Here is a 55669-nt window from a genome sequence, read left to right on the forward strand (position 1 = left end):
ACGCCCGGACCGAGTTGCCTTCTGGCTTGACGAGGCCTGAAGATTGGCCCTGTCAATTCCAGCAGGAATAGTTGTCGGCAAGCGAGCTGCGGCAATGCTGCATCCGACAGGATTCGAACCTGTAACTTTGTGCCGCGGACATGCCCATTAAGGTCGAAGCCACCACCCGAGACGGCGAACTCCGGATATCCCTGTCTAATGCCGGAGAGCCCATTCCGCACGAGACAATGCAGGGGATCAGCATTAAGGCATATAATCCTCCCGTTGCGGCGAGCCCCTTCAACGGAGAATCGCCATGACTCGAAAGACCCTCGCCGACACTCTGTCCGCCCGCGAAACCATCTATGTCAATTGTGCGCACCCGATGTGCTGCAAATCGACGAAACTTTACATCCAGGCGCTGATTGACAGGCTCGGCCATGACCACGGCTCGATGCATGACGACTTGGTCGGGCTCTTTGTCTGCTCAAATTGCAAGGCTGCCGGCCGTGACCGACCTTCTTCGCATGCATTCCTTACGAAGGCCATCAGCGGGCGCGCAACTGGAAGCCAACTTTCGAACGAAGGGGCTGAAAGTGGCCGGCGCCGCTTGGGGGGCGTTGGGGTAGATTGCCTGTAGGCGCCGGCGGGGCGGATTGGGGTCCGCAGACGCGAATCCTGGGGGCTGCCCTGCGGTTTTTTCCGGACACTCCGATACCCAAGCAAAGTCAACAAAGGGGCGGCGGCATGGTGGCCGAGCTTCATCGTTTGCGGACGTTAGGAACGGAAAGGCCGCAACTCACAAAGCGAAACAATAACAGACGCTTAAGTGGGTATCTGGCGGAGAGAGCGGGATTCGAACCCGCGTTACGGTTTCCCGTAAACACACTTTCCAGGCGTGCGCCTTCAACCACTCGGCCACCTCTCCGTCTTTAGCATTTTCGACGCGGCCGGTTTCGCCACGCGGGTTGGGGAGATGCATCTCCTTTGGGATTCCGGCCGAAATTGCGGCCGCGGGCGCCGTCAACCAGCGGATACCCTTCCCTGCACCTGAGCCGTCAAAGCAACAGGCGCGGGGCTCATCTAGTCGATCCGGTGCCGAATGCCAAGACATAACGATAGTCTATTCGCTTTGCCGGATACTGATGCTCACCCCAAGTTACCGGAGCACCCGTAGGGAGCCTATCGAAAGGGGCGGCCGAGGTGTGCTCGCCGTCCGGCGCGTCACCGGCTCCGGCGCAAACCGGCGGTCGCGGGTTCAACTTCGCGTGCCGCGATTGCAGGCGAAGCAAGTAGATCCTATTTAACAGTCCACACGACAGTCTGATAATCTCCTGGGGAGGAAGGGTCCGGATGTTCCGCTTCATCTTTCGTCTCGCTGCAATGGTCGCGCTGTCGGTTTCGATCATCATGGCCGTGCTCGATGCGACCCGGTCGGTGGCGGCTTCGGCGCTGGTGATGACACCGCTTAATTCCAGCTGGCTCGCGGTCTCGCCGGATACGCGCAGCGCCTTCGAAAGCTTCGTCCGCGACAAGGTCAATCCGCTGCTGTGGGACGGCGCCATCGCCTGGGTGCTCAGCCAGCCCGGCTTCGCCGTGTTCGCGGTGCTGGCGTTCATTCTTTACGCCATCGGCTACAGGCGGCAGCGCGCCAGCGGGCGGTTCGCCGCGACCTGACATTTCCAGCCTGACCCGGTGTTCCCGTACCGGAGAGGCTCAACCAAGAAGAAAAGGAAACCGCACTATGTTTCTCAGCGACATGCTGAACAAGAAGCTCAACCTGCCGAAGCCCTCCGAGGCGCTGCCCGGCCGCGACCGGCCGATCCCGACCGCATCGAAGCACTTTGTCTCGAACAGGCCGCTCAAGGGTCCTTATCCCGAAGGGATGGAAACGGCGATGTTCGGGCTGGGTTGCTTCTGGGGCGCCGAGCGCCTGTTCTGGCAGGTCGAGGGCGTCTGGGTCACGGCGGCCGGCTATGCCGGCGGCGTCACGCCCAACCCGACCTACCAGGAAACCTGCACCGGGCTTACCGGCCATGCCGAAGTCGTGCTCGTCGTCTACGATCCCAAGATCGTGTCCTATGCCGAGCTTTTGAAGCTGTTCTGGGAAAGCCACGACCCGACGCAAGGCATGCGCCAGGGCAATGATGTCGGGACGACCTACCGCTCGGCGATCTATACGTTCAACGACGCGCAGTACCAGGCGGCGCTCGCCTCGCGCGATGCCTATGAGGCTTCGCTGCGCGGTGCCGGACGCGGCAAGATCACCACCGAGATCGCACCGGCGCCGGAATTCTACTTCGCCGAGGAAGACCACCAGCAATATCTGGCGAAGAACCCCTACGGCTATTGCGGCCTGCAGGGGACCGGGGTCTCCTGCGCCATTCCGGCCGCCGTCTCCGCCTGATTTATGCCCCTGACGCAAGGAACATGCTAGGGCGCCGCGATGCGGCGCCATGCTTTTCCAAAGGGTCAAAATTCCACGTGAATTTTGTTTCGTGCCGTGCCAGATTGACCCGAAGCGGGAGGAAGACACTCCTGCCTGACGCTGCATGCCTGCCGGAGAACCGGGCCGGCATGCGGTGCATAATGGACAAATAACCGACAGGGGTGTGGATCACATGAAACGTATCGTTCTCGGCCTTATGGCCGCAGCTGCAATGGTTCTTCCGGCCTTCGCCGCGGACATTCAACCCGCGATCCTCTATGATCTCGGCGGCAAGTTCGACAAGTCGTTCAACGAGGCATCCTTCAACGGCGCTGAAAAGTTCAAGACCGAGACCGGCATCCCCTATGTGGAATTCGAGGTCAGCAATGCCACCCAGCGTGAGCAGGCGCTGCGCCGCTTCGCCGAGGACGGCCGCAATCCGATCGTCATGGCTGGCTTCTCCTGGGCCGACGCGCTTGACAAGATCGCCACCGAGTTCCCCGACACCAAATTCGCCATCATCGACATGGTCGTCGACAAGCCCAATGTCCGCTCCCTGGTCTATAAGGAGCAGGAAGGCTCGTATCTCGTCGGCGTGATGGCGGCGATGGCTTCCAAGACCAAGAAGGTCGGCTTCGTCGGCGGCATGGATATTCCGCTGATCCGCAGGTTCGGCTGCGGCTATGTCGGCGGCGCCAAGGCGGCCGGCGCCACCGACGTCATCCAGAACATGACCGGCGATACGCCGGCAGCCTGGAACGATCCGGCCAAGGGCGGCGAGATCGCCAAGACGCAGATCGACCAGGGCGCCGACGTAATCTACGCAGCGGCAGGCGGCACCGGTGTCGGCGTGCTGCAGGCAGCGGCCGACGCCGGCAAGCTCGGCATCGGCGTCGATTCCAACCAGAACGGCCTGCAGCCCGGCAAGGTGTTGACCTCCATGGTCAAGCGCGTCGACGTTGCCGTCTATAACACCTTCATGGATGCCAAGAACGGCAAGTTCACGGCGGGCGTCAACGATCTCGGCCTCAAGGAAGGCGGCGTCGACTACGCCATGGACGACAACAACAAGGCGCTTGTCGACGACGCGATGAAGGCAGCGGTCGAAAAGGCCAAGGCCGACATCATCGCAGGCACCATCAAGGTGCACGACTACATGTCGGACAATGCCTGCCCGTATTGATTGATCGACATTGCAGATTGACGAGCCGCCGGGTGAAAGCCCGGCGGCTTTGCATTGTCAGCCGCTCACCAGTGCGGCGGCTTGGTCACCGGCACGTCGGGTGCGGCCTGTTCCTCCAGCGCCAGGAAGCGCTCGGCCAGCGCGTCGAGCTTGCGCTGCATGCGCTCGATCACCTTCCACTGCTCGGCGATCTGGCCTGACAGTTCCTCGATGGTCTTCTCCTGCTCGGCGGCGCGGATTTCCAGCGTCGTCAGCCGGTGGTCGGGCATGTCGTCGGGCATGGTCATCTCAAATCCTCGATCAGGCGATTGTGCAGGCTGCGGCCACGTTGGAAATTGACAAGCACGGCGGGATTTGTCGAGAGTGAACCCTGCTCCGGGCAATTGGCATAGACCCAATTGGCACAGACTGGGCGTCATGCTAGGCGTTTGACCAAGCGGTAAAAAATAACAATGGGAACAGGCTGCATGGCGCAAGCCGCAATCGAGCTGATCGGCATCGACAAGAGCTTTGGCGCCGTGCGCGCCAACCGCGACATCAATCTGGAGATTATGCGCGGCACCATCCATGGCATCGTCGGTGAAAACGGCGCCGGCAAGTCGACGCTGATGTCGATCCTCTATGGTTTCTACCAGGCCGATTCCGGCGAAATCCGTGTCGGCGGCCAGCCGGCATCGATCAAGACACCGAATGATGCGATCGCGCTTGGCATCGGCATGGTGCATCAGCATTTCATGCTGGTCGACAATTTCTCGGTTCTGGAAAACGTCATTCTCGGCGCCGAAAGCGATGCACTGCTGAAGAAGAGCATCGCCAAGGCGCGTTCCGAGCTGGAGCGGCTCGAGCGCGAATACGGGCTCGAAGTCGATCCCGACGCCATCATCGAGGAGTTGCCGGTCGGCCTGCAGCAACGCGTCGAAATCCTCAAGGCGCTCTATCGCGGCGCCGAAATCCTGATCCTCGACGAGCCGACGGGCGTGCTGACGCCGGCCGAGGCCGACCATCTGTTCCGCATCCTCAGGCAGCTGAAGGAGCAGGGCAAGACGATCGTGCTGATCACCCACAAGCTGCGCGAGATCATGGCGATCACCGACACCGTCTCGGTGATGCGCCAGGGCACGATGGTGGCGACACGCGAAACTAGGAAGACCACGGTCGAGGAACTGGCGGAGCTGATGGTCGGCCGGCGCGTGCTGCTGCGCGTCGAGAAGGGCGAGGCGAAGGCCGGCGGCGTCAAGCTCGCGGTCAAGAACCTGACGGTCAAGGATTCCCGCGGCGTCACTATGGTCGACGACGTCTCCTTCGACGTCCATGCCGGCGAGATCGTCGGCATTGCGGGCGTCGCCGGCAACGGGCAGTCCGAATTGCTCGAGGCGATTTCCGGCATCAGGCATGCCGTTTCGGGCTCGGTCATGCTCGACGGCAAGCCGATCGACCTCACCGGCGCCGCCGACCCTGGCGAGCTGCGCGAGCGCGGCCTTGCTCATGTGCCGGAGGACCGCCATCACGTCGGGTTGGTGCTGGCCTTCGAGGAGAACGAGAATTCGATCCTCGGCTATCAGGACGACGAGCGCTATCTGAAGGGGCCGTTTCTCGACATCGACGCCATCCGTGACGATGCCCGGGACAAGATCGTCAAATATGACATCCGCCCGGCGGACTGCCGCCTCAAGACCGCCAATTTCTCCGGCGGCAACCAGCAGAAGATCGTGCTGGCGCGGGAAATGGAACAAGATCCCGGCGTGTTGATCGTCGGCCAGCCGACGCGCGGCGTCGATGTCGGCGCCATCGAATTCATCCACAAGCGCCTCATCGCCATGCGCGACCAGGGCAAGGCGGTGCTGGTGGTTTCGGTCGAACTCGACGAGATCCGCTCGCTGTCCGACCGCATCCTGGTGATGTTTGCCGGCCGCATCGTCGGCGAACGCGGCCCCGACGCGACCGAGGGCGAGCTCGGCCTGCTGATGGCCGGCGTCGAGCAGCGCGAGGCGGCGGAATGAGCACTCCCTATGCCAAGCTGCCGGCCTGGGCCGACTACGTGCTGATCCCGCTGATCAATCTGTTCGTCGCCTTCGTCGTTGCCGGCTTCGTCGTCATATTGGTCGGTGAGAACCCGTTGCGCGCGGCTGTCATCCTGGTCGAGGGCGCCTTCGGTCGCGGCCAAGGCATCGCGTTCACGCTTTTCTATGCCACCACCTTCATCTTCAGCGGGCTTTCGGTGGCGGTTGCGGCGCATTGCGGCCTGTTCAACATCGGTGGCGAGGGCCAGGGCTATATCGCCGGTCTCGGTATCGGCATTATTTGCCTGGCCTTCGACAGCGTGCTGCCCTGGTGGCTGACCTTCCCGATCGCCATTATCGCCGCCGCGGCGATGGGCGCGCTGTGGGCGCTGATCCCGGCCTATCTGCAGGCCAAGCGCGGCTCGCACATCGTCATAACCACCATCATGTTCAACTTCATCGCCGCCAGCGTCATGGTCTATGCGCTGGTGGGGATGCTGAAGCCGCCCGGCTCGATGGCGCCGCAGACGCGCACCTTCCTCGAAGGCGCGCAATTGCCGAAGCTCAACTGGGTCATCGAATTGTTCGGCGCCAAAATCCGTTCGGCGCCATTCAACGTCAGTTCCCTGCTGGCGCTAGCCATGGCCTTTCTGGTGTGGATGCTGATCTGGCGCACCAAGCTCGGCTACGAGATGCGCACCTATGGCCACAGCCCGAAAGCGGCGCGTTATGCCGGGATTTCGGAGATACGCATTATCATCATTGCGATGATGATCTCGGGCGCGTTGGCCGGCATGATGGCGCTCAACCCGACGATGGGCGACCAGCACAATGTCGCGCTCGAATTCGTTTCGGGCGCTGGTTTCGTCGGCATCGCGGTGGCGCTGATGGGTCGCCTGCACCCGGTCGGCATCGTGCTGGCGGCGATCCTGTTCGGCATGCTCTACCAGGGGGGCGCCGAACTCGCCTTCGAAATGCCGGCGATCAGCCGCGACATGATCGTCATCATCCAGGGCCTCGTCATCCTGTTCGCCGGCGCGCTCGAGCATATGTTCCGACCCTATGTCCAGGCGTTGTTCGCCTCGCTCAGCCCGAAATCGGTCGGCATGGAAGCGGTCAAAGGGAAGGGCGCCTGAGATGGATTTCTTCAACGCCATCGTACAAGTCCTGGACTCGACCATCCGCCTTTCGGTCCCCTTGCTGCTCGCCTGCCTCGCCGGCCTCTATTCGGAGCGGGCCGGCGTCTTCGACATCGGGCTCGAGGGCAAGATGCTTGTCGGCGCCTTCGCCGGTGCGGCCGCCGCCTCGGTCTTCCACTCGGCCTATATCGGCCTCGGCATGGCCATCCTCATCTCGGTTGCCTTCGCGCTGATCCACGGCTTTGCCTCGATCACCCATCGCGGCAACCAGATCGTTTCCGGCGTCGCGATCAATTTCATTGCCGCCGGATCGACGATCATGCTCGGCCAGGCCTGGTTCCAGCAAGGCGGGCGCACGCCGGCGCTGGCTGCCGGCGAGCGCTTCGAAGCAATCATCTGGCCGGGCGCGGATGCGCTCAGGGGCGTTCCGATTCTCGGACCGATCTATTCGGAACTCATCTCCGGCCACTCCGTGCTGGTCTATCTCGCCTTCCTGGCCGTGCCGTTCACCTGGTGGGTGCTGTTTCGCACCCGCTTTGGGCTCCGCCTGCGCGCTGTCGGCGAGAACCCGGCCGCGGTCGACACCGCCGGCATCTCGGTCGCCTGGCTGCGCTACCGGGCGCTGATTTGCACCGGCGTGCTCACCGGCATTGCCGGCGCCTATCTGTCGATGGTGCAGAATGGCGGCTTCGTGAAGGACATGACCGCCGGCAAGGGCTACATCGCGCTGGCCGCGCTGATCTTCGCCAAATGGAAACCGGTCAACGCCATGTTCGCCTGCCTGCTGTTCGGCTTCCTCGACGCCGCGTCGATCCGCCTGCAAGGCACGCCGCTGCCGCTGATCGGCAAGGTGCCGGTGCAATTCATGCAGGCGCTGCCCTATGTGCTGACCGTCATCCTGCTTGCCGGCTTCATCGGCAAGGCAATCCCGCCGCGCGCCGGCGGCGTGCCTTATGTCAAGGAACGCTGATCTATCATGGCTCATGATCTGTTCGAAGCGGCGAAAGCCGCCATGGCCAAGGCCTATGCGCCCTATTCGAAATTTCCGGTCGGCGCGGCGTTGCGCACCGAGGACGGCCGTGTCTTCACCGGCGCCAATGTCGAGATCGCGTCCTATCCTGAGGGCTGGTGCGCCGAAACCACCGCGCTCGGCCACTACGTCATGGGCGGCGGCGGCAAGATCACGGAAATCGCCGTGATTGCCGAACGCGTGGCAAAATGCTCGCCCTGCGGCGGCTGCCGGCAGCGGCTGGCCGAATTCTGCCGGCCGGAGACGAAGTTCTATCTCTGCGATGACAGCGGCGTGGTCGAGACCGTGACCATGGGCGAGTTGTTGCCATACGGGTTTGAAGGCGATGTGCTGAAATGAAGGAAGCGCTCGATCACCTCGTCGAAAGGCTGGATGGGCTGGCGCCGACCACCGCCTTGGTGCTGGGGTCAGGGCTTGGCGGGCTCGTCGACCAGGTCGAGGATGCGGTGCGCATCTCCTACGCCGACTTGCCGGGGTTTCCCCGAAGCGGCGTCAGCGGCCATGCCGGCGAGGTGGTGGCGGGGCTCTTTGCCGGCACGCCGGTGCTGATGCTGTCCGGCCGCGCACACTATTACGAGCACGGCAACGCAGCGGCGATGCGGCCGGCGCTGGAAGTGCTCGCCGGCCTCGGCATCTCCAGGCTGATCCTCACCAACGCCGCCGGTTCGGTCGATCCCGGGATGGGGCCGGGCTCGGTAATGCTGATCACCGACCACATCAATTTCTCGGGGTCCAACCCGCTGATCGGCGAACCGAGCGACCGCCGTTTCGTCGGCCTGACCGAAGCCTATGACGCCGATCTCCGCTCCGCCATCGAGCGGGCGGCGAAGGCGACCGGTACCACGCTGCACAAGGGCGTCTATATGTGGTTCTCCGGCCCATGCTTCGAGACGCCCGCCGAGATCCGCATGGCGCGCGTCATGGGCGCCAACGCGGTCGGCATGTCGACGGTGCCGGAGGTCATTCTCGCGCGCTTCCTCGGGCTGCGCGTCGCCGCGTGTTCGGTCGTGACCAACCTTGCCGCCGGCATGACCGGAGCCGAGCTGTCACACCAGCAGACCAAGGACATGGCGCCGGTCGGCGGTGCGCGGCTGGCGACCATCTTGCAGCGTGTTTTTCAAGACGGGCTTCCGGAGCACAGGGTCGACGCCTGATGCTTCCCCAGGAAATCATCCGCCGCAAGCGCGACGGGCAGAAGCTGTCGGCTGAGGAGATCGCGTTCTTCATCGAGGGCCTGACCGCCGGCACCGTTACCGACGCGCAGGTCGGCGCCCTCGCCATGGCGATATTCTTCAACGGCATGAGCCGCGACGAGGCGGTTGCGCTGACTATGGCGATGCGCGATTCCGGCGATGTGCTCGACTGGTCGGATCTGCCCGGCCCGGTCACCGACAAGCATTCGACGGGCGGCGTCGGCGACAATGTCTCCTTGATGCTGGCGCCGATCGTCGCTGCCTGCGGCGCCTATGTGCCGATGATTTCCGGCAGGGGTCTGGGCCATACCGGCGGCACGCTGGACAAGATGGATGCCATCCCCGGCTATGTCAGCCAGCCGGATGTTGCGCGCTTCCGCAAGACCGTGCTCGAAACCGGCTGCGCCATTATCGGCCAGACCGCAGACCTCGCACCTGCCGACGCCAGGCTCTACGCGATCCGCGATGTGACGGGAACGGTCGAATCGGTGCCGCTGATCACCGCCTCGATCCTGTCGAAGAAGCTGGCGGCCGGCCTTGGTTCGCTGGTGCTCGACGTCAAGGTCGGCAACGGCGCCTTCATGGAGAGATCGCGCGACGCAACCGCGCTGGCCAACAGCCTGGTCGAGGTCGCCAATGGCGCCGGCCTGAAGGCATCGGCGCTGGTCACCGGCATGAACGAGCCGCTGGCCTCCGCCGCCGGCAATGCGGTCGAGGTCCGCAACGCAGTCGATTTTCTCACCGGCCGCTTTCGCGACCGGCGGCTGGAGGACTTGACGCTGGCGCTGGCCGCCGAGATGCTGCAATCGGCAGGCCTGGTGTCGTCCAACCAGGACGGCCTGCGCCGCGCCGCCGAGACGCTGGCCGGCGGCCGCGCCGCTTCCATCTTCGCGCGCATGGTGGCGGCACTGGGTGGTCCCGCCGACTTTGTCGACAATCCGGAAAAATATCTGCCGAAAGCGGCAACGGAATTCGCGGTCAAGGCGAGCGCGAACGGCTTTGTCTCCGGCATCGCGACGCGCGAGATCGGGCTTGCCGTGGTCGGGCTTGGCGGCGGGCGGACGCGGCCCGACGACAGGATCGATCACGCCGTCGGCATCACCAGGCTGTTGCCGGTCGGCGCCGAAGTGCGCGCCGGCGAAGCGCTCGCACTGGTCCATGCCCGCAATACCGGGGATGCCGAAGCGGCCGCGGCCGTCGTGCTTTCGGCCTATATGATCGGCCCTTCCAAACCGGCCACGGAGAAAACCGTCATCCGGCGGATCCTGCCGCGCGGATAGAGCCCATTCCGATGGTATCGGATCGGCTCTATCTTTCTTTGGACCATGATCTTGTCCGACGACCGGTGCCCTTTTCGCTGGCGTGGACCTGCGGTTCAGGATCATTGCCTACTGGACCAGCAGCAGCGTGCCGTCTTCGACCTGGTATTTTTCGAGCCGCTGCAGAAAGCTCATGCCGATCAGGTTGGTGTGCAGCGCCCTGTCGTCGAGCACGACGGCCTCGACGCCCTCGACGGTGATCCTGCCGATCTGCAGGCGATCAATCGTCACCACGGCGGCCTTGATCGCACCGTTGGCGGTGTTGACCTGATGGCTGAAGTCCGTCGGATTGAGCGAGATGCCGATCCTGCGCGCGGTCGAACTGTTGATGGCGACGAGCGTCGCGCCGGTATCGATCATGCCGTCGATCTGTCGGCCGTTCAACTTGAAGACCGACATGAAATGCCCGCGCGCGTCCGCGGTGACGACGACCTTGCGGCCGAGCGGCTGCGGCGTCGCCGGCCTGTCCCGAACGGCGGCGAGATTCAGGTCGGTTTGGGTGTCGGCCTGCCTAGCTCCGATGGCGGATTTCAACAGCCGCTCGATTGCCTGTGAATTGGACTGATATACGATCGGCAGCGATGCCGACGTTCCGGCAAACACGCCAAGGATGAGAAGCTTGCGCAGCATGGACCGGCCTTTGTGGTTGCCGATCCTTAGTCCGACATGGTGTTTGCCGCTTTAACGAATACGGAAACCAGCCGTTTGCGTAAACAATCGGTAAACGGATCTATTTGGTGCCGTACATGCGGTCGCCGGCATCGCCAAGGCCGGGCATGATGTAGCCCTTCTCGTTGATCTGGCGGTCGATCGAGGCGGTGAAGACGGGAACATCGGGATGCGCGTGGGTGAACCGCTCAAGGCCCTCTGGTGCCGCCAACAGGCAGAGGAAGCGGATGTTGGTGGCACCGCGGCCTTTCAGCTTGTCGATGGCCGCGATCGCCGAATTGGCGGTCGCCAGCATCGGGTCGACGACGATCACCAGCCGGTCGGCGAGGTCGCCCGGCGCCTTGAAGAAATACTCGACCGCCTCCAGCGTCTCATGGTCGCGGTAGAGGCCGATATGGGCGACACGCGCCGCCGGCACCAGATCGAGCAGGCCTTCGAGCAAGCCGTTGCCGGCGCGCAACACCGAGGCGAAGACCAGTTTCTTGCCCTCCAGCGTCGGCGCCTCCATCGTCTCGATCGGCGTCTCGATCGTCGTCGTCGTCAGTTCCAGGTTGCGGGTGACCTCGTAGCCGAGCAGCAGCGAGATCTCGCGCAGCAGCCGCCGGAAGCCGGCCGTCGAGGTCTCTTTCTTGCGCATGATGGTCAGCTTGTGCTGGACCAGCGGATGGTCGACGACGGTGACGCCCTTCATGGTGTTCTCCAACTGCGCAAGTGAATGGTCAATGGTGAATAGTGAATAGTGAACTGGTTTGCGAGTCCTTGGTTGCGCGGCAAAGCTCGCGGTTGACGGACCGAAGCGCCGGGTGAGCCATTCACCATTCACCTGCCCTTGGCGCCGAGCCTGCCGAGCAGCACCGCCCTGGTCTTCCTGTCGACGAAGGCTGCCTCGATGGCCGTCCTGGTGACGGCGGTGAGCGCCTTGTCGTCCATCGCAAAATGCTCGGCGGCGATGTCGTATTCGCGTTTCAGCGAGGTCCAAAAATAGGGCGGGTCATCGGAGTTGAGCGTCACCTTGCAGCCCGCCGCCTTCAAGGCGGGAAAGGGATGGTCGGCGAAACTGTCAAAGATTTTCAGCGCGATGTTGGAGCCGGGGCAGCATTCGAGCACGACGCCTTCGTCGGCGATGCGCCGCACAAGATCGGGGTTCTCGATGGCGCGCACGCCATGGCCGATGCGAGACGGGCGGATGTGGTCGAGTGCCGCCTCGACGCTCTCCCAGCCCATCAATTCGCCGGCATGCACGGTGATGCCGAGGCCGGCCTCGCGGGCGATCTCGAAGGCCCTGACATAATCTTCCAGGTCGCCTATACGCTCGTCGCCGGCGACGCCGAAACCGGTGACCAGCGGATGCCCACAGCGGGCGGCGAAACGTGCCGCCCGTTCGATCGATTCGACACCGAAATTGCGCACGCCGGTGACGATCATGCGGCCTTCGATGCCGGTCTTCGCCTTGGCGCGGGCCATGCCTTCGCCGAGCGCGTCGGTATAGGCCTTCGGCGACAGCCCGGCCTTGCTTGCATGGTCGGGCGAGGTGAAAACCTCGGAATAGATGGCGCCGTCGCGGGCGAGGCTGGTCAGATAGTGATCGGCCAGCCGCGCATAGTCTTCTTCAGTGCGGAACAGGTCCGACGAGAAGTCGTACGCGGCGAGGAAAGAGGTGAAGTCGTGCCAGACGAAGGAGCCGTCCTGGATGTAGGGCGAGGCATCCTTGCCGTATTTCTCAGCCTGGCGGAGGACGAGTTCAGGCGCCGCTGCCCCTTCGATGTGGCAGTGCAGTTCTGCTTTCAAAGGCATTCAATTATCCCGTCAGGCTTTTTTCTTATGACGCAAGTTCCTGTCGGAACCGTGTGACACTTTTCCGGAACCTGCTTCGAAGCGCGGCCGAACACCGCGCCTTAAACAATAGCGCCCGCACCATCGATCGGCTATGGTCCCGCCGATTTTATGGCGGATCAAAACGATGTCGGTTGAAAGAACCACTGCTGCGGGCGGCATGGAAACCTCCTATGGTTTCAAGCGGGTAGGACCAGGCGACAAGCAGTCCCTGGTCAATGATGTTTTCCACAAGGTGGCGAACCGCTACGACCTGATGAACGACCTGATGTCGGCCGGGTTGCATCGGTTGTGGAAGGACGCCATGGTTGCCTGGCTCAATCCACCGAAGCGGCCGGGCTGGAGCGTTCTCGACGTTGCCGGCGGCACCGGCGATGTCGCCTTCCGCATCGTCGAGGCGAGCGGCAAGCACGCTCATGCAACGGTTCTCGATATCAACGGCTCGATGCTCGCCGTCGGCCGCGACCGGGCCGAGAAAAAGGGCCTGTCGGCAAATACCGATTTCGTCGAAGCCAATGCCGAGGAACTGCCTTTTGCCGATGCTACTTTCGACGCCTACACCATCGCTTTCGGCATCCGCAACGTGCCCCGCATCGATGTGGCGCTTGCCGAAGCCTATCGCGTGCTGAAGCCCGGCGGGCGCTTTCTCTGCCTTGAATTCTCCGAGGTCGAGATGCCGCTGCTCGACAAGGTCTACGAAGCATGGTCGTTCAACGCCATCCCGCGGATCGGCAAGATGGTGACCGGCGATGGCGAGCCATATTCCTATCTGGTCGAATCGATCCGCAAATTTCCCAATCAGCAGAATTTCGCGACGATGATTTCGCGCGCGGGCTTCGAGCGCGTCTCATTCCGCAACTACTCCGGCGGCATCGCCGCGCTCCACTCGGGCTGGAAGCTTTGAAGCTGGCCCGTATCTTTCGTACTCAATGTGCTCTTCGCCGGTCTAGGAAATCGGCGGGGCAAAGCCAGCCATGAGCAGCATCGGCGCTGGTTTCAGGCTCGTGCGGGCCGGCTGGGTGCTGGTCCGCGAGGGTGTCATCGCGGCTTTGCCCGGTGACGAGCTCTTCGGCTTGCCGAAATTCGGCTGGCGCATGGCCCGGCTGTTCACCCGCCGTCGCGCGCTTGCCTATGAGCGTGGCGACAGGCTGGCCAAGGCGGTCGTGCGGCTCGGCCCGTCTTACGTCAAGCTCGGCCAGTTCCTGGCGACACGGCCGGATGTCGTCGGAAACGATATCGCGCTTGATCTTGCCATGCTGCAGGACAAGATGCAGACGTTTCCGAAGGCCGAGGCTGTCGCCGCGATAGAGGCCTCGCTCGGACGCAGGGTCGACGAGCTCTATGTCAGTTTTGGCGAGGCCGTCGCCGCCGCCTCGATCGCCCAGGTCCATACCGCCGAAATCCTGCAGAACGGCGTCGTTACCCGGGTGGCGGTGAAGGTCATCCGGCCGGGCGTGCGCCGCCGCTTCTTTCGCGATCTCGAGAGCTATTTTCTCGCCGCCCGGCTGCAGGAAAAATACATCCCGTCGTCGCGCCGGCTGCGGCCCGTCGAGGTGACCGAGACACTGGCCCAGACGACCAAAATCGAAATGGACCTGAGGCTGGAGGCGGCGGCTTTTTCGGAGCTCGGCGAGAATACCAAGGACGATCCCGGCTTCCGTGTGCCGTCGGTCGACTGGGAGCGCACCGGTCGTGACGTGCTGACCATGGAATGGGTCGACGGCATCAAGATGAACGATATTGCCGGCCTAGCCGCCGCCGGCCACGACCTGAAGGCGATTGCCGCCAACCTCGTTCAGTCGTTTCTGCGCCATACGCTGCGCGACGGTTTCTTCCATGCCGACATGCACCCGGGCAACCTGTTTATAGAAGCCGACGGCACCATCGTCGCCGTCGATCTCGGCATTGCCGGCCGGCTCGGCAGGAAGGAGCGCCGGTTCCTCGCCGAAATCCTCTACGGCTTCATCACGCGCGATTACCAGCGCGTCGCCGAAGTGCATTTCGAGGCCGGCTACGTGCCGCGCCAGCACAACGTCGCAGCTTTCGCCCAGGCGATCCGGGCGATCGGCGAACCCATCCACGGCCAGCCGGCCGAGACCATCTCGATGGCCAAGCTGTTGACGCTGCTGTTCGAGGTGACCGACCTGTTCGACATGGCGACGCGATCCGAACTGGTGCTGCTGCAGAAGACCATGGTCGTTGTCGAAGGCGTCGCCCGCACACTCGATCCGGCCTTCAACATGTGGAAGACGTCGGAGCCGGTGGTCAGCGGCTGGATTGCGCGCAATCTCGGCCCGCGCGCGCTGCTGGCCGATGCGCGCGACGGCGCCAACGCGCTGCTGGCGCTGGCCCGTCAGGCGCCGGACCTCGCAGCCCGTACCGAGCGGCTGTCGCGTGAGATCGACCTGATGGCCGAAAACGGCCTGCGCTTCGACGAGGGGACGGCGGACGCGATCGGCAAAGCCGAGGCGCGCCACACCCGCTCCGGCCGGCTGGCGCTGTGGGTGATCGCGCTGACGCTGGTGTATATCGCCTGGAAGCTGCTCTGATTGCAATGACAGCAGTGCTGTCATTGCAATCACGCCGCTTGTCGCTTATGTTAACGGCGAGCAGCTACGCTATGAGCACTATCACAATCCGTAATCTTGATGACGAAGTGAAGCAGGTGCTGCGCGAACGCGCTGCCGCGCGCGGCGTTTCGATGGAGCAGGAAGCGCGGGATGCCTTGCGCAAAGTGACGATCCCCGAGAGCAAGCTCCAGAACGGGGAGTGGCGGCTGAAAGCGTCACGTGACGAGATCTTGGCGCTCGGACGGAAATCAGAACACCCCATTGACCTCAAGGCGCTTACTGATCACATGTGGGATGAGGGACTTCTGTGACCGTTGCAGTTGATACGTCTGCGTTAATCGCAATCATCGGCGCAGAGCCGGATGCGGCTGCATTCGTCGATGTTTTCGGCACCTCATCTGCTGTACTGATAAGCACTGCAACACTTCTGGAGGCACATTGTGTGGCGAACCGGTCCGGCGGTGGCATCAACCCCGCCGAACTTCAGGTGCTCATCGATCGCCTCGAACTGACGGTCGTTCCTTTTGATCTGGCTCAGCTCGAGGTCGCACGACTTGCCTACTCTCGGTACGGTCGCGGATCCCGCCATCGTGCTGACCTCAACATGGGCGACTGTTTCGCCTATGCCCTGGCCAAGACCCGAAACCTGCCGCTACTTTTCAAGGGTGACGATTTCATCCATACCGACATCGAATCGGCGCTGAAGCCGGCATGACATTGGACAAGAACTGGCCTCGGGCATGACCCTCTCCAGCAAGCGCATCCTGCTCATCATCGGCGGAGGCATTGCTGCCTACAAGGCGCTCGACCTGATCCGTCGGCTGCGCGAGCGCGGTGCGGCAGTGCGGGTGGTGATGACCGCCGCGGCGCAGGAATTCGTCACCACGCTGTCGGCCGGGGCGCTGTCCGCCGACCATGTTTTCACCGAACTGTTCGACCGGCAGGACGAGCACGATATCGGCCATATCAGGCTGTCGCGCGAGGCCGACCTTGTGGTCGTGGCGCCGGCCACCGCCGACCTGATGGCAAAGCTCGCCAATGGCCATGCCAACGACCTTGCCTCGACCGTGCTCATCGCCACCGACAAGCGAGTTTTGATGGCGCCGGCGATGAACCCGAAAATGTGGGCGCATCCGGCGGTCCGCCGCAACCGTGCGGCGCTGAGCAAGGACGGCGTCGCATTCGTCGGCCCGGCGAAGGGCGAGATGGCCGAGAGCAACGAGGTGGGCGAGGGCCGCATGGCCGAGCCGCTGGAGATCGTCGCCGCGATCGAGGCGCTGCTCGACGGCCGGCCAAAGCCGCTGGCAGGCAGGAAGATCATTGTCACCTCCGGGCCGACGCATGAGCCGATCGACCCGGTCCGCTACATCGCCAACCGGTCGTCGGGCAAGCAGGGCCACGCCATTGCGGCGGCGCTAGCCAGGCTCGGCGCCGATGTGCGTCTCGTCTCCGGTCCGGTCGGCATTGCCGATCCGGCCGGCGTCGCCACGCTGCACGTCGAAACGGCCGTCGAGATGAAGGACGCGGTCGAGCAGCTGCTGCCGGCCGACGCGGCAGTGTTCGTCGCGGCTGTCGCCGACTGGCGCACTCAAAGTTCGGCCGGGGAAAAGATCAAGAAGGTGGCGGGCGAGGGGCCGCCGGCGCTGCGGATGGTAGAAAATCCCGATATTCTTGCCGGTGTCGGGCATCACAAAAAGCGGCCGATGCTGGTGGTCGGTTTCGCTGCGGAGACGCAGGATCTGGTCAGGAACGCCGAGGCCAAGCTTGCAAAAAAGGGGGCCGATCTTATCGTCGCCAATGATGTCTCGCATGAAGATGGTGCTCCGGGCGTGATGGGCGGCGACCGCAACAAGGTACGGATCGTCTCAAAGGCCGGCGTCGAGGAATGGCCAGAGATGAGCAAGGATGAGGTGGCGACGCGGCTCGCGGCACTGATCGCCGAGCGGCTGAAGACGGTCGTCGTCTAGTCAATCTCCCCTGCGAGGGGGGAGATCGGCAGCTTCGCTGGCGGCGCCCCCGAAATCCGCAAGGCGGCAAGGCATCCCAGGATCCCGAGCGGGATAAACGCCAGGAACAGCCAGGCAGCGACGTTTGCCGCGGCCTCGCGGTTCAGGCCCTCTGAAAAGCCGCTGGCGTTGGCTACGATGCCGGTCAATGCCGCACCCACGGCATAGCCGATGCGCTGCATGGTCGGCACGGCGGCCGAGGCGATCGTCTGCTCGCCCTCCCGCGCCGATGCCACGATTACGCGCGTGACGAACGGCCAGGCGATGCCGAAGCCGCCGCCTTGCAACAAGGCACAAAGCAGGATCAGCGGGATCGAGCCCGCCGGCACAGTATAGGCGAAACCGGCAACGCCCGTGGCGATCATCAGCGCACCGCCGACAATGATCAGCCGCTCGCGTTCCGGCGGCGCATTGGCGACGAGGATCGACAGGATCGACCAGGCGATCGATTCGCCGGCGATGATGTAGCCGGTGGTCAGGATCGGGATGCCGTGCAGGCTGGTCAGCAGCAGCGGTCCGTAGACGGTAAAGGAGCAGGTCGCCACCGAGAACGCCGCGACCATGGTCATGCCCGCGCCGACCGGCGAGCGCCATGAGAACAGCCGCGACGGGAACAGGCGCGAGCGCGGCTTCAGTGCGTCGATATAGATAAACAGCGCCAGGCCGATCAGGCCGAGGCTGAGCAGCAGCGACGAGCGCAGCAGGGCGATGTCGACGCCGGCGGTGGCTATCAGCACGACGCTGACGGCGAGGCAGCCAAGAGCCGCCAAGGGGAAGGGCGGCGCCGAGCCGCCGGTCGCCTGCGGCCTTGTTGCTTCAGGTGTATCGAGCACGAGGAAGCTTGCCAGCGCCATGGCCGTGCCGCCGAGGGTGAAGACGCCGAAGGCCCAGCGCCAGGACAGCAATTCGGTCATGACCGCGCCGAGCACCGGCCCGCTGAAGGCGGCGACACCCCAGACCGCCGACATGACGCCGAAAAGCTGCGGCCAGATCGCGCGGGCAAACAGCCGCTCGACCGAGACGAAGGCCAGCGACACCAGCGCGCCGCCACCGAGCCCCTCGATCAGGCGGCCGCAGAGGAACAGCGGCATCAAAGGCGCGGCGGCGCAAACCAGCGCGCCGCCGGCATAGAGCATCGCGGCGACCATCATGTTGGTGCGCAGTGCGACATAGCTCACCAGCCGTCCGGCGGCCGCACCGGCAACGATGGCGCCGAGCTCGTAGATCGCCAGCGACCAGCCCACCAGTTGCACGCCGGCGAGCTCGCCGACCATGGCCGGCATGACCGTTGCCACCATCGTTTCGTTGGTGGCGTGCAGCAGGATGCCGAGGCTGATGAAGCAGAAGCGCGCCAGATCGCCGCTCGCCCACAGCGCGCGCCAGTCGACCCTGTTTGTGCTTGTCTTGGTCATCCGGCCCCCCAGGCTTTCTTAGACGCTGGTCTAAAGTATTGGAGCGTTCTTCACGTCCAAATGAGTACATGCCGCAGTATGGGAGGACTTCTAGAACCTCAACCGCAGTTGAGATCAAGCGGCTTTGATCGCCGTTGGCGTGGCGGATTTCAAATTGTGCGATGGGGGACGATCACGAAGCGTTGAGATTCTGGTCAGACCGAAGACAAGCAATATTGGATCGCCGCAATCTTCGGTCACGATAACGGCATGAACACAGTTGCCATGCCGTGATCTTCGAGCGCCGCAACTTTGAACATCAGGGCGGCCCATTCTCCGCGGAGTGGGCCTGCCGGAAACTATGAGCCTTCGGCAGCTATTCGCAGGCCGACACCTACGCTCCCCGCCGCTCGGGAGCCATGCTACGCCGCTATTTCAACGAGTGGATCAGATCCAGCGAGGTGACGGCGACCGCCAGGTTGACGCCGGTCTGTGCCTGGACACTGAGCGGCTGCAGCGAAAAGGCGCTGTCGAGGCCGCCGACCAGGAGATTGGCGCCGCCACCGGTGACCACGCTGGCCTCGGCGTTCACGCCATAGTAGCTGCCGGCAAGGTCGCCTTCATCGTGGTTGCGGGTCGCCGCCAGAACCGCCCATACCAGCTGGCCCTGATGCGTCCGGCCGACATCGACGCCGAGCTTGGAAATCACCCCGGTATAGACTTCGGAGGGGCCGCCACGATGTGGACGAAAGACACAGGAAACACCCTTGTTGGAGGTGACGAGATAGGCCGTGCCGCCGTCGATGGTGCAGTCGAGCACGCCGAGCTGGAGCTTGCTGGCGCTGGCGGGAGCGGCAACGACGGTCGTCGCGAGAGCGGCGGCACAAGCGAGTTTCTTGATCATGGCAGGGTCCTTTCGAAATTGCCTTGTACAAACGGCTGAGCACGCCGAGCGTTCCGCCGAAAACTTGGCGCCAGCAACGCAAGGGTAAACGCAGGGTTGTCGGGGCGCGGAAAGGGCCGCCCGATTAACCGGCCGCTCAGCCGGTGCTGGTGCGGGCCAGGCCGTCCTTGGCCGGCTGGTAGGTCGGATTGAGGTGCACGGCCTCGCGGTAGGATTTCGCGGCCCTGACCTTGTCGCCGCGCCGCTCGTAGATCAACGCCTGGTTGGACCAGGCCTCGGCATTCTTGCCGTCGAGCTTGATGGCCATGTTGAAGTCGGCGAATGCATTGTCCTCGTCGTTCATGGCCAGGTAGGAGAGGCCGCGCCCGTTGTAGGGCTCGGAGGCGTCCGGCGCCAACGAAATGGCAGTCGAGAAATCCTCGATGGCAAAGGCGTGCTGGCCCTGGCTCTGGTAGATCAGGCCGCGATTGTGATAGGCGCGCGCGTCGGTCGTGTCGAGCTGGATGGCCTTCTGGAAATCGTTGAAGGCTTCCTGCACCCGGCCCGCCCTGCGGTAGAGATTGCCGCGGCCGATATAGGCGGCGTCATAGTTGGGATTGATCTGGATCGAGCGGTTGTAGTCGGCAAGCGCGCTCGCCTGGTCGCCGAGGAAGCGCTGGATGAGCGCGCGATTCGAATAGGCCTGGTAAAAATTCGGATTGAGCTGGATGGCGGTGTTGAAGTCCTTCAGCGCCGCCTGGTACTGGCCGCCGCGGCCATAGGCCGAGCCGCGCACATTGTAGGCTTCCGGATCCTGGGGGTTGCGCTGGATCACCGCCGATAGCGAGGAGATGTTCTCGCTCGAGGCTTGCGCCTTGTCGATGTTGTTGAACTCGCCGGTCGGAACGCTCTGGCAGCTGGCAAGCGCCATCCCGGAAAGCAGGGCTGCCGTCAGGGCGAGGCCGCGCCACGCGGTTCTGCGCTCTACGGTAATTGCGTCCATGTCTGCCCTGTCCTTACTGCGCCGTCTGGTCCGTTCCCCCTCCGAACCGGCATCTCTCCCAACCGGTCCTTTCGGACCGGGTCTACATCACAACAAAAAAGGTGGCGGCGATTCCGCATCGCGCCACCCTGGATATCCTTGGAAAAGGACGAAAAATTGGCGTCAGAACCGCGGCGGACGCGGGGCACCGGCACCGGCAGCACCGGCCGCGACCGGACGCGGCGTCATCGGCAGCAGGCCTTCGCGCTGGGCACGCTTGCGGGCCAGCTTGCGGGCACGGCGCACGGCTTCCGCCTTTTCACGGGCGCGCTTCTCGGAGGGCTTCTCGTAATGTCCGCGCATCTTCATTTCGCGGAAGATGCCTTCGCGCTGCATCTTTTTCTTGAGCGCGCGAAGCGCCTGATCAACATTGTTGTCGCGGACGAGTACCTGCACGGGCAATCCTGTCTTTCGGGTTTGAAATCAACAGGCAAGCGGCCATAGCCACAAGCCTCCGCGGCGCGTTACACCACGAATTGGGGCGGCTGATAGCAGAATCAAGGCGCTCTGTCCACTGCCGATTGAGTGGTGGTGCCGACCCCGAAACGAAAAACCCGCCTCAGCGGCGGGTCGTTGGTCTGAATCAGCACCATACCGAGTTTACTAGCATAGCTGCCGGCACAAAGCAAGAACAAAATTCGCCTTGGGCCAGATAGGCGACGCTACGCCGTGGCCAGGTGGAGCTGCTCGAAACCCTCGAAGAACTCGCCGTAGTCGCAGGTTATCTCCTCGCCGGCGGCGATGTCGCGGGTCGCAGTGGCCCCGCCATATTGCGAAAAGTCGGTGTTCGGTTTGTCGGCGTGGTTCATGAAGCGGCCATTGTCGACCTCATAGACCATGAAGCCCGGCCGGTCCGGACTGGGATAGGCATATCTGTCGAGCAATTCCTTGAGGTGCGGCGGCGCCGTCTCGTATCTTTCCACCTGGATCAGCCGGTCGAAGTCCGGATCGAGCCGCCAGATCTGCGCCCCTTTCCGGATCGGCTCGGCGGCGAACACGCCGACGCCTTCGATTGCGCTTGCGGCGATATAGGTCCTGATCAGCAGCATGTTTCCAACCCATCTTCGAGGAGAAGACGGAATCGTCAAATCGCCGGGAAAAGCAAGACCGGTTTTCAGGCATTGCGGCTGGCGGGCCTCACCGACCGCGAAACGCTTCACGTGCGGGTGATCGAGACGCCGCCGTCGGCGAACAGGGCCGCGCCGGTGGTGAAGCTCGATGCATCGGAAGCCAGATAGAGCGCCGAGCGGGCGATCTCGTCAGGCTCGGCGACGCGCTTCAAGGCATGCAGGTTTTCAACGAAGGCTCGCGATTCAGGGGTCTTGAACGTTGCCGAAGGCGTGTCGGTGCCGCCCGGCAGCAGCGCGTTGACCCGCACGCCTTTGGCGCCATATTCGGCGGCCAGCACCTGCGTCAATCCGATCAGTCCGGCCTTGCTCGCGGCATAGCTGGTCATGCCGGGCATGCCGACCGTGTGGCCGACAAAGGTGGAGGTGAAGATCAGCGATCCGCCGCCGCGGTCGACCATCGCCGGCACCTGATATTTTGCGCCGAGAAAGGCGCTGGTCAGGTTGGTGTCGAGCGTCTCGCGCCAGCCCTCCAGCGACAGCTCCGAAACCGGCCCGGTCTTGCCGACCGAACCGGCATTGTTGAAGGCGATGTCCAGCCCGCCGAATTTCTCGACCGCGAGGTCGACCAGGGCCTTCGCGTAGGCTTCGTCGCGGACATCGCCGGCAAGGGCGATGGCGGTGCCGTCGGCGTCTTCGATTTCGGCAACCAGCGCGTCAAGCTCCGCCTTGCGGCGGGCAGCGACGACCACCTTGGCGCCTTCCTCCGCAAACAGCTTGGCCGTGGCGCGGCCGATCCCGGAACTGGCGCCTGTGACGAGGGCAACTTTGTTGGCAAGTGTGAGCATTTTCCTGCATCCTTTTCGCGCCGGCCCTTGCCGGCAATCGGGATGCTTGGTCGCAAATCGAGGCGGCGCGAGCCACCCGATACCTGCGAGGTCGTGTCGGCCTGGACTATTGCCTAAGCAGCCAGCCGAGCCGATCGAGCGAAAATGCGTAGCTGACGGCGATCAGCAGTGCGACGGCTATGCCGGCTGTCGTGCAACCGGCCAGGTGGAATCCGGCAGCGCCGCCGAACAGGATGACGAGTTCGAGCACCAGCCGCAAACCGCCCGGCACCGGAACCGGCGCCCGCCCCGAGCGGCTCGGATCGTTCGGCACCGCGAAGATTCCCCAGAGCGCGGCGGCGCCGAACGGCAATGCCACGGCAAGGATCCAACGCCACATGCCCGCTGAGAGGCTCCAGCCCGCCATGCCGAGGCCGAGCAAAGCGGCGAGCTCCAGCAGGAAGCGCAATGTCAGATTCCACCAGACGTTACCCACCGCCATAATCCTCCGATCGTCAGTCAACGGATAGCGCTCGAAGGCAATTGCATCAACCTGCCCGCATGCCTCTTCTCCACCATGGCGCAAAACGGCAAGCCCCGTCGCAAACAGTGCAAGGCTGGCAGCGCCGTTTCGCTAGTGATACAAGCTCGCGCGCCGGGGTTGGCTGATCTGCCCGGCCGTCATTTGCGAGGCCTGCGACGTTGAAGAAATACTCGGTATTCGCCATCGCCCGCGAGGCCATGCGCGGCCACAAGGGTTGGGAGGAACAGTGGTCCTCGCCGGAGCCGAAGAAGGAGTACGACGTCATCATCGTCGGCGCCGGCGGCCACGGCCTGGCCACCGCCTATTATCTCGCCACCGTGCACGGCATCACCAACGTCGCGGTATTGGAAAAAGGCTGGCTCGGCGGCGGCAATACCGGCCGCAACACCACCATTATCCGCTCGAACTATCTCTACGACGAGAGCGCCGGAATCTACGATCACGCGCTGAAGCTGTGGGACGGGCTCAGCCAGGAGCTCAACTACAACGTCATGTATTCGCCGCGCGGCGTCATGATGCTGGCCCACAACATCCACGACATCCAGGTGCTGAAGCGCCACGTCCATGCCAACCGGCTGAACGGCATCGACAATGAATGGCTGACGCCGGAGCAGGCCAAGGAATTCTGCCCGCCGCTCAACATTTCGCGCAATGCGCGCTATCCGGTGATGGGCGCCTCCCTGCAGCGCCGCGGCGGCACGGCGCGTCACGATGCGGTCGCCTGGGGCTATGCGCGCGGCGCCTCGGCGCGCGGCGTCCACATCATCCAGAATTGCGAGGTCACCGGCGTCAAGCGGGCGCCGAACGGCGCGGTCACCGGCGTCGAGACGACGCGCGGCTTCATCGGCGCCAGCAAGATCGGCGTGGTCGCCGCCGGCCACTCCTCGGTGATCATGAACATGGCCGGCGTGCGTATGCCGCTGGAAAGCTATCCACTGCAGGCGCTGGTGTCGGAGCCGGTCAAGCCGGTGGTGCCCTGCGTAGTCATGTCGAACACGGTGCATGCCTATATCTCGCAGTCCGACAAGGGCGAACTGGTCATCGGCGCCGGCACCGACCAGTATGTCTCCTATTCGCAGACCGGCGGGCTGCACATTTTGCAACATACGCTCGATGCGATCTGCGAGATGTTCCCGATCTTCACCCGTATGAAGATGCTGCGCTCATGGGGCGGCATCGTCGACGTGACGCCGGACCGTTCGCCGATCCTGGCCAAGACGCCGGTGCCCGGCCTCTATGTCAATTGCGGCTGGGGCACGGGCGGTTTCAAGGCAACGCCGGGTTCGGGCCATGTCTTTGCCCATACGATCGCCAGGGACGATCCGCACCCGATCAACGCGCCTTTCACCATCGAGCGCTTCCGCACCGGCCGCCTCATCGACGAGGCGGCGGCGGCAGCGGTGGCGCACTGATGATGACCGAGATGGCCGTCGCCATGCCGCTGATGCTCGCCGGCGAGCAAGGCCTGTTCCATTTTCCGTCGCCGGACGAGGTGCGCACGCAGCCGATCAGCCGCGCCGAAAACGAGACCGAATGGCCGTTTTCGGTCGACGACGGCATTCTGACCTGCGTCTGGAGCGGCGGACAAAGGGTCGTCTCGTTTCTTGAAGGCCGGCCGGCGGATCTGGACAACGACGAGCAGTTCGAGCCGCGCGTCGTCATCGTCACGGTCGATCCGGTCCTGCTGACGATCGGCAACATGGCCAACCGCGACCTCTTCAGCCCTGCGGCAAGCATCGAGGAGCGTATCCGGCTCGTCGCGCCCTTCGTGACCTTGGGCCAGAGGCTTTGCGACCAACCGGCCGGCGCCCGCGTCGGCCACGGCGAATTGTAGGACCAACCATGCTTCTCATCCGCTGCCCCTATTGCGAGCAAGAGCGTCCGGAGCTCGAGTTCCGCAACGCCGGCGAGGCGCATATTGCGCGTTCCCCAAACATCGCCGGCGAGAGCGACGACGATTTCGAAAAGTTCTTCTTCATCCGCTCAAATCCCAAGGGCATCATCTATGAGCGCTGGCGGCACATGCATGGCTGCGCGCGGTTCTTCAACGCCGTGCGCGACACCGTCAGCGACAGGTTCCTGATGACCTACAAGGCCGGCGAGCCGAAGCCCGTAAAGCTGCCGGGAGCCACCAAATGAGCGCGACATTCCGCATTGCCGGCGCCGGACGGCTCAAACAGGCAAAGATAGCTGGCTTCAGCTTCGATGGCCGTTCCTATACCGGTATCGAGGGCGACACGCTGGCCTCGGCGCTGCTCGCCAATGGCGTTCATCTCGTCGGCCGCTCGTTCAAGTACCACAGGCCGCGCGGCTTCCTGTCGGCCGGCGCCGAAGAGCCGAACGCGCTGGTCGAGATCAAGCGCGACGCGGCACGCAGGACGCCGAACGTCCGAGCTACGGTGCAGGAGCTCTATGACGGGCTGACCGCGCAGTCACAGAACCGCTGGCCGTCGCTCGCTTTCGACATCGGTGCCGTCAGCAGTATTGCCTCGCCGATGCTTTCGGCCGGCTTCTACTACAAGACCTTCATGTGGCCGAAGACTGCATGGAAAAACCTCTACGAACCCAAGATTAGGGCCGCCGCCGGCCTTGGCGTCGCTCCCGACCAGCCGGACCCCGACCATTATTCGGCGCGCTTCGCCCACTGCGATGTGCTGGTGCTGGGCGGCGGTGCCGCGGGTATCGCCGCGGCATTGGCCGCGGCTGAAACCGGGGCGCGTGTCATCCTTGCCGACGAGCAGGCGGAATTCGGCGGCAGCCTTCATTTCGAGAGCGGCGCCAGGATCGATGGCCAGGACGGTTTTGCCTGGGCGCAGTCCGCCGTCGCCAAGTTGAAGTCGATGGACAATGTCCGCGTGCTGCCGCGCACCACGGCGTTCGGCTATTACGCGCAGAATTTCGTCGGGCTGGTCGAGCGCGTCAGCGACCATCTGCAGAACCCCGGCCGCGACCTGCCGCGCGAGCGGCTGTGGCAGGTTCGTGCCAAACGGGTGGTGCTGGCGACCGGCGCCATCGAGCGGCACATGGTGTTTGCCGAAAACGACCGCCCCGGCATCATGCTGGCGTCGGCGGCGCGCACCTATCTCAACCATTACGGCGTCGCCGTCGGCAGGAATGTCGGCGTCTACACGGCAAACGATTCCGCCTACGCGGCGGCGATCGACCTGAAAAAGGCCGGCATCAACGTGGCGGCGATCATCGATCTGCGCGACAACCCGACCGGGCCGGTGATCGACGAGGCGAGGGCGCTCGGCATCGAGGTCAATTTCGGCCGCGCGGTGATACGCGCCGGCGGCAAATTGCGGGTGTCGTCGATGACCGTGCAGCCGAAGAATGGCGGCGGCGAACGCACCATACCGGTCGACGCGATCCTGATGTCGGCCGGCTGGACGCCGTCGGTGCACCTGTTCTCGCAATCACGCGGCAAGGTCGCCTTCAACGACGAGACCAAGCGCTTTGTGCCCGGAATTTATGCGCAGGACTGCGTCTCGGTCGGCGCCTGCAACGGCACCGACGGGCTGTCGGCGACCATCGACGAAGCCTACGCCGCCGGCGCCAAGGCGGCCAAGGACGCCGGCAGCAGGCCGGCCAAGGGCACCAAGCCGAAGGTCGACGCCGGCGAAAGCTGGTCGCGCGGCATGCTGGGTGCAGCACCCGGTGCCGGCGCCGACACGACGGTGAAGGCGTTCGTCGACTTCCAGAACGACGTCACCGCCAAGGACATCCGCCAGGCAGTGCATGAGGGCATGCGCTCGATAGAGCACGTCAAACGCTTCACCACCAATGGCATGGCGACCGACCAGGGCAAGACCTCCAACATGCACGGCCTGGCGATTGCCGCCGAGACGTTGGGCAAGCCGATCCCGCAGGTCGGGCTGACGACGTTCCGCGCGCCCTATACGCCGGTGACATTCGGCTCGATCGTCGGGCACGCGCGGGGTCCCCTGTTCGACCCGACCCGCAAGACGGCGATCCATCCCTGGGCCGAGCGCCAGGGCGCTGTATTCGAGGATGTCGGTCAGTGGAAGCGCGCCTGGTATTTCCCGAAGCCGGGCGAGGACATACATGCCGCCGTCGACCGCGAATGCGTCACGGTGCGCAAGACAGCCGGCCTGTTTGACGCCTCGACGCTGGGCAAGATCGAGGTGGTCGGGCCGGATGCGGCCAAATTCATGGAACTGCTCTACACCAATCCATGGGAAAAGCTCGAGCCGGGCCGCTGCCGTTACGGCATCATGCTGCGCGAGGACGGCTTCATCTATGACGACGGTGTCGTCGGCAGGCTTGCACCCGACCGTTTCCATGTGACGACGACGACCGGCGGCGCGCCGCGGGTCATGAACCACATGGAAGACTATCTCCAGACCGAGTTCCCGCATCTCAACGTCTGGCTGACCTCGATTACCGAGCAATGGGCGGTGATTGCCGTGCAGGGACCGAAGTCTCGCGACATCATTGCGCCGCTGGTCGAGGGCATCGACATGTCGGATGAGGCGCTGCCGCATATGTCGGTGCGCGAAGGCCGGATCTGCGGCGTGCCGACCAGGCTGTTTCGCATGTCGTTCAGCGGTGAGCGCGGCTTCGAGGTCAACGTGCCGGCCGATTACGGCGAGGCAGTCTGGGAAGCGCTATGGGCCGAGGGCCAGAAGCATGGCGCCTGTGCTTACGGCACCGAGTCCATGCATGTGCTGCGCGCCGAAAAGGGCTACATCATCGTCGGCCAGGATACCGACGGCACGGTGACGCCGAACGACGCCGGGCTCGACTGGGCGGTCGGCAAGAAGAAGACCGACTTCGTCGGCATTCGCGGCATGGCGCGGCCGGATCTGGTCGCCAAGGGCCGCAAGCAGCTTGTCGGCCTGAAGACCAGGGATCCCAAGGTGGTGCTGGAGGAGGGCGCGCAGATCGTCGCGGACCCGAAGCAGGCAATCCCGATGAAGATGATTGGCCATGTCACGTCGAGTTACTGGTCGCAAAATTGCGGCCGCTCGATCGCGCTGGGGCTGGTTGCCGGCGGCCGCGATCGCATGGGCGAGACGCTCTATGTGCCGATGCCGAACGGGGTGATCGAGGTGGAGGTCACCGGCATGGTGTTCTTCGACGAGAAGGGGGAGCGCCTCAATGGCTAAGGCCGCCGTGAAAACCAACGCCGCCGGACCCTCAGTCGAACGCCGTCCGGCTCTCGCCGGCCAGTCACTTTCCGCCGCCGGCGTTATACTTGCCGTGCTGCCGCCGGCCGAGCGCATATCGCTGCGCGCGCCGGAAGGTTCGATTGCGGCACTTTCGAAAGCGCTCGGCGTCGTCCTGCCGCAAAGGCCGAAGACCTCGGCGGCAAAGGCCGGACGCACGGCCTTGTGGCTCGGGCCGGACGAATGGCTGGTCATCGACGAGAACGGAAAAGATCCGCTCGCCGACTGCGCCAACATTTCCGTACTGCATTCGGCGGTCGGCATCTCGCACCGCAACGTCGCCATATCGGTTATCGGTCCGGCTGCCGCGGCGACGATCAATGCCGGCTGCCCGCAGGATCTGTCGCTCGACGCCTTTCCGGTCGGGGCGGCGTCGCGTAGCATTCTCGGCAAGGTCGAAATTGTGCTGTTGCGCACGGCGGCCGACGCGTTCCGCGTCGAATGCTGGCGTTCCTTTTCCGATTATGTCTTTACTTTTCTGTCCGAGGCAGCGCGCGACGCGGCAGCATAGGCATGTTCGCCGCGCCTGACCGTTTCTGCGACAGCGAGCCGAGGGAGAATGCAAATGCCGCCGAACTCCGCGCCGAAGTCGCCGGTCAAGACGCCGGCCGTGCGCTCTTTTGAAGACGAGCAGCGCACTGGGACGGATATCGAAGAGGAACTCGAGGAAGGCCTCGAGGATACATTCCCGGCCAGCGATCCGGTGTCGATCACCGGAACGGCCATTCCCGGCGCACCGGCAAGACCCGGCAAGCGTAAAAACGTGGCGGGACGGAAGCGTAAGAAGTGATCTGCACGCCGCGATAAAGCAGGGCTGAAGCACACAAGATCGGCGGCCGGAAATTCCTGCCGCCCTTTCGGTTCCTCACCGCGTATTGTCGCCCGACCGGCTCAGAAGCTGCTTGGCACGATCCACGGGTCGATGCCGATGCCGAGCCTCGGGCCCTTGCTGGCCTTGTGGGCCGCGGCGTCCGCCTTTTCAAGCGATCCGGTCGGCGCGCAATCGAGCTTCACATCGGCCTTGGTGTCGATGCAGGCCGCTTCTTGCTTGGCTGGCTGACTGCTGCCGGCAAATGCGGCGCCAGAGAGCGCCAGCAGGGCGGCGAACGTGAGGATTGCCTTCTTCATCGTCGGTCTCCGGTTCAGCTGTTGAATTTCTCGTACGTGTACGACATTGCGTACAGATACGCCCTGGACTCCCGGTGTTCAAGCAAAATCGTACGCGTACGGAGAATTGCCGAACGCTCGGCGCCGCAGCGCAGATCGTTCGAAGAAGATCCTGCAGATCGGGAGGAGCGCCGCTCTTCAGCAGTTGACCGGCGGCGTGAGCGGCGCAATCTCGTGCGCGGCGATGGCTTCGAGCATGATGTCGCCGATCCGTGTGATGAACGTCGTCTGGTCGCCGAACGGGTAGAACGGGAAGGTGATCAGCAGCGAGATGGCGCCGTGGCCGACCGCCCACAGCATGGTGGCGATGGCGCGTGGATCGCCTTTGAGCCTGCCGGCGGCAACGCAGGCTTCGACCCTCGCGATCAGCACTTTCATCGCCGGGTTGCCGCTCTCCATTTCGGCGAAGGTTTTTCCGGCTGGCGGCCTGACTTTTTCGGTCATGAAGACGGTGCGGTATTCGTTGGGATTTTCCAGCCCAAAGGCGGCGTATTCGACAAGCACCGCCTTGAGCGCCTCGATCGGGTGGTCGGCCGTATGATTTGCGATGCGCCTGGCCAAGGTCTCGAAGGCATCCTCGGCCAGCGCGAACAGGATGTCCTGCTTGTCGGCGAAATAGGAATAGACCGACATCGGCGCATAGCCAACGCGCTCTGCGAGCTTGCGGATGGTGAGGCCGTCATAGCCTTCTTCCTGGACAAGCTTGTGCGCGGCGTCGACCAGTTCGGAACGCAGTTCGGCCTTTTGTTTTTCGCGGCGCTCCTGGACGCTTAGCTGCAACTTTCTACTGCCTTATGACCGATGGCCGGATGCAGCATATATACGCTGTACGGCGTCGGGCAAGGGTGGCACGAAGCAGAAGCTTGACTGTCGCAATACCCATGTAACCCGGCAATAAAGCCGGCAACATCGGACTGTTACAGACAAAGACTAATTCGCGGCTCTGCAAGAATTTCGTTTCGGGAGGCCGTTATGACCGGAACTGAGCTCTCGTCCGGCGTGCCGGACGTGGACCCGCTTTCCCATCGCGCCAGGATGGCGCTCAGGCGCGTCGTCATGGTCGCATGGCTGGCGATCGCGCTCGGCTTTGCCATGGAAGCTCTCATTCTGACCGTCAGATTTGCGGCAGGTGCCTACCCCGCGACGACGCAGGTTCTGATCGAACTGGCGCAAGGCGTGACCTGGTCGTTCTTCGTCTGCGCCGGCGTCAGCCTCGGCACGGCACTCACCAAAGTGCGAGCCTCGCTCGGCGGCTTGATCAGCGCGATTTCAGCGCCACTGGCGATGGGCATCGCCAAAGGGACGCAAAAGGTCATGGTCAGCGCGCTGGACGCGGCGGCAAAGCCGGCCATCCTGTCGCTCACGACGCTCGGTGTGCTGCGGGCGATCGAATACGGGCTGCTCGGCTGGATACTGGCGTCGCTGGCATCGAAGGAAGAACCGCGTCCGCTCCATTTCGCGCTGGCAGGCGCCCTGATAGGCGCGGTATTCGGCGGCGGCATCACGGTGCTGACGATCGAGACGGCCGCGGCAAATGACGCTGCTCTCGCACTGCCGCAGGCGATCGCAACCGGCCTCAACGAGATCGTGTTTCCAATCGGTTGCTCACTGGTCGTCTACATTGCTTTGCAGGTCAGCCGCCATATGAAGTATGTCGCGGCCGAAGCCAAATAGATTTAGGTTCCCGGGCTTGGATGCCAGTCAAACCGCTTCCGGTTGGCGTTCGATCAGCGTCAGGGTCAGCCAGCGCGCGGTGAGCGCCGGTTTTTTCGAGCCCTCGATCTCGATCGTCACGTCGTGCGCCGTCTGCACCCACCCCGACGGCCTGACCTTGACGTCGGCCAGCACGAAACGGGTGCGGATACGCGAGCCGGTCTTCACCGGCGCCAGGAAGCGTAGCGAATCGAAGCCGTGATTGACGCCCATCTTGCTGTTTTCCAGCGGCGGCATGGTTTCGAAGGTCATCGCCGACAACAGCGAAAGCGACAGGAAGCCATGCGCGATGGTGCCGCCGAACGGCGTTTCGCGGCTGGCGCGTTCAGGATCGCAATGGATGAACTGATGGTCGTCGGTGGCATCGGCGAACTGGTCGATCATGCGCTGGGTGACGACCCGCCACGGCGACACGCCGACTTCCTTGCCGACGTTGGCCAGAAGCACATCGAGACTGATCGGTTCCACGCTGATGTCCTCCATCTTCACCCCCGGCATTTCACTCGCCGGATGGCGTGCGTCTCATTCCTTGAATAATGTCAGCCCGTGTTGCACCGACTGCCCGCCATCGATCGGCAGGATAGCGCCGGTGACATAGCTGCCGGCACGGCTGCACAAATAGAGCGTTGCGCCGGCAATGTCATCCGGTGCGCCGATGCGGCCGATCGGAACATGGTTGCCGACATGTCTTGCCTGGTCTTCGGTGCCGGTGGCGAAGGCCGTCATCCGGCTCCGGAAAGGGCCAGGCGCAAAGGCGTTGACGGTGATGCGGCGGGCGGCGAATTCGATCGCCAGGATGCGCGTCAAGTGGTGAACCGCGGCCTTCGAGGCCGAGTAGGAGTAGGCATCTTCGGCCAAAGGCTGCGTGCCCATCACCGATCCGAGGTTGATCACCCGGGCCGGGTCGGCATCGCTGGCGGCGGCTTCGAGCAGAGGCAGCAATTCGCGCGTCAGGTGGAAGACCGCCGTGACATTGACGCCGAACACCTTGGCCCAGGCATGGTAGGGAAAGCTTTCCAGCGGCGCGCCCCAGGAGATGCCGGCATTGTTGACCAGGATATGCAGCCGCTCGGTCCGCGCCCTGACCTCAGCCACAAGCGCCGCAATGCCGGCGTCGCTGGAGACGTCGCCGGCGAAACCCTCGGCCCGGCCGGGGGCGCCAAGCCCGTTCAGTTCGCCTGCAACCCCGACACAATCCTCGCCCTTGCGCGAGGCGATCATCACGGTGGCGCCGGCCTTGACCAGAGCGGTCGCCGCCATGCGGCCGATGCCGGTCGCGGCGCCGGTGACCAGCGCCGTCTTGCCGGCGACTGAGAACAGCTCGTCCAGATAGCTCATCGATTTCCTCCGCGCAGTTCACCGCTGTTTGACGGGTGGTTCAAGGAGCGGCTTCGCCTCGACAAGGCTAGCCGAACTACGATTATCCTTGCCACGGCTAAAGTATCCGGATTGGGGCAATGGCACGGTTTGCGGCTGAAATGGTTAAGCCCGAACGGCAAGGTGGTCATTCGGCCGTGACATGGGTCGGATGAATGATGCAGCCGTCCCTCCAAGCGAGCACCTTGGCCCCAGCGGTTCATTTCGCGCGTGAAGCAAGTCGTCATTACTCCTCCGCCAAGCTGCAGGCGGGTCTTGATGACGTGGGACGGTGGCCGAGCGATAGGGCAGGACTGACATTCGTTCGTGGACTGGAGCTATGCTTTCCCGGGGGAGCTGTGGGTAAGAAACAACGCATCGTCCTGCTGGCAGCTGTTTTGGCGTCTGCCTTTGGCGTTTTGTTGCTGATCCTGATCCTGCAGATGGTCAGTTTTTTGGTTGACTAGGCGCGGCCAGGAGCGTGCTTTCCAAAAGCCTGCGCTACCGCAGGCTTTCCAGCTCGCGGATGCGTTTGGCGCCGTCGGCCTCGAGCTGCCTTGTGACGGCGCCGATCAGCGCTTCGGCAACGACGAAAAGGGCGGCGGATGAGTCCCAGGCCGAAGGCACGGCGGTGCGCCCGGCGATGACATGGCGGGCAAAGCGAGCGATCGGCGACAGCCACTGGTCGGTAAACAGCACGATCTGCACGCCGCGCTGGTTGGCGGTCTCGGCAAAGCGGACGAGGCTGTCCTGATAGCGCCTGATATCGAAGATCACCAGCACGTCGCGCTTGCCCATGTCGATCAGCCGGTCGCGCCAGACGCTTTCCTGGCCGGCGAGATGGAAGACGTTGGGTTTGATGATAGCAAGGTGGGCCGCCATGTAGCGCGCCAGCGGGTCGGTGAAGCGGCCGCCGATCAGGAATGTCTTGCCGCGCCGGTCGGCAAGCTTGGCGACGATGTCGGCAAGCTGCTTGTCCGAGAGATGCCGGAATGTCTCGCGCATATTGTCGAGCGTCGCGTCCAGCATCGGCGAGACGGCGCTGGCGCCCTGCGATGGCGGATTGAGCGTGCGCGAGGCCGGCGACTGCAATTGCGCCGCCAGCTCGTCTTGCAGCGTCGACTGGAATTCCGGATAGTTCTGGAAGCCGAGCCGGGCGACGAAACGCAGGATCGTCGGCGACGACACGCCGGCGGCAGCCGAGAATTCGGCGACCGTCTTCAACCCGATCAGCGGATAGCTGGCGATCAGTGTTTGTGCAGCGCGCCGCTCGCCGGCCGGCATGGCGCCGATGCGGTCGGAGATCAGTTCGGCAATGCTGGAAACCATGTTTTTCCCCACCCTGGCCGTGCCATTACCGCATTATCGAAATCGCGTTTGACAAAGCCGGCCAAACTGTATGAAATCATCCGCAGGGACGCAATGAGGCAAAATACGTAACATACGATACAGCGCTCCCCGGGGACAGCAGACAATGGAGACAGCACGGCCCGCCAGCCTTGCATCGCCTGAAACCGTAAGGGTGACGAACCCTGGCGGATCGAGCCCTTTCGTGCTGACCTGCGACCACGCCTCAAACTTCCTGCCACCGGAATTCGGAACGCTCGGCCTTGCCGCCGAGGATCTTTCCCGCCACATCGCCTGGGATCCCGGCGCCTTGCCGGTGGCGCGCCGCATGGCCGAGGCACTGGATGCGACGCTGGTCGAGACCTGCATCTCGCGGCTCGTTATCGACTGCAACCGGCCGCTCGACGCGCCGGACCTGATAGTGACGGTCAGCGCCAGCGAAAAAACCGTGGTCCCGGCCAACCAGGGACTTTCGGCCGACCAGCGGGAGGCGCGCATCGCGCTGGCTTGGCGACCGTTTCACGAGCGCATCGCAACGATCATGGACGAGCGCCTGGCGTCCGGGCGGGAGACCAGGCTGGTCTCGATCCATTCCTTCACGCCGCTCTACAAAGGCAAAAGCCGGCCGTGGCACATCGGCATCATCCATGACGAGGACCGCCGGCTGGCGGCGCCGCTGATCGCGGCGCTGCAGCAGCTTGCCGGCGTCACCGTCGGCGTCAACGAACCCTATTCGCCGGCCGACCGGGTCTATTTCACGCTGGAACGCCATGCGCGCTCGCGCGGGCTGCCTTGCGCGATGATCGAAATCCGCAACGACGAGATCGCCGGCGCAGCCGGGCAGCGGAAATGGGCGGATCTGCTCGCGAGTATTTTTCTCAATCTGGAGCCCGAGGCGGCCAAGGCCTCCAGACCAAGCGCAGTCGGAAAGTCAGTTCAATCGGCCAGCTAAGAAACCAAAAGGGGACTAAAAATGGCAGCATCGGGCTACACTGAAGTTGACAAGGCGGAGGACGTAAAGGTCCTCCACAATATGGGCTATGCCCAGGAACTGGAGCGGCGCCTCAGTCGCTTTTCAAATTTCGCGGTCTCCTTTTCAATCATCTGCATCCTGTCCGGCGGCATCAACTCGCTGGCGCAGGCAACCTCCGGCTCCGGCGGCATCGGCATCGGCATCGGCTGGCTGGTCGGCTGTTTCGTTTCGCTGACCTTCGCTGTAGCGATGTCGCAGATCAGCTCGGCCTATCCGACCGCCGGCGGCCTCTATCATTGGGGCTCGATCCTCGGCAATCGCGGCACCGGCTGGGTGACGGCCTGGCTCAACCTGCTCGGGCTGATCACCGTGCTCGGCGCCATCAATGTCGGCACCTGGACGTTTTTCCTCGGCGCCTTCGGACCGGCGCTCGGCATCGAGGGTACGCTGACCAACCAGATGATCTTCCTGGTCATCATCACGGGCGCCCAGGCACTGATCAACCACCTCGGCATCAAGCTGACGGCCAAGCTGACCGACTTCTCGGGCTATCTGATCTTCTTCGGCTCGATCCTCATCGCCGTCGTCTGCCTGATCTCGGCCGAAACCTGGGATTTCAGCCGGCTGTTCACCTTCCACAATTATTCCGGCGATGCCGGCGCCGGTGTGTGGCCGTCGGTATCCAATGCCTGGGTGTTCGCGCTCGGCCTGCTGCTGCCGATCTATACGATCACCGGCTACGATGCGTCGGCGCATACTTCCGAGGAGACAATCAAGGCGGCGAGCTCCGTGCCGCGCGCCATGGTCATGTCGGTGATCTGGTCGGCCGTCTTCGGTTATCTGTTCCTCGCAGCCTTCGTTCTGATGATCCCGAACATGGACGATGCGGCCAAGCAGGGCTGGAACGTGTTCTTCTGGGCCTTCGACCAGCGCGTCAGCCCGGGCGTCAAGGAGTTCGTCTACCTCGTCGTCTTCCTGGCACAGCTGCTTTGCGGCCTCGCCACCGTCACCTCCGCTTCGCGTATGATCTTCGCCTTCTCGCGGGACGGCGGCCTGCCGGGTTCCTCGGCACTGGCCAAGGTCAGCCCGACCTACCGCACGCCGGTGGCGGCGATCTGGACGGCGTCGATCCTGTCCGTCCTGTTCGTCTGGGGCTCGACGCTGGTTTCAGTCGCAGGCACCTCGGCCTACACCATCGTCGTATCGTGCACCGTCATCTTCCTGTTCCTCTCCTTCACCGTGCCAATCGTGCTCGGCATGCTGGCCTGGGGAACGCCGAAATGGGACAAGATGGGGCCGTGGAATATGGGGCGCGCCATTTTCATGCTGTTCGGCGTGCTTTCGATCCTGTCGATGCTCCTGATCTTCGTCATCGGCATCCAGCCGCCGAACGACTGGGCGCTCTACATCACCGTCGGCTTCTTCATCCTGACGGCGATCGTCTGGTTTGCCTTCGAGCGCAACCGCTTCCAGGGCCCGCCGCTAGGCGACATCATCGCGGCGCGCCAGGCAGCGATCAAGGCTGCGGAACAGGCCGTCGGCGAAACCGGCCACTGAGGCAAGTCCTCCAGCTATGGCCGGCGCTTTGCCGGCCATAGCTTCCCACATCTTCAAAGTGGTCTTTTTTACAGGCCCGAAACGACAAGCGCTGGAGTGCCAAAGGAATGGCCGGAAATTTCTCCTTCGATCAGTTGAAGCAAGCGGTCTCCAGCGGAGAGGTCGACACCGTGCTGGCCTGCATCGTCGACATGCAGGGACGGCTTGCGGGAAAGCGGTTCCTGGCCCGGTATTTCGTCGATTCCGCGCATGACGAGACGCATGGCTGCAACTACCTGCTGGCCGCCGACATCGATATGGAACCGGTGCCCGGCTACAAGGCGGCGAGCTGGTCGAAGGGCTATGGCGATTTCGTCATGAAGCCGGACCTTGCGACGCTGCGGCGTATCCCCTGGCTGGAGAAGACAGCGCTGGTGATCTGCGACGTGCTCGACCACCATACCCATGACGACCTGGCGCATTCGCCGCGCGCTATGCTGAAGAAGCAGGTCAAGCGGCTGCAGGAACGCGGCTATATCGGCTATTTCGCATCCGAGCTCGAATTCTATCTGTTCAGCGAAACCTATGATTCCGCCCGCAAAAAGCACTGGCAGAGCCTCGAGACGGCATCGCCCTACATCGGCGATTACCAGATCGGCATCACCACCAAGGAAGAAGGCGTCATGCGCCGGCTGCGCAACGAGATGGAAGCGGCCGGCATCCCGATCGAGAATTCGAAGGGCGAGTGGGGGCCAGGCCAGGAAGAGATCAATGTCCGCTACGCCGAGGCGCTCGACATGGCCGACCGCCACGTGATCCTGAAGAACGGCGCCAAGGAAATCGCCGAGTCCGAAGGCAAGGCGATCTCGTTCATGGCCAAGTACAATTACGGGCTCGCCGGCAATTCCAGCCACATCCATAATTCGCTGTGGAGCGCCGACGGCAAGACGCCATTGTTCTACGACAAAAATGCCGAGTGGACGCTGTCGACACTCGGCCAGCAATGGGCGGCCGGCCAGCTCAAATATGCCAAGGAATTCACCTGGTTCCTGGCGCCATACATCAACTCCTACAAGCGCTTCCAGGCCGGCACGTTTGCGCCGACCAAGATCATGTGGAGCGAGGACAACCGCACCGCCGGTTTCCGTCTTTGCGGCGAGGGCACCAAGGGCATCCGCATGGAATGCCGCATCGGCGGCGCCGACCTCAATCCTTATCTCGCCTTCGCGGCACTGATCGCAGCCGGCCTTGCCGGCATCGATGAAAAGCTTGAACTGCAGAAGCCCTTCGTCGGCGACGCCTACCAGGCCTCGCAGCTGCCTGAAATTCCAAAGACACTGCGCGACGCCACCGCAACGCTGGCGGAATCGAAGATGCTGAGGCACGCGCTCGGCGACGATGTGCTGGAGCATTACATCCACACGGCACACTGGGAACAGTTCGAGTACGACCGCCGGATTACGGACTGGGAACTGCACAGGGGTTTCGAGCGGTATTGAATGGCTGGCAATGTCGGCGCCGCCCGCCCCTCACCTTTACCCTCTCGTGAAGAACGGGGAGAGGGGGTCGCCAGCGCTGGAGCTTGTCCCTTCTCCGTCACTATAGGCGGAAAGGTGCCGGCAGGCGGATGAGGGCGGCGTGACCAACGATAATTATTGTAGAATGCGAGGACCCAAGGCATGACCGAAACGGTCAAGATAAAATCCCCTGTCGACGGTTCGATCTATGCCGAACGGCCTCTGGCGACGGACCAGGCGATCGGTGCAGCAGTTGAGCGCGCCAAGGCGGCGCAGGAGAAGTGGGCGCAGACGCCAGTCGTCGAGCGCGGCAAATACATGCTTGCCATGCTTGAAGCGCTGGTCGCCATGACCGGCGAGATCGTGTCGGAGATCGCCTGGCAGATGGGCAGGCCGGTGCGCTATGGCGGCGAGTTCGGCGGCGTCAGGGAACGCGTTAGCTACATGGTCGAGATCGCCGAGGCGGCCTTGAAGCCGGTCATGGCCTCCAACCCGAAGGACGGCTTTCGCCGTTATGTGAAGAAGGTGCCACTCGGCGTGGTCATGGTGATCGCGCCATGGAACTATCCCTATCTCACCGCCATCAACACCATCGTCCCGGCGCTGATGGCGGGCAGCGCCGTCATCCTCAAGCACGCGGCGCAGACATTGTTGGTCGGCGAACGTTTTCAGCAGGCGTTCGACACAGCAGGCCTGCCCAAGGGCCTGTTCCAGAACCTTGTCATGAACCACGCGCAGACCGAAAGGCTGCTCGGCTCCGGCAAGATCGACCATGTCAACTTCACCGGCTCGGTCGCCGGCGGCCGCGCCATCGAAACGGCGGCCGCGGGCACCTTCATGACGCTCGGCCTCGAACTCGGCGGCAAGGATCCGGCCTATGTGCTGCCGGACGCCAAGATGGACCATGCCGTTGCCAATCTGGTCGACGGCGCCTTCTACAATTCCGGCCAGTGCTGCTGCGGCATCGAACGCGTCTATGTCCACGAGAAGGTCTACGATGAATTCGTCGAGGGCTTCATTGCCGAGACCAGCAACTACGTCGTCGGCAATCCGCTCGACCAGGCGACCACCATGGGACCGATGGCGCAGGCGCGCTTCGCCGACCTGATCCGCGAGCAGAAAGCCGAGGCGTTGCGCAAGGGCGCCAGGGCGCACATCAATATGAAGGTGGCCAACGACAGGCAAGGTTCGCCCTATCTGGCGCCGGAAGTCCTGACCCAGGTCAACCACCAGATGAGCGTCATGCGCGAGGAAAGCTTTGGCCCGATCGTCGGCATCATGAAGGTGCGCAACGACGAGGAGGCGATCGCGCTGATGAACGACAGCCCCTATGGGCTGACGGCTTCGATCTGGACGCGCGACACCGACCACGCGGCGGCGATCGGCGACCGCGTCGAGACCGGCACCGTGTTCATGAACCGCTGCGACTATCTCGACCCGGCGCTGGTCTGGACCGGCGTCAAGGACACCGGCAAGGGCGCGGCACTGTCGGCCATCGGCTACGACAATCTGACCAGGCCGAAATCATACCATCTGCGCGAAGCCATCTGATTTTTCGAAAGACAAAAATGACAAAACTCGTTTCCAAATGGAACTACCCGACCACCGTCCGCTTCGGCGCCGGACGCATCAAGGAGCTGCCGGAGGTGCTGGCGGCGACCGGCATCAAGCGGCCGCTGTTCGTTACCGACCCGGGACTGGCCAAACTGCCGGTGGTGGCTTCGACGCTGAAAATACTGGACGATGCCAAGGTGCCGCATGGCGTGTTTTCCGAGGTCAAGCCGAACCCGGTCGATTCCAACCTGACCGCCGGCATCGCCGTGTTCAAGCAGGGCAAGCATGACGGCGTCATCGCCTTTGGCGGCGGCTCGGCGCTCGACCTCGGCAAGCTGATCGCCTTCCAGGCCGGGCAGACACGCCCGGTCTGGGATTTCGAGGATGTCGGCGACTGGTGGACGCGCGCCGATGCCGATGCGATCGCGCCGATCATCGCGGTGCCGACCACGGCCGGCACCGGCTCGGAGGTCGGTCGCGCCGGCGTCATCACCAATGAGGCGACCCACACCAAAAAGGTCATCTTCCATCCCAAACTCTTGCCGGCGATCGTCATTGCGGATCCGGAGCTGTCGGTGGGCATGCCCGGTTTCATCACCGCCGGCACCGGCATGGATGCGCTTGCCCATTGCCTCGAAGCCTATTGTGCGCCGGGCTATCACCCGATGGCCGACGGCATCGCGGTGGAAGGCATCAGGCTGGTCTTCGAAAACCTGCCGAAAGCCTATGCCAACGGCAAGGATCTGGTCGCCCGCGCCAACATGATGAGCGCGGCCGCCATGGGGGCCGCCGCCTTCCAGAAAGGGCTTGGCGCGATTCATTCGCTGTCGCATCCGATCGGCGCGCTCTACGACACCCACCACGGCATGACCAACGCCGTGTTCATGCCCTATGTGCTGGCCTTCAACCGCGAGGCGATCGAGCCGCGCATCGCCCGGCTCGCCGCCTATTGCGGCATCAAGGGCGGCTTCGACGGTTTTGCGAAGGCGATCATCAAGCTGCGCAAAGAGCTCAAGGTGCCGCATGCGCTGCCCGGCCTGATCAAGGGGCTCGACATGGACAAGAAGCGCAAGGGCCTGATCGCCGACATGGCGGTGGTCGACCCGACCGCCGGCGGCAACCCGGTCAAGCTGACCAAGAAGGCGGCGCTGACGCTGCTGGAAAATGCCATCGCCGGCGCCGTCTGAGACAACTTCCGCATTGGGAAATCCACTTTGGAAAAGAGGCGAAGAAAGGGGGAAAGGATGAACGGCAAGGCCGAAACTAGTTAGCCGGAAAAATAGCCGCGTAGCGATTGCTACAGCCGGTTAAAAAGAGTTTACTTTTTCGTACTGCAGGGCATCGCTTTCACAAAGCTTTCATCTGGCTGTCACACGAAAACGATACCGCATCGCAGGCGTCCAACGGCGTCAGTTCAACGGAGAGAACACATGTTCAAATTCACGGGAAAACTGCTTTCCCTTACGGCCGTCGCCCTGATGGCGACCTCTGCCATCTCGTCGGCCCAGTCCATGGATGAACTGGTCGCCGCAGCCAAGGCTGAAGGCCAGCTCACGACTATCGCGCTGCCGCATGACTGGTGCGGCTATGGCGCCGTCATCGACGGCTTCAAGGCGAAATATCCGGAAATCACCATCAACGAACTCAACCCCGATGCCGGCTCCGGCGACGAGGTCGAGGCGATCAAGGCCAACAAGGACAACAAGGGCCCGCAGGCGCCCGACGTTATCGACGTCGGCCTGAGCTTCGGCCCGACCGCAAAGAAGGATGGCCTAATCCAGGCTTATAAAGTATCGACCTGGGACTCGATCCCGGACAGCGCCAAGGATGCCGAAGGCTTTTGGACCGGCGACTATTACGGCGTGCTTTCGTTTCTGGTGAACAAGGACCTGGTCAAGGAAGCGCCGGCCGACTGGGCCGACCTGCTGAAGCCGGAATTTGCCAATACCGTGGCGCTCGCCGGTGACCCGCGTGCTTCGAACCAGGCCATCCAGGCCGTCTATGCCGCCGGCCTTTCCAGCGGTGCGGCCGCCGGCGAAGCCGCCGGCACGGCTGGTCTCGACTTCTTCAAGAAGCTCAACGCCGCCGGCAATTTCGTGCCGGTCATCGGCAAGCCCGCGACGCTTGCCCAAGGCCAGACGCCAATCCTGGTGACCTGGGATTATAACGCGCTTGCCGGCCGCGATACGCTGAAGGGCAATCCGCCGGTCGACGTCGTCGTGCCGAAGACCGGTGTCGTCGCCGGCGTCTATGTTCAGGCGATCAGCGCCTACGCGCCACACCCGAATGCTGCCAAGCTATGGCTGGAATATCTCTATTCCGACGAAGGCCAGATCGGCTGGCTGAAGGGCTATTGTCACCCGATCCGCTTCAACGATCTCGCCAAGAATGGCAAGCTCCCGGCTGACGTGATGGCCAAGCTGCCGCCGGCCGAGTCCTATGCGGCCGCGGTGTTCCCGACGCTCGACGAGCAGGGCAAGGCCAAGGAAGCCATCACCAAGAACTGGGATGCCGTCGTCGGCGCCAACGTCAAGTAAGACTTGAGATCAGTCGGGCGGCTTAGATCGCCGCCCGGCATACCTCCAGGACGGTAGCCGGCGCATGACCGATATCTCGTTGTCCGATCACGCTGTTGCCGGGAAGACCGCGCCTCCTGCCGACGCCCGCAGCATGAGGCTGCCGACACAATGGCTTGGCGTTGCGCCTTTCTTCATCTTCGCCATCATGTTCCTGATCCTGCCCACGCTCTATCTGATGCTGGGCGCATTCCGGAACGATGCCGGCGAATTCACTTTCGAAAACATAGCGGCCTTGGCGCAGCCGTCGATCGTTGCCGCCTACTGGATCTCAATCAAGGTCAGCCTCGCCTCGTCGCTGATCGGTGCTTTCGCGGGGCTTGCCATTGCCATCGCCATCGTGCGCGGCGGGCTGCCGGAGTGGATACGCTCGGCGACACTGACCTTCTCCGGCGTGGCCTCCAATTTTGCCGGCGTGCCGCTGGCCTTCGCCTTTCTCGCGACGCTCGGCCGGCTCGGGCTCGCCACGGTGCTGCTCAACGTCTTGGTCGGCTTCAACATTTATGCCCATGGTTTCAACATTCTGTCGTTCTGGGGCCTGACACTGACCTATGTCTATTTCCAGATCCCGCTGATGGTGGTGATCATCGTGCCAGCGATCGACGGGCTGAAGAAGGAATGGGGCGAAGCGGCAGCAACGCTTGGCGCGACCCAGGCGCAGTTCTGGCGTATGGTCGTCATTCCGGTGATCTGGCCAAGCTTCCTCGGCACCGTCATCCTCTTGTTCGCCAACGCCTTCGGTGCCATCGCCACCGCTTACGCTCTGACCGGCTCCTCGCTCAACATCGTCCCTATCCTGCTCTACGCGCAGATCCGCGGTGACGTGCTGCACAATGCCCATCTCGGCTATGCCATTGCCTTCGGTATGATCGTCATCACCGGGCTTGCCAATGTCTTCTACATCTGGTTCCGGACGCGCTCGGAAAGGTGGCTTAAATGAAGAGCGGACGTTTCTGGGCCTGGGTCGTCTTCGCGCTGGGCGCTGCCTACTTCTTCATTCCGCTTATCGCGACCGTGGAATTTTCCATGCGCATGCGGCGCGGCGCCTATTCCTTCGATGCGTACAAAGTCGTGTTTGGCGACCCCCGTTTCCAGGCGACCTTCGGCTATTCCGTACTCGCTGCTGTTTTCACCATCATTCTCGGCGTGCTGATCGTGGTGCCTACCGCTTATTGGATCCGTCTGCGGATGCCGCAGCTCAGGCCCGTCGTCGAGTTCATCACGCTGCTGCCGCTGGTCATTCCCGCCATCGTCATCGTCTTCGGCTACATTAGAATGTACGGGTCGAACTCACCGCTGCCGTTCCTGGGCAGCGAGACAGGAGCCAATGCCTTGCTGGTCATCGGGTATGCGACACTGGCGCTGCCCTATATGTATCGCGCCGTCGACACCGGACTTCGCACGATCGACGTGCGGACACTGACCGAGGCGGCGCAGATTCTCGGCGCCGGCTGGGGCACGATCATCACCCGGGTCATCCTGCCCAATGTGCTGATCGCGGTGCTGTCGGGCGCCTTCCTGACCTTCGCCATCGTGATAGGCGAATTCACCATGGCCAGCCTGCTCAACCGGCCTGCCTTCGGACCCTATCTGCAGAACGTCGGCGCCAACCGGGCCTACGAGCCGGCGGCGCTTGCCATCATCGCCTTCGCCATCACCTGGGGCTGCATGTCGCTGATCCAGATCCTGTCGCGTTTCGCGCCGCGATCGGCGAACCGTCCGAACTGACCCGAAGGAAAAAGCCATGACCGAGCCATTCCTCTCAATCCAGCATGTGCGAAAATCCTTCGGCCCCATCACCGTGGTGCAGGATTTCAACCTCGACGTCGAGCCGGGCGAATTCGTCTCTTTCCTTGGGCCATCGGGCTGCGGCAAGACGACGGTGCTGCGCATGGTCGCCGGTTTCGAAGAACCATCCGCCGGCAAGATCGTCGTGGCCGGCAAGGACATCACCCGGCTGAAGCCCAACCAGCGCAATGTCGGCATGGTGTTCCAGGCCTATGCGCTGTTTCCGAACCTCACCGTGGCGCAGAATATCGGCTTCGGGCTGAAGGTCGCCGGCATGCCAAAGGCCGATGCCGACAGGCGCATTGCCGAAATGCTCGATATCATCAAGCTGCCGCAGATGGGCGACCGCTATCCCTACCAGCTTTCCGGCGGCCAGCAGCAGCGCATCGCGCTGGCGCGGGCAATTGCGCCGAAGCCGAAGCTGTTGCTGCTCGACGAGCCGCTGTCGGCGCTCGACGCGAAGGTGCGCGTGTCGCTGCGCGAGGAAATCCGCTCGATCCAGAAGAAGCTCGGCATCACCACCATCTTCGTCACCCACGACCAGGAAGAGGCGCTGTCGATCTCCGACCGCATTGCTGTCATGTATGGCGGCAAGGCCGAGCAAGTGGGCACGCCGTTCGAGATCTACAACCGGCCGGCAACCAAATTCGTTGCAAATTTCGTCGGCACGCTGAACGTGCTTGAAGGCACGGTCACCGACGCGGCTTCGGGCAAGGTGCGCATCAATTCGCAAGAGGTTTCGCTCAAGGGCAAGCTCAACGGCTCGAAATCCGGCGACACGCTGTCGTTGGCACTGCGTCCGGAAGCGATTTCGCTCGGCCGCCACCCCGGCCGCGACTCCAGCCTTTCGGGCGAAATCGCCGAGGTGCATTTCCTCGGCTCGGTCATCCGGGTGCGCGTCGGCATCGGCGGCGCCACGGTCTCGCTCGACACGTTCAACAGCCCGGCCACGCCGCCGCCGGCCGTCGGCGAAAAGGCCGAAATTTCGTTCTCGTCGGGCGACATGCTGGTGCTGCATTAGGGGTAGAGGGAATAGTGAATAGTGAGAATGCGCTTTACGCGCCGAAATTCCTCTACGCGCAGCCATTCACCATTCGCCAGCAGCCAAAGCCGTCGCCGTTTTTGCAGTGCCAATCGCCCGGCTTCACCGCTACGATAAGGCATGGCGCTTTTTGAACTCACCCTTGTCCTGCTTCTCATCGCGGTCGTCCTGACCGCGCTGTCGCGGCGTCTGCAGATTCCCTATCCTTCATTGTTGGCGCTGGCCGGCGCTGGCATCGCCTTCCTGCCGTTTGCCCCGACCATCGAGATCGACCCGGAGCTGGCGCTCGCTCTGTTCATCGCGCCGGTTCTGCTCGACGCGGCCTACGACACGTCGCTGCGCGATCTCAACCGCTACAAGGTTTCGCTCATCCTGCTGGCGCTTGGCGCCGTCATCTTCACCACGGTGGCGGTCGCTCTGGTGGGCTGGACGATGGCAGGCCTGCCCGTCGCCGCCGCCATAGCGCTTGGCGCGATTGTGGCGCCGCCCGATGCGGTGGCAGCGGCGGCCGTGCTCGGGCAGTTCAAGGTACCGCACCGCATCACCGCCATCCTGGAAGGCGAGAGCCTTCTCAATGACGCGACGGCACTGCTGATCTACCGAATGTCGGTTTCCGCAGCCGCCGGCTCCATCCTGTTGAGCAGTGCCGTACCAATGATCCTGCTGTCGACGGTCGGCAGCCTTGCCGCAGGCTATGTGCTCGGCCGGTTGTCTCTCGCCATACTCGGCCGTATCGACGACCCGGCGAGCGGCACCGTGGTGCAATTCGCCTCAACCTTTGGCGTCTGGATCCTGGCCGACAGGATAGGGCTGTCCGCCATCATCACGATCGTCGTCTATGCCATGACGATCGCCCGTACATCGCCGCGCCGCATGCCGGCAAGGAATCGTGTCAGCTCCTACTCGGTCTGGGAGACGGCGGTGTTCGTGCTCAACGTCCTGGCCTTCGTCCTGATGGGCCTGCAAGCGCGATCGATTGTCGGTCGACTTGCCGAGCAAGGACAAAGCGAGGCGTTCGTCTTTGCCCTGGCGGTGCTGGCCATTGTCATCGTATCGCGGCTCGTCTGGGTGCTGGGCTGCGGCGCGATCCTCAGAGCGCTGGCACGTCTGGGCGACGAGGACAGGCGGAAGGACGCGCCGACATTTCGCGGCGGCGTGCTTATCGGCTGGTGCGGCATGCGCGGCCTGGTGACGCTTGCGGCAGCCTTCGCCTTGCCGGCCGACTTTCCGGGCCGTGATCCGATCGTGCTCGCCGCTTTCACGGTCGTGCTCGGCACGCTGGTGCTGCAAGGCGTCAGCCTGAAGCCGTTGCTGAGTGTGCTCAATCTCAAGCCCGACCAGACGGTCGACCGGGAGGTGGCGCGGGCGCGCGTCGCCATCATGCAGGCTGCGCTCGACGTGCTCAGCGGCAAGACGTCGAGCGCCGCGGGGGCGGTGCGCGAGCAATATGCCGCCCAGCGCGCCATCGCCGAGAACCCGGAGGATGCCCAGGCGGCGACCGAGTATGACAGGTTGCGTCTTTATGCCATCAAGAGCCAGCGCGATGCACTGGAGCGCCTGCGCATCGACGGAACGATCGGCGACGAGGCCTACCACCGCCTCGAGGAAGAGATCGACTGGTCGGAACTGGCTGCATCCCCGCCCGGGCGGTTCCAGCCACTGACGACTTAGCATCTGGCCCAAGCTCCCTCCGTTCGGCTGCACATTGCAACCAATCCACCGAACGGCTACTGCCAGCAGGAAACTGAGCCGGATAAGCAATGAAGCTGGTCAGCTATAACATCCAGTACGGCTTCGGCGGCGATGGCCGCTACGATCTGGCGCGTTGCGCCAAGGTCGTCGCCGGCGCCGACGTCATCGCCTTGCAGGAAGTCGAGCGGCACTGGTTACGCAGCAACGAGGACGACCAGCCGGAACTTCTTTCGCGATTGCTGCCCGACTACCATTGGGTCTACGGCCCGGCCTTCGACATGGATGCCAGCCAGCGGCGTGACGGCCGCATCGTCAACCGGCGGCGGCAATTCGGCACCATAGTTCTGTCTAAGCTGCCGATTGTCTGGTCGCGGCTGCACACGCTGCCGCTCAGGCGCACGCTGCGTCCGCTCAACACCCGCAACGCCGCACTCGAATGCATGATCCGTACCCCTGCCGGCCCGGTGCGGTTCTTTTCGCTGCATCTGGCGCATATCGCGGCCGAGGAGCGGCTGGAGCAGATCGACTATCTGCTGGCCGAGCATCGCCGCGCGCCGTCCGAGGGCGGCCCATGGAGCGGCGCCGCCGCCGAGTAGGCGGGCAACTGGAGCAATGGCGAACGGGAGCCAGAAAACCCCGTAGCGGCGATCTGGTTGGGCGACTTCAACATGGAGCCGGATAGCGCCGAGTACCGCCGCATCGTCGGCAGCGCGCCCTATCATCGCGGTGCCGCCTATCTCGACAGTTTTGTCGACGCCGCCGCCGTCGCCCGCGAACCGACGTCGGACTTCCACACCCATGTGAAGACCATCGACGGCAGGATCGCAAAGCGCCGGCTCGACCATTGCTTCGTCGGCGGCATGTTTGCCGGGCGCGTGCGATCGGTCAGCGCCGATATCGGCCAAGTCGCCTCCGATCATTTTCCGCTCTGGGTCGATATCGACCTGGAGACGCCTATCGCCATAGGGACGGGCGGCGGATGAACCGCCGATGAGCCTGTTTGTCTTTTTCGCGGTGCTCGCCGCCGCTTCCATGCATGCGATCTGGAATGCGCTGGTCAAGGTCCATCTCGACCGTTTCCTGTCGATAACGCTGATGACGCTCGGCATGGGTGCCGCCGCACTGGTGACGTTGCCCTTCGTCGAGGTGCCGAAGCCGGAAGTGTGGCCATACATCCTCGCCTCGGTTGTCTTCCACATGGGCTACAGGACGTTCCTGATCGGCGCCTACAAGGCCGGCGATTTCGCCCAGACCTATCCGCTGGCGCGCGGCACCGCGCCCTTGCTGGCCGCTTTGGGGGGCGTTGTGGTGGTTGCCGAGATGCCGGCGCCGCTCGCCATTCTCGGCATTCTCTTGTTGTCGGCGGGCACGCTGGTGCTGTCGTTTCGCGGCGGCGCGCATCTGGAGAAATTGAACCTGCGCGCTGTCGGTTTCGCGTTGGGCACATCGATCTTCATCGCCAGCTATACGCTGTCGGACGGCAGCGGCGCGCGGCTGGCCGCCACCGCATCGAGCTATGCGGCCTGGCTGTTCGTCTGCGATGCGCTGTGGGCGCTGGTGCTTTGCGTCGTCTTTCGCGGCCCACAGGCACTGCCGGTGCTGGCGCGCGACTGGAAGGCAGGAATCTATACCGGCGTGCTCAGCGGCGGCGCCTACTGGATCGTGATGTGGGCGATGACCAAGGCGCCGATCGCCTCGGTGGCGTCGCTGCGCGAAACATCGATCCTGTTCGCCATGATGATCTCGGTGTTCGCGCTCGGCGAGAAGATGACGGCATGGCGGGGTGCCGCGGTGCTCAGCATCGTTGCCGGCGTGGTTGCGCTGAGAATGGGATAGTCACGCGATCTCCAGGTCGAACACCATCAGGCCGTCCGTGCCGCCTTCGAGCGCCGCGACCAGTCTTGCGCCGGCTCGCTGATGCGCTTCATGCTCGAGATAGGCATCGCGTGCGGCGGCATCGCGAAAGTCGATGGTGAAGCCGTATGTGAAGCCGCGGGCGAAGGGCTCGGGGCTGGTGTTGGCGCTGAATTCGACCTTGCCCATGCCGCCGATCATCGACCGCAACGCTTCGAGATCGGCATGGATCGCCGCCCGCTCGGCGTTAGCGACATCGTTGCGGAATCTGACGAAAACACAGTGCCGGATCATTCCTTGTCCCTCATGCCGCTCGGTTGGTGGAAAACACCGCCGGCGGCAGTGGCTCGCGGCCAAGGATCAGATCGGCGCCCTTTTCACCAACCATGACCGTCGGGGCATTGGTGTTGGAGGAGGGGATGCGCGGCATCACCGAGGCGTCGCAGACGCGCAGGCCATCGATGCCACGTAGCCTGAGCTCCGGCGTCACCACGCTCATCGCATCGTAACCCATGCGGCAGGTGCCGACCGGGTGGTGGTCGGTCTTGGAACTGCGGCAGGCGTAGTCGAACAGCTCGTCGCCGCTCTGCAGGTCGGGTCCCGGCAGTACCTCGCGCAGCACATAGGGCTGCAGCGCTTTCTGCCGCATGATCTCGCGCGCCAGCCTCAGCCCTTTGATCGACATGTCGCGGTCATAGGGATCGGACCAATAGTTCGGATCGATCAGCGGGCGGTCTGCCGGGTCGGCACTGTTCAGCCGCACCGTGCCGCGTGAGCGCGGGCGCAGGAAGGCCGAGTTCAGTGTCACGCCCGGATTGTTCAGCTTCTCGACGCCGGCCTCGATGCCGGAGCCGAGGCCGAGATGGAGCTGGATATCGGGAGAGGCGGCGGTCGGATCGGCGTACCAGAAGCCGCCGGTCTCGAACAGGCTGGAGGCCACCGGGCCTTTCTTCAGGAGCAGGTACTGAAGGCCGGCCCACGCCATCCAATGCAGCTTGGCGTAGTTGTCGTAAGTGTGATCGCCGGTGCATTCGGCGATGACGAACAGGTCGAGATGATCCTGCAGATTGGAGCCGACGCCGGGCAGGTCGTGCACAGGCGTCACGCCGACCGCCTTCAAATGGTCGGCCGGGCCGATGCCCGACTGCATCAAAAGCTTCGGCGAGCCGATGGCGCCGGACGAGACGATCACCTCGCGTTCGGCGCGCAGGATCGCTGGCTGGCCGCCCGGCCTGTCGACGATTTCGACGCCGATGGCGCGGCCCTTGTCGACGACGATGCGCGTCACCAGAACGCCGGTCCTGACCGTCAGGTTCTTGCGTTCGCGGATCGGCCGCAGATAGGCGACCGAGGCCGAAGAGCGTTTTGCGTCCTTCTGCGTCAATTGGTAATAGCCGACGCCCTCCTGGCTGGCGCCGTTGAAGTCGGGATTGAAGGGGATGCCCATCTCCTGCCCGGCGCGGAAATAGGCCTCGCAGATCGGCAGCGGCGCGATCGGGTTCGACACGCCGAGCGGGCCCTGGTCGCCGTGAAAATCGTTGGCATAACGTTGATTGTTCTCGGCGCGTTTGAAATAGGGCAGCACGTCGCGATAGCCCCAGCCGGCAAGACCTTCTTCCTTCTCCCAGGCGTCGTAGTCGCGGGCGTTGCCGCGCGTGTAGATCTGGGCGTTGATCGACGAGCCGCCACCGATCACCTTGGCCTGCGTGTATCGGAAGACGCGGTCCTTCATGTGCTTTTGCGGCACAGTCGACCAGCCCCAGGCGGCGATGCCCTTGGTCATCTTGGCAAAACCGGCCGGCATGTGGATCAGCGGATGCCAGTCCTTGCCGCCGGCTTCGAGCAGCAGCACCTGATGCGACGGATCTTCGCTCAGCCGGTTGGCGAGTACGCAGCCGGCCGGGCCGGCGCCGACGATTATGAAGTCGGTCATGGCATCACCTGTTCATAGCCTCGGCACCGACAGCGCGCCGTCAACATTGATGACCGAGCCGGTCGAAAAGCCGAGCTTGCCGCCGGCGAGCGCCGCCACGGCGGCACCGATATCCTGGCCCTCGCCCCAGCGCATCGCCGGCACCAGCCCGCTCTCGATCAGCGCGTCATATTTGGCGGTGACACCCGCGGTCATCTCGGTGCGGATGATGCCCGGCCGCACCTCGAACACGGCGATGTTTTCGGTGGCAAGCCGCAGCGCCAGGTTCTTCACCCACATCGAAAGCCCGGCCTTGGAAATGCAGTAGTCGGAACGTTCCGGCGAGGCCATGGCGGCACTGACCGAGGTGACGGTGATGATCGATCTCGCACCATCACCCGGCAGGCCTAGCATCGCTTTGGCGACGGCCTGGCTGAGGAACACCGTGCCGCGCAGATTGATGCCGAGCACCCGGTCGAAATTTTCCGGCTTGAGCTCGAGCAGATCGCCGCGCAGGACACTGCCGATGCCGGCATTGTTGACCAGGCAGTCGATGCGGCCGAAGGCGCTTGTCGCGACATCGATCAGCGCTGCATGGCCGTCGAGGTCGGCGATGTCGCTGCTGGCATAGGCGAATTTCGCGCCGCGCCCGGTGATGTCGGCGGCGAGCCCGTCGGCGGCTTCGCCGGCAAGGTCGGCAACGAGGATGTCGAAGCCTGCATCGGCCAGCGCCTCGGCGCAAGCAAGGCCGATGCCGCGCGCGCCGCCGGTGACGATCGCTGCGGGGCGGCTCATGTTGCAAGCTCCGTCTTGCAGATGTGGTCGGCGACGCGCAGCGCCTGTGCGGCGATCGACAGCGCCGGATTGACGGCGGCCGAATTCGGCAGGAAGCCGGCATCGACGACGAACAAATTGCTGTGGTCGAAGGAGCGGCAGAACGGATCCAGAGGCGAGGTCGCTGGATCTTTGCCCATCTTCACCGTGCCGCACTGATGCGAGGGCGTGCGCTTGTCAAACGGACGCGACAGGATGATCGGATAGCCGCAGGCGCGGAAATTCTCGCGCATCACCTTGGTCAGTCCGTCGAGCGACTGCATGTTGGAGCGCCGCCACTGCATGACGATGTCCTTGCCGTCGAGCATGATGCGGCTCTCGGGATCGGGCAGGTCTTCGCACAGCAGATACCAGTCGACGGCGTGGCCGGCCATGAAATCGAGCGCGAATTTGGGCGCGCGCCTGACATTGGCCTTAAGGATATTGCCGTCGATCTTGCCGAGGAGCTGGACATTGCCGAGCGGCTTGCCGCCCTTGCCGTCGGACAGATAATAATCGTTCAGCATCAGCGTCTTCTGGTAGACGGATTTGTTCCGGCGGCGTGGATCGATCGCCAGCATGGCGCTCGAATTGTGGTTCATGAAGTTGCGGCCGACCTGGTCGGAGCGGTTGGCCAGGCCTTTGCCACCGCCTTTGCCGTTAGGGGTGGGCGAGCGCAGCAGGATGGCGGCGGAATTGACCGCGCCGGCCGATAGGATGACCAGCTTTGGCGCGACTTTCTTCAGCGTACCGTTCTGGCGATAATGGACGGCCGCGATCGTCCGGGCATCCGGCGATGCCTCGAGATGTTCGACGTGGGCGCCGGTCTCGAGCTTGATGTTCTGGTCGGCAAGGGCCGACGCCAGCGGCCCCGTTTGCGCGTCGACCTTGCCGGCGCCGGTGTTGGGAAACGCGTCCCACGTCGTGCTGCCGTCTTTCAGCCAGGCTTCGATGTCGACGCCGAGCGGCAGCGATGCCGGGTGCAGGCCCAGGCTCCTGAGCTCGGCGCGGGCACGCGCGATCGGCGGCTCGTCCGGCACCGGCCCGAAAGGGTAGGGCATCGAGTGGAACGGCTCGGTCGGGTCTTCGCCGAGTGCACCGCGCACGCGGTACAGCTGCTCGGCCCTGGAATACCAGGGTTCGAATTCCTCGTAGGAAAACGGCCAGGCCGGCGAGATGCCGCCATAGTGCTCCATCTCCGAAAAGTCTTCCCTGCGGTAGCGGATCAGCACCGCGCCGTAGAATTTCGAATTGCCGCCGACATAGTAGTAATTGCCCGGGTTGAAAGGCGCTCCGCCGGCCTCGAGCCACATCTCCTTCGGCCTATAGTGGCCATCGACGAAGATCGCGCGGGTGTCGCGTGCGTGCGGGGTTGCCGGCAGGGCTTCGCCGCGCTCCAGCATCAGAATCGAGGCGCCACTGCCGGCAAGGCCGGAGGCGATCGTAGCGCCGCCGATGCCGGAGCCGATGATGACGATGTCTGGATTTGTCATGGCGGTCAGACGATGCGTTTCTCGGTCGCCGGATCGAAGAACACCGCCTTGGTAAGGTTGAAGGCGAGCGGCGTGACCGTGCCGGGCTGGATGTTGGCATCGGCGCGCAGCCGCGCCACCACCGCCTTGCCGCCGAGATTGGTGACCGCGAACGTATCCGAGCCGGCCGGCTCGATGACCTCGATGTGACAGTCGGCGCGGGCGATGTTCGAGGCGTTGCGTTCGGCCCCTTCGGGATCGGTCAGTGCTTCCGGGCGGACGCCGAAGATGATTGGTTTTCCGTGGAATGCCGACAGGCCGGCCGGCGCATTGGCCAGCGGCAGCGAGATAGGCTGGCGCGCCTCGCGCTCCATGACGACGGAGAAGCCGGATCCGTTGCTGCCGATCGTCGCCGGGATCAGGTTCATCGCCGGCGAGCCCATGAAGTCGGCAACAAACAGATTGACCGGATTGTTATAGATCTCGGCCGGCGTACCGAACTGCTGCACCTCGCCGTCGCGCATCACCGCGATCTTGGTGGCCAGCGTCATAGCCTCGATCTGGTCGTGGGTGACGTAGACGATGGTGGTGCCGGTGGTGGCGTGCAGGCGCTTGATCTCGATGCGCATGTCGACGCGCAGCTTGGCGTCGAGATTGGACAAAGGCTCGTCGAACAGAAACAGCTTTGGATCGCGCACCAGCGCCCGACCCATGGCAACCCGCTGGCGCTGGCCGCCGGAAAGCTGGCTTGGCTTGCGCTTCAGCAAATGGCCGATCTGCAGGACCTTCGCCACCTTGTCGATCGCCTTCTGGCGCTCATCGGCCGGCACGCCGCGCATCTCCATGCCGAACGCAATATTCCCGGCCACCGTCATGTTCGGATAGAGCGCATAGCTCTGGAACACCATGGCGATGTCGCGCTTGGAGGGGTGGAGATCGTTGATCGTGCGTCCGTCGACGCGGATTTCGCCTTCGGTGATGGTTTCCAGGCCGGCAATGGTGTTGAGCAGCGTGGACTTGCCGCAACCGGAAGGCCCGACCAGCACGAGGAAGCCGCCCTTTTCCAAGTCGAGGTCGATGCCTTTCAGGATCTCGACCGCTCCGAAACGCTTCTTCAGCCCGTCAATTTCCAGAAAAGCCATGCGATTATCCTTTGACGGCGCCGGCCATAAGGCCGCGCACGAAATAGCGGCCGGCGAGCACATAGACGAGGAGCGTCGGCAGCGCGGCGATCATCGCCGCCGCCATGTTGACGTTGTATTCGACGACGCCGGTCGAGGTGTTGACGACATTGTTCAGCGCCACCGTCATCGGCATCACGTCGCCGGAGCCGGCATAGGCGGAGGCGAAGAGGAAGTCGTTCCAGATGTTGGTGAACTGGTAGATCACCGTCACCACGATGATCGGCAGCGAGTTGGGCAGCATGATGCGCCGGAAGATCTGGAAGAAGCTGGCGCCGTCGATCTGCGCCGCCTTCACCAGCTCGTTCGGAAACGCTTCGTAATAATTGCGGAAGAACAGGGTGGTGAAGCCGATGCCGTAGACGACGTGAACGAACACCAGGTTCACGGTTGGATTGCCGAAGCCGAAGGTGAAGCCGGTCGCGTTCTGCAGCTTGACGCCGAACCGGCCGAGGCTGCCGAGGATCGTTGCCATCGGCAAGAGCACGGACTGGAACGGGATGAAGCAGGCAAACAGCATCAGCCCGAACACCAGCGTCGCCCCGCGAAAGCGCCACTTCGTCAGCACATAGCCGTTGAGCGCGCCGAGCAGGGTCGAGATGATGACCGCCGGAACCACCATCTTGATCGAGTTCCAGAAATAACCCTTCATGCCGACGCAGGTGAGACCCGAGCAGACTTCGCTCCATGCCCTTATCCAGGGTGCGAAGGTCGGCGCCTGCGGCAGCGCCAGCATGTTGCCGTTCTGGATCTCGTCCATGGTCTTGAACGAGGTCACCAGCATGACGAGCAGCGGCATCAGATAGAACAGCGCAAACAGCGCCAGCAGCCCGTAGATGACGATACGGTTGACCGTCCTGGCGCTGATACCGCCAGTGCTCTGGCGAGCAGGAGTGGCTATGGCGCTCATCGCGGCTTCTCCCGAAGCTCGGAATAGAGATAGGGAACGATGATCGCGGTGATAGTCATCAGCATGATCACGGCGCTGGCCGAGCCGACGGCCATTTCGTTGCGCTTGAAGGTGTACTCATACATGAAGTTCGACGGCAGCCAGGCCGAGCCGCCCGGCCCGCCGCTGGTCAGCGCGACGACCAGATCGTAGGACTTGATGGCGAGATGCGCGAGGACGATCAAGGCGGACAGGAAGATCGGCCGCAGCAGCGGGATGACGATGCGACGGTAGAGCTGGAAGGTGGTGGCGCCGTCGATCTGCGCCGCCTTCAGGATCTCGCCGTCGATGCCGCGCAGGCCGGCCAGGAACATCGCCATGATGAAGCCTGACGCCTGCCAGACACCGGCGATGACCACAGTGTAGATGACGAAGTCCTTGTTCTTGATCCAGTCGAAATGGAAGCTCGTCCAGCCCCATTGGTGCAGCGTCTGCTCGAGGCCGAGGCCGGGGTCGAGAAACCATTTCCAGGCAACGCCGGTGACGATGAAGGACAGTGCCATCGGGTAGAGATAGATCGGCCGCAACATGCCTTCGCCGCGGATCTTCTGGTCAAGCAGGATCGCCAGGAACAGCCCGAGCGCCAGGCAGATGGAAATATAGAGGAAGCCAAAAATCCCCATATTGGTGATCGAGGTGTACCAGGAGGACGGCGGATCGCTTTCGAAAGTCCAGCGCCACAGCCGCTGATAGGCGCGTGGCCCGGTGATCGCATAGGAGGGAAAGGTCTTGGAATTGGTGAAGGACAGATAGATCGTCCACAGGATGAAGCCGTAGACGAAGACGATGGTGGCGGCGAAGCTCGGCGCCAGCACGAGCTTCGGCAGCGCATCCTGCAGGCGCGAGCGCACCGAAGCGCCCGGACGGGCGTCGTGCTCCGGCGTCAGCGTGATACTGGTTTCAGCAACTATGCTCATCGATCCATTCCGTATCGC

The 55669-nt window shown here is 63.5% G+C and carries 56 protein-coding genes, 1 tRNA gene and 1 pseudogene; 34 read left to right on the top strand and 24 right to left on the bottom strand.

Annotation, left to right across the window (positions count from 1 at the left end):
- Positions 1-817 precede the first annotated feature (817 nt).
- Positions 818-907, bottom strand: a tRNA-Ser gene (locus tag NKJ72_RS16005).
- Between the two features lie 425 nt (positions 908-1332).
- Here NKJ72_RS16005 and NKJ72_RS16010 point away from each other — a divergent pair.
- From NKJ72_RS16010 to NKJ72_RS16020, 3 genes are all read left to right on the top strand, one after another.
- The gene (locus NKJ72_RS16010; protein ID WP_352478108.1) at positions 1333-1656 is read left to right on the top strand and encodes a hypothetical protein; all 324 of its coding nucleotides are present in this window, start codon (positions 1333-1335) and stop codon (positions 1654-1656) included.
- Positions 1657-1723: 67 nt separating this feature from the next.
- Positions 1724-2386, top strand: coding sequence for a peptide-methionine (S)-S-oxide reductase MsrA (gene msrA, locus NKJ72_RS16015; protein ID WP_352478110.1), 663 nt, complete (start codon positions 1724-1726; stop codon positions 2384-2386).
- Between the two features lie 214 nt (positions 2387-2600).
- The gene (locus NKJ72_RS16020) at positions 2601-3590 is read left to right on the top strand and encodes a BMP family lipoprotein (RefSeq protein WP_254816859.1); all 990 of its coding nucleotides are present in this window, start codon (positions 2601-2603) and stop codon (positions 3588-3590) included.
- A 65-nt stretch (positions 3591-3655) separates the two neighbouring features.
- Here the strand turns inward: NKJ72_RS16020 and NKJ72_RS16025 are convergent, their stop codons facing one another.
- On the bottom strand, positions 3656-3877 hold the full coding sequence (locus NKJ72_RS16025; protein ID WP_352478113.1) for a SlyX family protein: 222 nt from the start codon (positions 3875-3877) through the stop codon (positions 3656-3658).
- A gap of 180 nt (positions 3878-4057) precedes the next feature.
- On the opposite strand from NKJ72_RS16025, the gene NKJ72_RS16030 reads away from it, so the two are divergent.
- The 6 genes from NKJ72_RS16030 to deoA are packed head-to-tail and all read left to right on the top strand — an operon-like array spanning position 4058 to position 10232.
- A complete protein-coding gene (locus NKJ72_RS16030) occupies positions 4058-5590 on the top strand; it encodes an ABC transporter ATP-binding protein (RefSeq protein ID WP_352478115.1) in 1533 nt (510 codons plus the stop codon).
- A complete protein-coding gene (locus tag NKJ72_RS16035; protein ID WP_352478116.1) occupies positions 5587-6726 on the top strand; it encodes an ABC transporter permease in 1140 nt (379 codons plus the stop codon). The genes NKJ72_RS16030 and NKJ72_RS16035 overlap by 4 nt, the downstream gene beginning before the upstream one ends.
- Before the next feature lies 1 nt (position 6727).
- The gene (locus tag NKJ72_RS16040) at positions 6728-7699 is read left to right on the top strand and encodes an ABC transporter permease (RefSeq protein WP_254816863.1); all 972 of its coding nucleotides are present in this window, start codon (positions 6728-6730) and stop codon (positions 7697-7699) included.
- Positions 7700-7705: 6 nt separating this feature from the next.
- Complete coding sequence (gene cdd, locus NKJ72_RS16045) at positions 7706-8098, top strand: cytidine deaminase (RefSeq protein ID WP_023675315.1); 393 nt, start codon at positions 7706-7708, stop codon at positions 8096-8098.
- Positions 8095-8913: a purine-nucleoside phosphorylase gene (locus NKJ72_RS16050; RefSeq protein WP_352478118.1), complete on the top strand. Its 819-nt coding sequence runs from the start codon at positions 8095-8097 to the stop codon at positions 8911-8913. Before cdd ends, NKJ72_RS16050 begins: the two co-directional genes overlap by 4 nt.
- Positions 8913-10232, top strand: coding sequence for a thymidine phosphorylase (gene deoA / locus NKJ72_RS16055; RefSeq protein ID WP_352478120.1), 1320 nt, complete (start codon positions 8913-8915; stop codon positions 10230-10232). The genes NKJ72_RS16050 and deoA overlap by 1 nt, the downstream gene beginning before the upstream one ends.
- Before the next feature lie 108 nt (positions 10233-10340).
- On the opposite strand, the gene NKJ72_RS16060 is transcribed toward deoA, so the two are convergent.
- The 3 genes from NKJ72_RS16060 to NKJ72_RS16070 all read right to left on the bottom strand — a co-directional run bounded on the left by NKJ72_RS16060 (position 10341) and on the right by NKJ72_RS16070 (position 12734).
- Entirely contained in the window at positions 10341-10901 is a 561-nt protein-coding gene (locus tag NKJ72_RS16060) for a TIGR02281 family clan AA aspartic protease (RefSeq protein ID WP_352478122.1), read from the bottom strand.
- Between the two features lie 100 nt (positions 10902-11001).
- Entirely contained in the window at positions 11002-11631 is a 630-nt protein-coding gene (gene upp, locus NKJ72_RS16065) for a uracil phosphoribosyltransferase (protein WP_352478124.1), read from the bottom strand.
- A gap of 128 nt (positions 11632-11759) precedes the next feature.
- A complete protein-coding gene (locus tag NKJ72_RS16070) occupies positions 11760-12734 on the bottom strand; it encodes an adenosine deaminase (RefSeq protein WP_352478126.1) in 975 nt (324 codons plus the stop codon).
- A 166-nt stretch (positions 12735-12900) separates the two neighbouring features.
- Between NKJ72_RS16070 and ubiE the strand changes: the two genes are divergently transcribed.
- The 5 genes from ubiE (at position 12901) to coaBC (ending at position 17310) form a co-directional block, all read left to right on the top strand.
- Positions 12901-13677 carry a bifunctional demethylmenaquinone methyltransferase/2-methoxy-6-polyprenyl-1,4-benzoquinol methylase UbiE gene (ubiE, locus tag NKJ72_RS16075; protein WP_352478128.1) on the top strand — a complete coding sequence of 259 codons (777 nt, stop codon included), beginning with the start codon at positions 12901-12903 and terminating at the stop codon, positions 13675-13677.
- Between the two features lie 70 nt (positions 13678-13747).
- Positions 13748-15322, top strand: a complete 1575-nt coding sequence (gene ubiB, locus NKJ72_RS16080) for a 2-polyprenylphenol 6-hydroxylase (protein WP_352478130.1) — start codon at positions 13748-13750, stop codon at positions 15320-15322.
- 71 nt (positions 15323-15393) lie between these two features.
- Positions 15394-15654, top strand: coding sequence for a FitA-like ribbon-helix-helix domain-containing protein (locus NKJ72_RS16085; protein WP_254816871.1), 261 nt, complete (start codon positions 15394-15396; stop codon positions 15652-15654).
- Positions 15651-16058 carry a type II toxin-antitoxin system VapC family toxin gene (locus tag NKJ72_RS16090; protein ID WP_352478132.1) on the top strand — a complete coding sequence of 136 codons (408 nt, stop codon included), beginning with the start codon at positions 15651-15653 and terminating at the stop codon, positions 16056-16058. The genes NKJ72_RS16085 and NKJ72_RS16090 overlap by 4 nt, the downstream gene beginning before the upstream one ends.
- Positions 16059-16083: 25 nt before the next feature.
- Positions 16084-17310, top strand: a complete 1227-nt coding sequence (gene coaBC / locus NKJ72_RS16095) for a bifunctional phosphopantothenoylcysteine decarboxylase/phosphopantothenate--cysteine ligase CoaBC (protein ID WP_352478134.1) — start codon at positions 16084-16086, stop codon at positions 17308-17310.
- Here the strand turns inward: coaBC and NKJ72_RS16100 are convergent.
- From NKJ72_RS16100 to NKJ72_RS16130, 7 genes are all read right to left on the bottom strand, one after another.
- A complete protein-coding gene (locus NKJ72_RS16100) occupies positions 17307-18761 on the bottom strand; it encodes an MFS transporter (protein WP_352478136.1) in 1455 nt (484 codons plus the stop codon). The two genes, coaBC and NKJ72_RS16100, sit on opposite strands and share 4 nt — an antisense overlap.
- 409 nt (positions 18762-19170) lie before the next feature.
- Entirely contained in the window at positions 19171-19644 is a 474-nt protein-coding gene (locus NKJ72_RS16105) for a DUF992 domain-containing protein (protein ID WP_254816875.1), read from the bottom strand.
- Between the two features lie 136 nt (positions 19645-19780).
- Positions 19781-20626, bottom strand: a complete 846-nt coding sequence (locus tag NKJ72_RS16110; RefSeq protein ID WP_352478138.1) for a tetratricopeptide repeat protein — start codon at positions 20624-20626, stop codon at positions 19781-19783.
- Between the two features lie 162 nt (positions 20627-20788).
- On the bottom strand, positions 20789-21061 hold the full coding sequence (gene rpsU, locus NKJ72_RS16115; protein WP_023675331.1) for a 30S ribosomal protein S21: 273 nt from the start codon (positions 21059-21061) through the stop codon (positions 20789-20791).
- Between the two features lie 266 nt (positions 21062-21327).
- Positions 21328-21714: an SET domain-containing protein gene (locus NKJ72_RS16120; protein ID WP_352478139.1), complete on the bottom strand. Its 387-nt coding sequence runs from the start codon at positions 21712-21714 to the stop codon at positions 21328-21330.
- A 107-nt stretch (positions 21715-21821) separates the two neighbouring features.
- Positions 21822-22580, bottom strand: a complete 759-nt coding sequence (locus tag NKJ72_RS16125) for an SDR family oxidoreductase (RefSeq protein WP_352478140.1) — start codon at positions 22578-22580, stop codon at positions 21822-21824.
- A gap of 106 nt (positions 22581-22686) precedes the next feature.
- Positions 22687-23061 carry a YrdB family protein gene (locus NKJ72_RS16130; RefSeq protein WP_352478142.1) on the bottom strand — a complete coding sequence of 125 codons (375 nt, stop codon included), beginning with the start codon at positions 23059-23061 and terminating at the stop codon, positions 22687-22689.
- Positions 23062-23261: 200 nt separating this feature from the next.
- Between NKJ72_RS16130 and NKJ72_RS16135 the strand changes: the two genes are divergently transcribed.
- From NKJ72_RS16135 to NKJ72_RS16160, 6 genes are read left to right on the top strand one after another with little or no spacing between them, the layout of a single operon-like run.
- On the top strand, positions 23262-24515 hold the full coding sequence (locus tag NKJ72_RS16135; RefSeq protein ID WP_352478144.1) for a sarcosine oxidase subunit beta: 1254 nt from the start codon (positions 23262-23264) through the stop codon (positions 24513-24515).
- Positions 24515-24937 (top strand): hypothetical protein, encoded by a 423-nt coding sequence (locus NKJ72_RS16140; RefSeq protein WP_352478146.1) that lies wholly within the window; start codon positions 24515-24517, stop codon positions 24935-24937. The genes NKJ72_RS16135 and NKJ72_RS16140 overlap by 1 nt, the downstream gene beginning before the upstream one ends.
- 8 nt (positions 24938-24945) lie before the next feature.
- Positions 24946-25242: a sarcosine oxidase subunit delta gene (locus tag NKJ72_RS16145; RefSeq protein ID WP_352478148.1), complete on the top strand. Its 297-nt coding sequence runs from the start codon at positions 24946-24948 to the stop codon at positions 25240-25242.
- Positions 25239-28232: a sarcosine oxidase subunit alpha gene (locus NKJ72_RS16150; protein ID WP_352478150.1), complete on the top strand. Its 2994-nt coding sequence runs from the start codon at positions 25239-25241 to the stop codon at positions 28230-28232. Before NKJ72_RS16145 ends, NKJ72_RS16150 begins: the two co-directional genes overlap by 4 nt.
- Positions 28225-28803 (top strand): sarcosine oxidase subunit gamma, encoded by a 579-nt coding sequence (locus tag NKJ72_RS16155; RefSeq protein ID WP_352478152.1) that lies wholly within the window; start codon positions 28225-28227, stop codon positions 28801-28803. The genes NKJ72_RS16150 and NKJ72_RS16155 overlap by 8 nt, the downstream gene beginning before the upstream one ends.
- Positions 28804-28857: 54 nt before the next feature.
- Positions 28858-29082, top strand: coding sequence for a hypothetical protein (locus NKJ72_RS16160; protein ID WP_352478153.1), 225 nt, complete (start codon positions 28858-28860; stop codon positions 29080-29082).
- Between the two features lie 101 nt (positions 29083-29183).
- Here NKJ72_RS16160 and NKJ72_RS16165 read toward each other — a convergent pair whose 3' ends face one another.
- Both NKJ72_RS16165 and NKJ72_RS16170 read right to left on the bottom strand, forming a co-directional pair.
- Positions 29184-29420, bottom strand: coding sequence for a DUF680 domain-containing protein (locus tag NKJ72_RS16165; RefSeq protein WP_352478154.1), 237 nt, complete (start codon positions 29418-29420; stop codon positions 29184-29186).
- Positions 29421-29597: 177 nt separating this feature from the next.
- On the bottom strand, positions 29598-30239 hold the full coding sequence (locus NKJ72_RS16170; RefSeq protein WP_352478156.1) for a TetR/AcrR family transcriptional regulator: 642 nt from the start codon (positions 30237-30239) through the stop codon (positions 29598-29600).
- 192 nt (positions 30240-30431) lie between these two features.
- On the opposite strand from NKJ72_RS16170, the gene NKJ72_RS16175 reads away from it, so the two are divergent.
- A complete protein-coding gene (locus tag NKJ72_RS16175; protein WP_352478158.1) occupies positions 30432-31133 on the top strand; it encodes a hypothetical protein in 702 nt (233 codons plus the stop codon).
- Between the two features lie 27 nt (positions 31134-31160).
- Here NKJ72_RS16175 and NKJ72_RS16180 read toward each other — a convergent pair whose 3' ends face one another.
- Both NKJ72_RS16180 and NKJ72_RS16185 read right to left on the bottom strand, forming a co-directional pair.
- The gene (locus NKJ72_RS16180) at positions 31161-31655 is read right to left on the bottom strand and encodes a MaoC family dehydratase (protein WP_031211357.1); all 495 of its coding nucleotides are present in this window, start codon (positions 31653-31655) and stop codon (positions 31161-31163) included.
- Between the two features lie 39 nt (positions 31656-31694).
- Positions 31695-32510: an SDR family oxidoreductase gene (locus NKJ72_RS16185; RefSeq protein WP_352478160.1), complete on the bottom strand. Its 816-nt coding sequence runs from the start codon at positions 32508-32510 to the stop codon at positions 31695-31697.
- Positions 32511-32704: 194 nt separating this feature from the next.
- Between NKJ72_RS16185 and NKJ72_RS16190 the strand changes: the two genes are divergently transcribed.
- Positions 32705-32995, top strand: coding sequence for a hypothetical protein (locus NKJ72_RS16190; protein WP_352478162.1), 291 nt, complete (start codon positions 32705-32707; stop codon positions 32993-32995).
- 34 nt (positions 32996-33029) lie between these two features.
- On the opposite strand, the gene NKJ72_RS16195 is transcribed toward NKJ72_RS16190, so the two are convergent.
- The gene (locus NKJ72_RS16195; RefSeq protein ID WP_352478163.1) at positions 33030-33857 is read right to left on the bottom strand and encodes a MurR/RpiR family transcriptional regulator; all 828 of its coding nucleotides are present in this window, start codon (positions 33855-33857) and stop codon (positions 33030-33032) included.
- Positions 33858-34002: 145 nt separating this feature from the next.
- On the opposite strand from NKJ72_RS16195, the gene NKJ72_RS16200 reads away from it, so the two are divergent.
- The 12 genes and pseudogenes from NKJ72_RS16200 to NKJ72_RS16255 all read left to right on the top strand — a co-directional run bounded on the left by NKJ72_RS16200 (position 34003) and on the right by NKJ72_RS16255 (position 48389).
- Positions 34003-34827: an N-formylglutamate amidohydrolase gene (locus NKJ72_RS16200; protein WP_352478165.1), complete on the top strand. Its 825-nt coding sequence runs from the start codon at positions 34003-34005 to the stop codon at positions 34825-34827.
- A 21-nt stretch (positions 34828-34848) separates the two neighbouring features.
- Positions 34849-36405, top strand: coding sequence for an amino acid permease (locus NKJ72_RS16205; RefSeq protein WP_254816891.1), 1557 nt, complete (start codon positions 34849-34851; stop codon positions 36403-36405).
- A 107-nt stretch (positions 36406-36512) separates the two neighbouring features.
- Complete coding sequence (locus NKJ72_RS16210) at positions 36513-37883, top strand: glutamine synthetase family protein (protein ID WP_352478167.1); 1371 nt, start codon at positions 36513-36515, stop codon at positions 37881-37883.
- A gap of 180 nt (positions 37884-38063) precedes the next feature.
- Positions 38064-39452 carry an aldehyde dehydrogenase family protein gene (locus tag NKJ72_RS16215; protein ID WP_352478169.1) on the top strand — a complete coding sequence of 463 codons (1389 nt, stop codon included), beginning with the start codon at positions 38064-38066 and terminating at the stop codon, positions 39450-39452.
- Between the two features lie 17 nt (positions 39453-39469).
- Entirely contained in the window at positions 39470-40642 is a 1173-nt protein-coding gene (locus NKJ72_RS16220) for an iron-containing alcohol dehydrogenase (RefSeq protein ID WP_352478171.1), read from the top strand.
- Positions 40643-40885: 243 nt separating this feature from the next.
- Positions 40886-41992, top strand: a complete 1107-nt coding sequence (locus NKJ72_RS16225) for an ABC transporter substrate-binding protein (RefSeq protein ID WP_254816895.1) — start codon at positions 40886-40888, stop codon at positions 41990-41992.
- A 64-nt stretch (positions 41993-42056) separates the two neighbouring features.
- Positions 42057-42971: an ABC transporter permease gene (locus tag NKJ72_RS16230; RefSeq protein ID WP_023675356.1), complete on the top strand. Its 915-nt coding sequence runs from the start codon at positions 42057-42059 to the stop codon at positions 42969-42971.
- A complete protein-coding gene (locus tag NKJ72_RS16235) occupies positions 42968-43759 on the top strand; it encodes an ABC transporter permease (RefSeq protein WP_352478173.1) in 792 nt (263 codons plus the stop codon). Before NKJ72_RS16230 ends, NKJ72_RS16235 begins: the two co-directional genes overlap by 4 nt.
- Before the next feature lie 16 nt (positions 43760-43775).
- Entirely contained in the window at positions 43776-44840 is a 1065-nt protein-coding gene (locus NKJ72_RS16240; protein ID WP_352478175.1) for an ABC transporter ATP-binding protein, read from the top strand.
- Positions 44841-44981: 141 nt separating this feature from the next.
- Positions 44982-46532, top strand: a complete 1551-nt coding sequence (locus NKJ72_RS16245) for a cation:proton antiporter (RefSeq protein ID WP_352478177.1) — start codon at positions 44982-44984, stop codon at positions 46530-46532.
- A gap of 89 nt (positions 46533-46621) precedes the next feature.
- A pseudogene (locus NKJ72_RS16250) lies at positions 46622-47536 on the top strand (endonuclease/exonuclease/phosphatase family protein).
- Between the two features lie 7 nt (positions 47537-47543).
- A complete protein-coding gene (locus NKJ72_RS16255; RefSeq protein ID WP_023675361.1) occupies positions 47544-48389 on the top strand; it encodes an EamA family transporter in 846 nt (281 codons plus the stop codon).
- On the opposite strand, the gene NKJ72_RS16260 is transcribed toward NKJ72_RS16255, so the two are convergent.
- Genes NKJ72_RS16260 through NKJ72_RS16290 form a run of 7 tightly spaced genes read right to left on the bottom strand, consistent with a single transcriptional unit; the run spans position 48390 to position 55651 of the window.
- Complete coding sequence (locus tag NKJ72_RS16260) at positions 48390-48701, bottom strand: Dabb family protein (RefSeq protein WP_352478179.1); 312 nt, start codon at positions 48699-48701, stop codon at positions 48390-48392.
- Between the two features lie 10 nt (positions 48702-48711).
- Entirely contained in the window at positions 48712-50340 is a 1629-nt protein-coding gene (locus NKJ72_RS16265; protein ID WP_254816901.1) for a GMC family oxidoreductase, read from the bottom strand.
- 12 nt (positions 50341-50352) lie between these two features.
- Positions 50353-51114: a 3-ketoacyl-ACP reductase gene (locus tag NKJ72_RS16270; RefSeq protein WP_254816902.1), complete on the bottom strand. Its 762-nt coding sequence runs from the start codon at positions 51112-51114 to the stop codon at positions 50353-50355.
- Positions 51111-52625, bottom strand: coding sequence for a GMC oxidoreductase (locus NKJ72_RS16275; RefSeq protein WP_352478181.1), 1515 nt, complete (start codon positions 52623-52625; stop codon positions 51111-51113). Before NKJ72_RS16275 ends, NKJ72_RS16270 begins: the two co-directional genes overlap by 4 nt.
- A 5-nt stretch (positions 52626-52630) precedes the next feature.
- Positions 52631-53746, bottom strand: a complete 1116-nt coding sequence (locus NKJ72_RS16280) for an ABC transporter ATP-binding protein (RefSeq protein WP_352478183.1) — start codon at positions 53744-53746, stop codon at positions 52631-52633.
- A gap of 4 nt (positions 53747-53750) precedes the next feature.
- The gene (locus NKJ72_RS16285; RefSeq protein WP_352478185.1) at positions 53751-54695 is read right to left on the bottom strand and encodes a carbohydrate ABC transporter permease; all 945 of its coding nucleotides are present in this window, start codon (positions 54693-54695) and stop codon (positions 53751-53753) included.
- The gene (locus NKJ72_RS16290; RefSeq protein WP_254816906.1) at positions 54692-55651 is read right to left on the bottom strand and encodes a carbohydrate ABC transporter permease; all 960 of its coding nucleotides are present in this window, start codon (positions 55649-55651) and stop codon (positions 54692-54694) included. Before NKJ72_RS16290 ends, NKJ72_RS16285 begins: the two co-directional genes overlap by 4 nt.
- Positions 55652-55669: the final 18 nt, after the last annotated feature.

This window comes from Mesorhizobium sp. M0045, from assembly GCF_040323385.1.
GTDB lineage: Bacteria > Pseudomonadota > Alphaproteobacteria > Rhizobiales > Rhizobiaceae > Mesorhizobium.

Coding starts and splice junctions, on each gene's coding strand:
- NKJ72_RS16010 (WP_352478108.1), top strand. CDS start 1,333: ATGTTCCGCTTCATCTTTCGTCTCGCTGCAATGGTCGCGCTGTCGGTT.
- msrA (WP_352478110.1), top strand. CDS start 1,724: ATGTTTCTCAGCGACATGCTGAACAAGAAGCTCAACCTGCCGAAGCCC.
- NKJ72_RS16020 (WP_254816859.1), top strand. CDS start 2,601: ATGAAACGTATCGTTCTCGGCCTTATGGCCGCAGCTGCAATGGTTCTT.
- NKJ72_RS16025 (WP_352478113.1), bottom strand. CDS start 3,877: ATGACCATGCCCGACGACATGCCCGACCACCGGCTGACGACGCTGGAA.
- NKJ72_RS16030 (WP_352478115.1), top strand. CDS start 4,058: ATGGCGCAAGCCGCAATCGAGCTGATCGGCATCGACAAGAGCTTTGGC.
- NKJ72_RS16035 (WP_352478116.1), top strand. CDS start 5,587: ATGAGCACTCCCTATGCCAAGCTGCCGGCCTGGGCCGACTACGTGCTG.
- NKJ72_RS16040 (WP_254816863.1), top strand. CDS start 6,728: ATGGATTTCTTCAACGCCATCGTACAAGTCCTGGACTCGACCATCCGC.
- cdd (WP_023675315.1), top strand. CDS start 7,706: ATGGCTCATGATCTGTTCGAAGCGGCGAAAGCCGCCATGGCCAAGGCC.
- NKJ72_RS16050 (WP_352478118.1), top strand. CDS start 8,095: ATGAAGGAAGCGCTCGATCACCTCGTCGAAAGGCTGGATGGGCTGGCG.
- deoA (WP_352478120.1), top strand. CDS start 8,913: ATGCTTCCCCAGGAAATCATCCGCCGCAAGCGCGACGGGCAGAAGCTG.
- NKJ72_RS16060 (WP_352478122.1), bottom strand. CDS start 10,901: ATGCTGCGCAAGCTTCTCATCCTTGGCGTGTTTGCCGGAACGTCGGCA.
- upp (WP_352478124.1), bottom strand. CDS start 11,631: ATGAAGGGCGTCACCGTCGTCGACCATCCGCTGGTCCAGCACAAGCTG.
- NKJ72_RS16070 (WP_352478126.1), bottom strand. CDS start 12,734: ATGCCTTTGAAAGCAGAACTGCACTGCCACATCGAAGGGGCAGCGGCG.
- ubiE (WP_352478128.1), top strand. CDS start 12,901: ATGTCGGTTGAAAGAACCACTGCTGCGGGCGGCATGGAAACCTCCTAT.
- ubiB (WP_352478130.1), top strand. CDS start 13,748: ATGAGCAGCATCGGCGCTGGTTTCAGGCTCGTGCGGGCCGGCTGGGTG.
- NKJ72_RS16085 (WP_254816871.1), top strand. CDS start 15,394: ATGAGCACTATCACAATCCGTAATCTTGATGACGAAGTGAAGCAGGTG.
- coaBC (WP_352478134.1), top strand. CDS start 16,084: ATGACCCTCTCCAGCAAGCGCATCCTGCTCATCATCGGCGGAGGCATT.
- NKJ72_RS16100 (WP_352478136.1), bottom strand. CDS start 18,761: ATGACCAAGACAAGCACAAACAGGGTCGACTGGCGCGCGCTGTGGGCG.
- NKJ72_RS16105 (WP_254816875.1), bottom strand. CDS start 19,644: ATGATCAAGAAACTCGCTTGTGCCGCCGCTCTCGCGACGACCGTCGTT.
- NKJ72_RS16110 (WP_352478138.1), bottom strand. CDS start 20,626: ATGGACGCAATTACCGTAGAGCGCAGAACCGCGTGGCGCGGCCTCGCC.
- NKJ72_RS16120 (WP_352478139.1), bottom strand. CDS start 21,714: ATGCTGCTGATCAGGACCTATATCGCCGCAAGCGCAATCGAAGGCGTC.
- NKJ72_RS16125 (WP_352478140.1), bottom strand. CDS start 22,580: ATGCTCACACTTGCCAACAAAGTTGCCCTCGTCACAGGCGCCAGTTCC.
- NKJ72_RS16130 (WP_352478142.1), bottom strand. CDS start 23,061: ATGGCGGTGGGTAACGTCTGGTGGAATCTGACATTGCGCTTCCTGCTG.
- NKJ72_RS16140 (WP_352478146.1), top strand. CDS start 24,515: ATGATGACCGAGATGGCCGTCGCCATGCCGCTGATGCTCGCCGGCGAG.
- NKJ72_RS16145 (WP_352478148.1), top strand. CDS start 24,946: ATGCTTCTCATCCGCTGCCCCTATTGCGAGCAAGAGCGTCCGGAGCTC.
- NKJ72_RS16150 (WP_352478150.1), top strand. CDS start 25,239: ATGAGCGCGACATTCCGCATTGCCGGCGCCGGACGGCTCAAACAGGCA.
- NKJ72_RS16155 (WP_352478152.1), top strand. CDS start 28,225: ATGGCTAAGGCCGCCGTGAAAACCAACGCCGCCGGACCCTCAGTCGAA.
- NKJ72_RS16160 (WP_352478153.1), top strand. CDS start 28,858: ATGCCGCCGAACTCCGCGCCGAAGTCGCCGGTCAAGACGCCGGCCGTG.
- NKJ72_RS16165 (WP_352478154.1), bottom strand. CDS start 29,420: ATGAAGAAGGCAATCCTCACGTTCGCCGCCCTGCTGGCGCTCTCTGGC.
- NKJ72_RS16175 (WP_352478158.1), top strand. CDS start 30,432: ATGACCGGAACTGAGCTCTCGTCCGGCGTGCCGGACGTGGACCCGCTT.
- NKJ72_RS16180 (WP_031211357.1), bottom strand. CDS start 31,655: ATGGAGGACATCAGCGTGGAACCGATCAGTCTCGATGTGCTTCTGGCC.
- NKJ72_RS16185 (WP_352478160.1), bottom strand. CDS start 32,510: ATGAGCTATCTGGACGAGCTGTTCTCAGTCGCCGGCAAGACGGCGCTG.
- NKJ72_RS16190 (WP_352478162.1), top strand. CDS start 32,705: ATGATGCAGCCGTCCCTCCAAGCGAGCACCTTGGCCCCAGCGGTTCAT.
- NKJ72_RS16195 (WP_352478163.1), bottom strand. CDS start 33,857: ATGGTTTCCAGCATTGCCGAACTGATCTCCGACCGCATCGGCGCCATG.
- NKJ72_RS16200 (WP_352478165.1), top strand. CDS start 34,003: ATGGAGACAGCACGGCCCGCCAGCCTTGCATCGCCTGAAACCGTAAGG.
- NKJ72_RS16205 (WP_254816891.1), top strand. CDS start 34,849: ATGGCAGCATCGGGCTACACTGAAGTTGACAAGGCGGAGGACGTAAAG.
- NKJ72_RS16210 (WP_352478167.1), top strand. CDS start 36,513: ATGGCCGGAAATTTCTCCTTCGATCAGTTGAAGCAAGCGGTCTCCAGC.
- NKJ72_RS16215 (WP_352478169.1), top strand. CDS start 38,064: ATGACCGAAACGGTCAAGATAAAATCCCCTGTCGACGGTTCGATCTAT.
- NKJ72_RS16220 (WP_352478171.1), top strand. CDS start 39,470: ATGACAAAACTCGTTTCCAAATGGAACTACCCGACCACCGTCCGCTTC.
- NKJ72_RS16225 (WP_254816895.1), top strand. CDS start 40,886: ATGTTCAAATTCACGGGAAAACTGCTTTCCCTTACGGCCGTCGCCCTG.
- NKJ72_RS16230 (WP_023675356.1), top strand. CDS start 42,057: ATGACCGATATCTCGTTGTCCGATCACGCTGTTGCCGGGAAGACCGCG.
- NKJ72_RS16235 (WP_352478173.1), top strand. CDS start 42,968: ATGAAGAGCGGACGTTTCTGGGCCTGGGTCGTCTTCGCGCTGGGCGCT.
- NKJ72_RS16240 (WP_352478175.1), top strand. CDS start 43,776: ATGACCGAGCCATTCCTCTCAATCCAGCATGTGCGAAAATCCTTCGGC.
- NKJ72_RS16245 (WP_352478177.1), top strand. CDS start 44,982: ATGGCGCTTTTTGAACTCACCCTTGTCCTGCTTCTCATCGCGGTCGTC.
- NKJ72_RS16255 (WP_023675361.1), top strand. CDS start 47,544: ATGAGCCTGTTTGTCTTTTTCGCGGTGCTCGCCGCCGCTTCCATGCAT.
- NKJ72_RS16260 (WP_352478179.1), bottom strand. CDS start 48,701: ATGATCCGGCACTGTGTTTTCGTCAGATTCCGCAACGATGTCGCTAAC.
- NKJ72_RS16265 (WP_254816901.1), bottom strand. CDS start 50,340: ATGACCGACTTCATAATCGTCGGCGCCGGCCCGGCCGGCTGCGTACTC.
- NKJ72_RS16270 (WP_254816902.1), bottom strand. CDS start 51,114: ATGAGCCGCCCCGCAGCGATCGTCACCGGCGGCGCGCGCGGCATCGGC.
- NKJ72_RS16275 (WP_352478181.1), bottom strand. CDS start 52,625: ATGACAAATCCAGACATCGTCATCATCGGCTCCGGCATCGGCGGCGCT.
- NKJ72_RS16280 (WP_352478183.1), bottom strand. CDS start 53,746: ATGGCTTTTCTGGAAATTGACGGGCTGAAGAAGCGTTTCGGAGCGGTC.
- NKJ72_RS16285 (WP_352478185.1), bottom strand. CDS start 54,695: ATGAGCGCCATAGCCACTCCTGCTCGCCAGAGCACTGGCGGTATCAGC.
- NKJ72_RS16290 (WP_254816906.1), bottom strand. CDS start 55,651: ATGAGCATAGTTGCTGAAACCAGTATCACGCTGACGCCGGAGCACGAC.